Below are 57,671 nucleotides of genomic sequence, written 5' to 3' on the forward strand. Positions count from 1 at the left end.
GCGCTGCGCTATCGAAAATTGTATGATTTTTTCAAACATGATGTGTTTTCCTCATGCTCTTAGTGTTCATGACTGGCGGCAGCTTTGCCCAGCTCAGCCTTGATCAGGAAACTGTTCTTCGCAACATAAGCCGTGCCCGCCTGCAAGCCCTTGCGTATTTCTGTGTATTTGCCGTCACTGCGTCCCAGTTCCACCGGCCTGGCTTCCAGTTGATCGCCATAGCTGGCAAACACCGTGGCTTGTTCATCAATGATTTGTATGGCTTCATTGACGATCGCAACCGGTACTTCTACTTCGGCAGACAGCAGGGCCACATTCACAGTCAGGCCGGGATACCATACACCCTTGGTATTTGGCAGCAGCAAGCGTGCTTTGGCTGTACGGGTTTGTTCCCCCATGACGGCACCCACATAGCTGAGCTTGCCTTCTGCCGTTGCATCGAAGGCGTTGGCGCTGACTTTGGCGCTCTGGCCAGTTCTGACATTGCTGAGATCCTTGGCAGGTATGGCAATTTCTACCCAGACACTGCTGAGATCGGCTACTGTAAAAATAGCTGCATCATCCTTTAGTGACTGGCCCATGCTGATATGTTGCTCGGTCACTGTGCCTGCGATGGGGGAGCGAATTTCATAGCGGTTCAGGCTGCCCTTGCTTGCCATACCTGCACCCAGGGACGCCAGTTTTTGTTGCGCACTTTGCAGGGTGATATCGGCTTCCTGCATGGCATTGCGGGCTTGCAGATAATCCTGTTCGGCTGAGATTTTTTCTTCCCATAGTTTTTTCTCGCGTTCAAAATTACTGCGCGCCAGTGCATGGCGTTTTTGTGTTGCCAGCACTTCAGTACGCAAATCTACGAGGGCCTGGCTGGATATCACGGCCAGTAGCTGACCCTTGCTAACCTTGTCACCCGCATTCACCGCCACGCTTTCCACCACGCCTGCGAGGCGCGGCACGATTTGCAGCATGCGGTCTTCATTCAGTTTTACTTCACCCAGTAAATTCAGATTGCTTTGCAGTTTTACTGCGCCTGCTATTTCTGTCTCTACGCCATTTTGCTTGCGCTTCAGGGCATTCATGCTGACGCGGCCCTCTATCTGTTCATAATTGAACTGATAACTCTTGCCCGCATGCTGGGCTGTGATACTGGCTTTGAAGGAATGCGGTTCTTCGACTATCGCATCGCTTTTCAGATAATTTTTTTCTGCACTGAACTTGAAGTTTTGTACTGTCCCGCCCAGACGCTCCAGATTGATGCTGACATTGTTTGCTGCAGGCGGCAGCGGCTTGCCGTCCTGGTAGGCATACAGACGAAATTCTGGTGCCGTGTTTTGTTCGAAGATAGTCACTTCCAGCGCATAACCATCCTTGCTGAACAGTTTGCCACCATGCGGGCCTTTGGCGGCAGCCTCGGCTTCACTGGCTTCGTCATGATGTTCTTTGTCGGCATGTTCAGCCTGCTCTGCATGGCTGCCATGTTCATCATTCTTTTTTGATTTTCCTGCGCTCAGTATCAGCGCAGCCAATATTGCACCTATGAGGATGACGATGATGACTGGCACGGCAGTTTTTTTATTGATATTTAGTTTCATACAAAATCCTAAAATGAAGAGGTGGCGGTGAACAGGCTGAATTCACTGTCACCTATGTAAGCCTCGATATCCGCCGCAGCACGCTGGGCTTCTGACAGGCTGCGCAAGTATTGCGCCCTGGCTTGCAGCAATGAACGCTGGGCGTCCAGCACATCCATGAAATTGAATTTGCCGTATTCAAAGCCCTTGATGGCGAGCTCATATGCCTGTTGTGCGCCGGGCAGCATGTCTTTCTTCAGCATCTCGGCTTCTTCCCTGGCCAGGCTTAGGCGCTGATGGGCTTGCAGTACTTCGCCATGCAGGCGGTTTTCTGTGGCTGTCAATTCATCCCTGGCCTTGTCTGCGCGGCTCAATGCTTCCTGCACATTGCCCTGGTTGCGGTCAAACAGATTCAGCGGGATGCTGATGCCGACTATCGCCTGGTTGCGGCCGGTTTGCTGTTCACGCTTGTTGCCGATGCTTAAAGTCAGGTCGGGGATTTGCCTGCTTTTTTCCAGTGCGGACATGGCGATTCGCTTGTCCACTTCGAGTTGTGCGCGTTGCATTAATGGTGAGCGTGCCAGGGCTTGCGTCAGTTTTTGCAAGTCGGGCAAGGCGGGCAGGGTATGGAATTCAGCCTGCAGTTGCAGCTCAGCAGCCAGTTTGCTGCCCATGGCGGTTGCCAGACCTTGCCTGGCTATCAGTAATTCGCTATTGGCTTGTGCAAGTTCCACACGCACGCCAGATTCGGCAATGCTTGCCCGGGTGGCTTCCAGTGGCGGGATTTTGCCGAGACTGACCTGGCGGCTGGCAGCATGATTGGCACGCTGTGCCAGTTCCAATGACACTGTGGCCAGACGCTGGCGTTCTTGCGCAATCAAAACGGCAAAAAACTGCGTGGTGACTGCCGCCCTGATCTCGGCTGATTTGATCGCCAGCTCATTCAAGGCAGCGCTGCGACTGCGCTCAACGACGCTGATGCGTGCTTCGCGTTTGCCACCCAGTTCCAGAGGCTGGTTGATTTGTATGGTGGTGCTACGACTGTCTTGCCTGGCATCTTCGACGAGGACAGACAGTTCAGGGTTGGGCATGACGCCAGCCTGGCGCAATGCACCCTCGCTGGCTTGCACTTCACGCCTGGCAGCAGCGATGTCTGGGTTATTGGCAACGGCCAGTGCTATTGCCGTGGGCAGGGTCATTACGCCAGCGTTGGTCAAGGGCGATGAGTTTTTTACTGATGTTTGTGCCTGTGCTGATGCTGGAAACAGCATGGGACGCAGTAGTACAGCCACTATAGCGAGTGGCAAGAATAATTTTTGCATGGCATTCTCCAGAAAAACGAAAAGGAAGAATCCAGCAAGTAGCCGTCAAGTTTCTAGCTTTGGAAACGCTTTACGCGCACGCAAAATTACGTGACGAAAAAAAGCAATGAAATGAATATAGACAGATGCCTCGCCGGACTTAGGCGAAGGCCATCCATTTGGGACGTTCAGGTTGCGCAAGGAAAGGCGCAGGAGTCTGCTGCGATGCCGCAGTGAGTTGATAAGTAGTCAGCGTCGATTCTGTCAGCGGCAGATTGGATGAATGCGCACCCAGTGGACTATGTGCGCACGACGCACAGTCTGGGTGGGAAGTTGCTTTTTTTGCCGCTGATTTGTTTGCAGATTTATCAGCATGATTGTCACCATCCCTGGCTTCATGCTCATGCGGATGATGCCCAAAGTGTTGCGAAGACTTGTCCGTCTCATGCATGCAATACGCACTCGCCACCGACCAGCTTAGCTGGAGAGTGAAGGCGACGATGATCATAAGGATGAACTTTTTAAGCATGGTGCGAATTATAAACCCTAAAGCACATTGTCACTATTTCAGACGGCGAACCAGACGCAAACCGTTAAAAATCACCAGCAGGCTTGCACCCATATCAGCAAATACCGCCATCCACAAAGTCGCTATGCCCATGACTGCCATGACGAGGAAGGCCAGCTTGATACCCAGCGCCAGGGCAATATTCTGTTTCAGTATCGCCGCAGTGCGCTGACTCAAACGGATGAATTGCGGGATCTTGCGCAAGTCATCATCCATCAGGGCAACGTCAGCAGTTTCCAGCGCTGTGTCCGTACCTGCTGCACCCATGGCAAAACCTATGCTGGATTTGGCCAGCGCTGGCGCATCATTGATGCCATCGCCAACCATGCCGACTGTGCCGTGACCGGCCAGTTCATCATTGATGGCGGCCAGTTTGTCTTCCGGCAGCAAATTGCCACGGGCATCATCAATGCCCACATTTTTTGCGATGGCTTTTGCAGTCATTTCATTATCACCAGTCAGCATGACGGTGCGTATGCCCAGCGCATGTAATTCTGCAATTGCCTGGCGGCTGCTTTCACGCACAGTGTCTGCCACGGCTATTGCCGCCAATGCCTTTTCTTCATTCGCAATGATGACGGCTGTCTTGCCTTCCGCTTCCAGCGCGAACAATGCTGCCTCGGTAGCCGGGCTGCAAATCTTGAGTTCTTCTATCAGACGATGATTGCCGAGGTAATACCATTTGCCCGCTATCTGGCCTTTAACGCCACGGCCTGCAATGGCCTCAAAGTTAACAACCTCCAATGCGCTGCTGCCTTGCATTGTCGAATAGGCAGTCACTGCGCCTGATACCGGGTGGTCTGAGCGGCTTGCCAGGCTGGCTGCCAGTTGCAATGCAATGGTCTCTTCACCATTGAGTAGTTTGACATCAGTGACAACAGGTTTGCCCTGGGTGATGGTGCCGGTTTTATCGAGCGCCAGTGACTTCAGCTTGCGGCCTTCCTCCAGGTACACGCCACCTTTGATAAGTATGCCCGCCTTGGCCGCTGCCGCCAGCCCGCTGACTACAGTCACAGGGGTAGAGACAACCAGCGCACATGGGCAGGCAATCACCAGCAAGACCAGCGCCTTGTATATCCACACCATCCAAGGCAGGCCCAGCAGCAGGGGAGGAATGAGCATGACGCCGAGTGCCAGTACAAACACAATGGGGGTATATACCTTGGCAAAGCTATCGACAAAACGTTGTGTTGGTGCGCGGCTGCCTTGCGCTTCTTCCACCGCATGGATGATGCGCGACAGGGTGGAGTCAGTTTGCGCAGCGGTCACGCGGTATTCAAAAGAGCCGGTTTCATTGATGGTGCCAGCAAACAGCTTGTCACCAACTGTCTTGGCAACCGGTATGCTCTCGCCCGTGATAGGTGCCTGGTTGACTGAGGATTGCCCTTTGCTGAGTTCGCCATCAAGCGGGATGCGCTCACCCGGAGCAACCCTTACCGTAGCGCCTATGGCGATAACTTTGGCCGCAACATCCTGCCAGCTACCATCTGCCTGCAAGACGCTGGCAGTTTCTGGTGTCATGGCCATCAGGCCACGTATGGCATTGCGGGCGCGGTCCAGCGACATCGCTTCTATGGCTTCTGACAGACTGAACAAGACCATGACCATGGCAGCCTCTGGCCATTGTCCTATGATCAGCGCACCTGTGACGGCGATCGTCATCAGGGCATTGATGTTGAGGTTCAGATTCTTCAGTGCTATCCAGCCCTTTTTATAAGTGCTGGTGCCACTCAGCAGTATCGCCAGGGCAGACAAGAGCATGACGGGCCAGGCTTTTTCTGCGCCGCTGATGTAGGCATAGGTTTCGGCGAGTATTGCGGCTACGCCAGCAGCACCAAGCAACCACCATTTGTGTGCAGGGTTTGCTGGCGGAGGTGTAACTGCATCCTTATTGTCTTTGCCATCTTCACTTAACAGCACGGCCTGCATGCCTATGGATGTCAGCACGACCTGTATCTTTGCCTGATTGTCCAGAGTATGGCTGACCGTCAGTTTGCGTTGCATGAGATTGAAATCAAGCTGGGCTATGCCGGGCATGGGGCTTAGCTTATTGCGTATCAGGCCTTCTTCTGTCGGGCAATCCATGTTTTCTATGGAATACACCACGGTCGATGTGCCGGCAGGCGTTGCTATAGGCTTGTCATTGAGCTGCACCGCCTTGACTTCTCCATGGTCGCAACAGCTATGGGCATGCTTGTGCACTGGTTCATGCTTGTGTTCATGCCCATGTTCATGAGTGTGCCCTGAATGATCGTGTTGATGCTGATGCGCCATGCTGACTCCGGAAAAGAGGTATAGTGAGCATTAGACACCCTGTAGCAGGTATAGAGTCAAGCACTAGTGGACTGTAACAGTGAAAATCGGAGTGCCTGCCATGTGCGCGACGATCATGGCTGCGTTGCAAATACTCGCGATAGCCCCGCTATCGCTGTGTTTTGCGCCTTGCCCTGATGCGCCGGGCACATGTCCTTCACTCTCGATTCCACTGTTACAGTCCACTAGATTTAAATTGATGGAGTCATACAAATGGAATTGAAAATTGGTGAATTGGCAAAACGCTCCGGTTGCCTGGTAGAAACCATACGCTACTATGAAAAAGAAGGCTTGCTGCCACAGGCCAGCCGTTCGCAGGGTAATTTTCGTCTGTATGGCGAATTGCACGCAGAGCGCCTGCAATTCATACGACATTGCCGTTCCCTGGATATGACGCTGGATGAAATTCGCCAGCTATTGCAGTTCCGCGATGCGCCTGAGGATAATTGTTCAGAAGTAAATGCCTTGCTCGACAAGCATATAGAGCATGTCGCCCATCGCATCAGGGAATTGAAGGGACTGGAGTCGCAATTAAAGTCCCTGCGCAAGTTATGCACCAGTGCGCAGGCAACAAAGGATTGCGGCATCTTGCAGAACCTGGGTACGGCAGAGGAACATCCTGTGCGTAATCTGGGTAGCCACGGTAGTGGTTGTCATTGATAGCGATTTTGATATTTGCCAGATTAAAAAATTGTATGAAAAGCCATTTGATACACAAAGGTGTTGTTTACGCATTGCTGGCAGCTGCCCTGTTTGGCATCAGCACGCCATTTGCCAAAACGATGGTGGCAGATATGGCACCTGTCATGCTGGCAGGTGTCTTGTATTTGGGGAGTGGTTTGGGCTTGTCGCTGATTTTTATTTTACGCGCTGCCATTTTTCGTCACAGACAGGATCAGTTTGTGCCACTCACCCGTCCAGATTTGCCCTGGCTTGCCGCTGCCATTCTTACCGGCGGTATAGCAGGGCCTGTATTGCTGATGGTGGGTTTGACGCTGACGCCAGCTTCTACAACGTCGCTATTGCTGAATCTGGAAGGTGTGCTAACAGCATTGCTGGCCTGGTTCGTCTTCAAGGAAAATTTTGACCGGCGCATCTTTCTGGGGATGCTGTTGATCGTGGTCGCAGGTGTACTTTTATCCTGGGAACAAGTGCCGGTATTGGGCGTGCCCTGGGGGGCTTTGGCCATTGCCGCGGCTTGCCTGTGCTGGGCGATTGATAATAATCTGACACGCAAGGTGGCGGCCAGTGATGCCTTGCAAATTGCAGGTATTAAAGGCCTGGTTGCCGGTGCTGTCAATCTGAGCGTTGCCCTGGCATTTGGCTATCAACTGCCGCATGGCTACAACTTGTTATCGGTGGGTCTGATTGGGTTTTCTGGCTATGGTCTCAGCCTGGTCATGTTTGTACTGGCTCTGCGGCATCTGGGGGCAGCACGCACCGGGGCGTATTTTTCGTCGGCACCTTTTGTCGGGACAGCGATCTCTTTACTGTTTCTCGGCGAGCGGCCCGGGAACCTCTTTTGGCTGGCTGCATTTTTGATGCTGGCGGGTATCTGGCTGCACCTGACAGAAAACCATGAGCATGAACACGAGCATGAAGCTGTGCAGCATACACATGAGCATACCTACGACCTGCACCACCAGCATGAACATGAGACAGGATGGGATGGCACAGAACCACATGTGCATCAACACCAGCATCATCCCTTAAGGCACAAACATCCGCATTATCCGGATATGCATCATCAGCATGCTCATTGAATTGCCAGGCTCCATGCGATGCTGTCGCCTCAAGTCCGATTATTGTTTTTCAAGGGTTTTGCAACGAGCTCCAAAATAAACTGTTCCAGTTCATTCATGGTGGGGGCATCCGGTGTATCCACCCACCAGGCCATCAAATCAACTATGCCACCTGCGAGATAGCGACCCAGCATATGTCCCCTGGTTTCTGTGACATTTTGTTTTGCCAGATCTTTTTCTATTAATTGAAATACCATCTCCCGGAAACGGCGCTCAACGCCATAGCCGCTACGTCGGCCAATGACGTTTCTGAATACGCGACGATTTTCTTCCATATGTGCAAGCAAGCCAGGCAGGAAAGCAAAAGCCCGTACTTCTGTGTGCAAATCAGTATGTGCAATCAAAGCATCCCGCAAATCATTCAGGCTTTCTGAGAGCAGGGCATCTTTGCTGTCAAAGTGCAGATAAAACGTTGAGCGCCCGACGTTGGCCCGTTCACAAATTTCCTGGATGCTGAGTTCATCCCAGGCACATTCGGTCAACAAATTCAACAAGGCTTCACGCAGAGCCAGTCTGGTTTTGAGTATCCGGCGGTCAGTTGCTGTTTGCGTGAGCATGGTGTGATTTCCTGAACATTAAGGGGGGAAATGTCTGCAAATGGGCATGGAATGGGCTTTGGTTCTTCAGATAACTCTATTTGCTTGCGATTATGGACGCCTGTCCAATTTCAGACAAGTACATGATGACAAACACCGCCTGCAAACAAATTGCTGCAACGGCGCGCATGACACCTTCCTGGCTTTGCCGAGTTTGGTGTTTATCAATAGTCGTAGTTCTTGGTTTGTTCATGACCAGCAGTATCGTGAATGCCCATGATATCAATGGCAACCTGACAGTAATTGCGAACGGTTTTAAAACAGATACAGGGCATGCAATTGCCAGGCTCTACATACCGGGCAGCCAAGTCACCAGGAAAGGGCAACTGGAAATAAGCGCTTTAATCAAGAATGGGCAAAGCAGCTTTCTGTTTCCTGCACTGCCTGCTGGTGATTATGCGGTGGTCGTGTTTCACGATGCTAACGATAACGGAACCGTTGATCACAATTTTTGGGGTTTCCCCGCCGAGGCGCTGGGGTTTTCGAATGGTTTCAAAGTGAGTCTGTTTTCAGGCATGCCTGACTTTGAAAAGCTGCGTTTCACTCACGCTAATAGCGCGCAAACAATACAACTCACAGTGGAGTAAAGAGAATATGCATACCTCATCTGCCAAGGGCTATACACCAGAGTCAGGAGCTGGTTTTTTTCGAAATTTTTTCACTCATTTTGTCAAATTCTGGTTTTATCCACTGGGCTTGCTGATGACACTGATTTTCATCTATATGAACACGATGAAAATGCTGGGCGTGCCCAAACAGGCTTATTCCATCTATTTGGGCTTGACTATAGGCATCATGCTTTTTCTGGAATGGATCATGCCGGTACGGGCAGGTTGGGGCATGAGTTGGCGCAGTTTTTTACGCAGGGATATTCCCATGATGCTGATCAATGGCGTCGCCCTGGCTGCTACCAGCTTCTGCCTTACCGCGCTGACACGCTGGAGTGTCTTGCCTAAGTTTCACGATGCTGGTTGGATGCCCTGGTGGGCACAGGCCTGTGTTGCTATTTTAATTTCCGACTTTCTCTGGTACTGGGTGCATCGCTATTGTCATCAGGCACAAGGTCGCTTGGGGCAGTGGATGTGGAAAACGCATGTGGCACATCATCTGCCGCAGCAAGTATATGTCTTCATGCATGTGGTCGGCCATCCGATCAACGGTGCATATGTCAGGGCTATACTGATGCTACCACCTGTGTTCCTTGGTTTTTCAGAAGAAGCTATCTTTGCTGCTGCGGTGCTGACAGGTTTTCAGGGACTGGTTTCGCACTTCAACGTGGATGTGCGGGCTGGATATCTGAATTACCTGTTTATGGGAACTGAACTACACCGCTACCACCATAGTGCAGCGCTCAATGAAGGTAAGAACTATGCCGCAGTCATTACCATCTGGGATCAGTTATTTGGCAGTTTTGATTACCATCCAGGCTCACTTCCTGATGCACTTGGTGTCCATGACCCTGACGCTTATCCAGAAGACAGACAATTGTTGCGTGTGATGGCAATTCCATTTAAATAACCGATAGAAGTCAGCGTCACCAGCAATTCAAGATTTACCAGAACTCACTTCATCAATAGAGGTGAGATGAGTTCTGGTTTGTGACCATTACATCCTGACCAGCGTCGATTTACCAAACAGGCTTTCGATCAGATCAACCGCCAGCACGGCAGTCTGGTTGCGCACATCCAGTGCCGGATTGAGTTCGACCACATCCAGTGATGCCATCAAGCCGGTATCTGCGACCATCTCCATGCACAGCTGCGCTTCGCGGTAGCTGGGGCCACCGAGCACTGCCGTGCCCACACCTGGAGCGATGCCAGGGTCCAGGCAGTCGAGGTCAAAGCTCACGTGCAGATGGGTATTGCTGTCGAGATTGGCCAATACCGAAGACATGACATTGCGCATGCCATATTCGTCGATGTAGCGCATGTCGAAAACCTGCATGCCCATTTCATGAATGAACTTGCGTTCACCATCATCGACACTGCGTATGCCTATCAGACGTATGTCAGTTGGCTGTATGGCAGGCGTCTGGCCGCTGTAGTTGATCAGCTCTTTAGGACCGTGCCCCATGAGGCAGGCAACAGGCATGCCGTGGATATTGCCGGTAGGGCTGATGGTGGATAAATTGCTATCTGCATGGGCATCAAACCACAGCACGCGCAGTTTCTTGCCGACGCGGCGGCAATGTGCTGCCACCGCACTGATGGAACCTATCGCCAGGCAATGATCACCACCGAGCATCATCGGCATGTGGCCATCCTGCAAGGCCTTATCGACGGCATCGTACACGGCCTGGTTCCAGTCTATCGCCTCTTTCAAGTGGCGCAGGCCATTCACTGGTTGCTCCCAGGGATTGGCCGGACCATGCAGATTGCCATGGTCAATGACTTTCAGGCCGCGTGCCGTCAAAGCCTCGTTCAGGCCAGCCACACGTAATGCGTCGGGCCCCATGCCCGCGCCTCTGACGCTTGCGCCTACATCGGTAGGCGCTCCAATTAAGGAAATGGTTTTCATTCGTTTCTAGTGTAATGCCCTGTCAGGATAGACTTCAGGCGTTTATTGCTACTGCACAATCTGTATTGCTACGGGCAGGGCTGGCAACATTGCTGCTTGTTGCTGCCATTCCCATACCAAACAGGTCTTTCGGGTTCATCATTTCAGGTATCAGGTCCAGTACCGGTGAATTGGCCTGCATGACATATTTTTCCAGATAACGCATGGCAGAAAAATCTTCCAGCGCAAATCCTACAGAATCAAATACCGTAACTTGCTCAGCATGGCTGCGGCCTGTGGCATTACCTGCCAAGATAGTCCACAGCTCGGTCACTTTGAAGTCTGCCGGCATTTGCTGCAATTCACCTTCTATGCGCGATTGCGGTTCATATTCCACCACGACATGCGCATTATTCAAAATATCTGCATGCAATTCTGTCTTGCCTGGGCAATCACCACCTACGCCATTGATATGCATGCCGGGTTCTATCATGTCCGGGGTCAGTATGATGGCATTGGTTTTGTCTGCTGTCACCGTGGTTACGATGTCCGCGCCCTTGACTGCCTCGGCAGTTGAACTGGCGCGTATCACGCGCAATTCTGGATACATGCGCAAATTATGAATTAATTTGTCGGTTGCTGCAGGGTCTATGTCATAGACGCGCAACTCTTTGATGCCCAGCATGGCATGAAAAGCTACTGCCTGGAATTCACTTTGTGCACCATTGCCTATCAGCGCCATGATGCGGCTGTCTGGCCTCGCCATGTAAGTCGCTGCCAGCGCCGAGGTGGCGGCAGTGCGTATCGCGGTTGTCAGTGTCAGTTCTGACAGCAGGCGAGGGTAGCCGGTATTTACATCGGCCAGTACGCCAAAGGCAGTTACCGTCAGCAAACCAGCCTGGGTGTTTTTGGGGTGACCATTGACGTATTTGAATGAGTACTGGCTACCGTCAGAGATAGGCATCAGTTCTATGACACCCACGTCGGAGTGATTCGCCACCCGTGCCGATTTGTCGAATGACTGCCAGCGCAAATAATCTTCCTTGATCATGCCAGCCAGACGCGTAATGGCATCTTCGAGCCTGGTCTTCTTCAAGTGGTTTTGCAGTTCTTTTGTGCCGATGAAGGTCACCATGATGTTCTCCGTGTTTACCGTATTTACAGTATTTATATAAGGACTTGCGGGAACACATTTCAGAGGCTATTGCGAAATCACCCTGGTTTTCCTGATGTTGCGAGACTTCCATTCACTTCTTGTTACTTCCAGGCTTATTACTTCCAGGAAAAGTGATCTACTGAAAATCCACCAGACCCATTTCGCATCAGGCTCTTGCGCACCTGTTGTGCTATGTGTTCTGTTTACCATTGTAGCCAGCCGGGAAAAGAAATAGATTGCTAAATAAGATGTAAATTTCATGTAAATAGAAATTAAGTTTCATATATCTGTAACTAGTGTGTTTTAATTTCTCATTTAACGAAAATGACAAAATATCCTGAAAATCAGGGTAAAGTCGGGGGAGATGAATATGGATGTTTATGACCGAAGTATCTTGCGATATTTGCAACAAGATGGACGCATGAGCAATTTAAGCCTGGCCGAACGGATACATCTGTCGGCACCGCAGACCCTGCGCAGGGTCAGGGCGCTGGAAGAAAAAGGCGTGATACGCGCCTATGTCGCGCAGGTTGCGCCTGAGGCTTTGGGCCTGGGTGTCATGGCATTCGTGAACCTGTCGCTGGACAGGGAGCAGTTTCGCAATGTGCGCGAGGTAGAGCGGCAGTTGAAGGCTTTTCCTGAAATCATAGAATGCCATACCATTTCTGGCGACTTTGATTACATCCTGAAAGTGGTGGCCAGCGACCTCAAAAGCCTGTCGCAATTCCTGACTGACACCCTGATGCAGGTGCCGGGCGTTGCTTCCTTGCGCTCCATGATCTGCATGGAAGAAATCAAGCCTGTCAGCGGGCTGCCGATAGACTGAACTATCTTTGCTTGCGCAGATTGCGGTAGCGTTCTGCCCTGCTGGCGATAGTGGAAATCAGTTTTTCCGGGTCTATGGGTTTGCCCAGGAAATCATCTGCCCCGGTTTCTATTGCCGTCATTTGTTTTTGTACTTCAGTGGATAAAAAGACGATGGGGATATCGATATAGCGATTGTTTTGCCTGATGATCTGCGCCATCTCCAGTCCATTGCAGACTGGCATGTTCAAGTCTGTCAGCACCAGTTCGGGCTTGAATTTTTTCAGTGATTCAAGAATTTCGCTGGGGTCGTTGATGGCTTTCACATGCATGCCAGCGCTACTGAGTATGGCATCGTAATAGCCGGCAAGTAATTCATCGTCGTCAACAACAAGTATGCGATAGGCCAGCACTTCATTCCTGGCGATTTTTTCATCTATTTTGGCACTCAATGCTTCGACATCGAGAGGTTTGAGAAAATAGCCTGCCGCACCTTCTCTGACAGCGGCCAGGCGTTGCGTGAAATTATCCAATGCTGAAATATAGATGATGGGGAAATTGCTGATGACCCGGTTTCCCATTTTCTTTCTCGCTGCCATTCCTGCCGGGCTATCCACATCCATGACCAGAGCATGCGGCATCCTGACCATGATGGCGGATTGCAATTCATCCGCCTCGGTAAAGCAAAGCACCTCATGCTGATACAGTTCCAGCGTTGCTGCCAGTTGCTGCCCTGCATCAATGTCAGGGAAGTAGAGATATACCAGGCTGCGGTAGTCTGTATGGTTCAGCTCTTCAAAACTTGCTTCTTCGCTGATTTTTTCAGCCTCGGGGAGGTCATTGTTCATGATGTTCGCTAATCAATTCTGGTGGAGGTGCATTTCACAGGCGGGCAATGTCGCCCCATAAATGACGCATGGTGAATTTGACCGAGACCTGGTCGCGGTGCAAGACTTCACGTATTGCCATCAAGGGTTTTTGTGTGTCGCGCTTTAGTGGTATTGACAGTGGTGTACCGCGCGGCCCCAGCAGTGCATGCACATAAGGTGTGGTGGTGGTCTCGCCTTTACCTGTTACCACGGCAATTTCTCCGCTCTCCAGTCTGACGAAAGTACCTATGGGGTAGGTACCCAGTTCCTTGATAAAGACTGTCACCAGCATGGGATCTATCTTGGACTTGCCCTCTACCAGTATGTCGCGTAATGCCGCATTCGGCAGCATGGACTTGCGGTAGCTGCGTGCGCATACCCGGGCACAGTAACGGTCGGCGAGGGAAATGATCTTGGCATTTTGCGGGATATCTGCACCGGTTTTGCCCTTGGGATAGCCACTGCCATCTTCGCTTTCATGATGATGCAAAACCCAGGATAGCCAGTCTTCATTGTCTATGCCTGCGGCCCGCAGCATTGCAGCACCGGCTTCAGGATGCTGCGAAATCAATTCCTGCTCTGCCGCATTCAATGTTTCGCTTTTCTCTTGCAGTTTCTCTTGTTGCCTCAGCATGGCGACATTCATGGTCAGTGCAGCGGCAGCCAGCAAGAGCATTTCGTCTGCAGGTTTTTTGAGAGTACGGGCGATCAGCAGGGATACTATGGCAGTATCGACAGAATGCCGCGGGCCATAGTTATCGTCCTGATTCAGCAAGATGCAGCCGAGTGCGACGTCCGGTGCCATGAAGACAGCTGCGCCCATTTTTTTGGTCAGCGAGATCAACTGGCCCTGCACGTCGGCTTCTGTACTGAGGTTATATATCAGCCTGCGCAATTCTGTACGCACCATATTGATGGTGCGCACAACTGAAGGGGCTTCAGTAGCTTTCTCGGCCACTTTGCCATCTCGCAAACCACCGTCGGACTTGCCGGTATCTGCGAACAGGCCGCGTTCTGCCAGAGCTGATACCTGACCCGCGTGGGTGACAATAAAGCCCTTGCGCAAGAGCAGGCTACCATCATTCCCATAGACGTCCCAGGGCAAGGCCTGGCCTATGATGATGTCAGACATTCCTATGCGTCTGGTTGACATGCACACCTCGGACGGTGAATGATGCGGGGAATGAAGCTTGCCGGAGTACCTTGAACACGCATTTATCCTAGCAGAATTCTTTGTCCGTGCCTGTTATCAAATGTCAAGAATGGATGAATCCGTTGCTGCTTTGCAGCGCGGTACTTGTGCTTGTGCAGTGCACAGCAAACTTGTGACGCTTGGGAAGAACGCCGCGCTCTTGAGAGGCTTACTTATACCGTGCGTTTCGCACCCGCCAGGGCACAACCAAAAAATACAAAGGTGGCAGCACCTATTTTATTCATGTAGGAACCGCCTTTTTCTGATGTCAGCCAGGTTCTGGCGCGACCGGCAAAAATCGCATAGCTGCTATGGATGATGACGATCAGCCCGCTATAAGTCATGACCAGCACGGCAAACTGCAGGCCATAACTCATGGCCGGGTCTATGAACTGCGGGAAGACAGACAGGAAAAAGAATATCGCCTTGGGGTTGGTCATCTGCAAAGACAGGCCTTCCAGGAAGCGCTTTTTGAAGCTGGCTTCATGGGCATCGCCTTCAGTGAAACGAAAGGCTGGTGCACGCCAGAGCTTGACGCCGAGGAAAATCAGGTATCCAGCTCCCAGCAACTTGAGTACGGTAAATGCGGTAGCCGATGCGGCCAGCACGACACCGACGCTGGTGGCAGAAATTGCCGCAACAATCAGTGCGCCAAAAGCGATACCCAGGATGCCACCAAAAGTGCCGCGCATGCCATAGCGTAAGGCATTTGTCAGTGTCATGACTACACCAGGACCAGGGCTGAACACGGTGGCTGCTGCCATCAGCAGGAATAATGGATACAGTTTCATTGCGGCCCTCCCTCGTTAAGTCATAGCATAAATTGTACTCCTGAATATTTATGCGAAAGGAATACAGATTTGATCAACCATGGAGTAACAGATGGGCACTCTGACCCTTTGTTTAAGGTGAAATTTATCGAAAAGATAATTTCCCATGTGTTGGATGAGGGTGGGTAAGTGACCTGCAATTACATCCAGCGCAAGGTCCTCTGCCCACCCTTGATACGACCAGGCTTAGTTCACGCTAACAAAGACTGGATTGGAATAGAACCACAGACTGGCGTAGTTACGGTCATTGATCTGGTTGTGGCGCGTCGGGTTGTCAGTGGTCGTGATTTTGGCATCGGCCAATGGCTCACCATTTTCTGTCATGTCTGCGACGTTGATGCCCAGGTTGGTGCCACGCAGGCGCAGGTACTGATTTTTCTGCACAAGCATCTGGTACTTGATGACGTTGTAACCTTCAGCGTCTGTTTTCCAGTCGGCGTTGGTGAAGCGTTTCAAGACCTTGGTGCTGGGGTTGGTCGCCACATTGTAAGCGCTGGAATCCGGTGCCGCCTTGCTGCCAACATCACCCACGATCAAATCCACATGATCCACTTTCGGTGCCTTGTTGCCGAATACGCCACTACCTGCCGGAAATTCATAGTTATTCCTGGCCGGGCTCTTGAAACGTATGGTGACTTCAACCGTGCTGCCGTTTGCTACCTTCAGCTCTTGCCCCATGTTTTTGACATCGCTTGCATTGCTGACCGTGAATTCCATGGCATTGATGAGATCACCAAAGACACTGAACATTCTTCCCGACTGCAGGCTCTTGATCAATTCATTGACGCCCGCTTTTTTGTCGTTCATCCACACATAGTTTTTCGCATATTCGCCAGGGAAGTAACCACTGCTATTACCGGCATCATCGATTTTGAAATGTGAATCAGAATCAGCGATATTCCAGATACGGCGGCCTTCGCCAAGCAAGGCGTCCCAGACACCACCAACCTGGGCCACGATGGCGTCAACGCCACCATAAACCCGATTTGGCTTGTTGGCTTCGACATAGCTTGAGGTATATCCGCCGCGATCTGGTTCCATCTGGTTGCCTACCATGCCTTCTATCGAGAACATGATGTTGGGTGCCATGTCATTCATCGTGCGGAAATCTGCAATGGTGTATTTGCCAGGATTGCGCGAAGGATGGTTGATGGTGATAAAACTGGTATCTGGATAATTTTTCTTCAACCACGAAATGGCCTGTAAGGCATCTGCTGCTGTGCTGTTGAAGCGCTGCGGATATTTTGTTTTCCATTTGTTGACATCCGCAGCATCAAATTTGCTGTCTTCCAATGTGGTAAACAAGTATTGGAATTCCTTGGACGCAGATGGGGATGACACAAATTTACCATCTACTACATCAAAAATGCTGACGCCCAGATGATCATGCGTAGGCATATCCCATTCGAAACCTGAGAAAATGGTTTTGTCTGCATAGCGACCAGATGCCTGCAAGGCTTTGATCCTGGGGATTTCATAGGATTCCATGCCATACGCAAATGGTACCGGGTTTGTCAGGGTGGCACCGTTATTATCATATTTTGAGGAACGCAGGTGGTTCGTAATAGCCGTCCAGTCCAACCCATAGCTGGTAAATGCTTTATCTAGCACCAAATCCAATGTTTGTGTTGTGCGGGCGTCGTCGGACTGTATGGTGTGTACATGCAAGTCACCGGTTGTCCATCCAGCAGATGAAGTGGCAGGCAGGTCAGGTTTTTGTGCTTGGGCGGTACTGTCAGACGAGCTACCGCAGCCATGCAGAAAAAAAACTGCGGATGGAATAACAAAAGAAATAACAATCAAACTCAAATAGCGGGGACGCATTGGAAATCCTTTTCTCTGGAGCGTATAAATTTATATACGGCAAATTAAATATATTTGTCGTATATGAGAGAATTGTAGGAATTGACTGTGACGCTGTAATTACAATCGATTTCATCAATGAGAAACCATCGCAATATGTAGAATGAGTTTTGGGATATACGCACATGATCGGCGCGTCATGAGCTAAAAAACGAGTCATGCCCGCAATGGAGCTGAGCATTTAATTCGTGAAGAACACCTGAGCCCGCAGGGCTTTACGCGGTTCTCAATGAAAAACGAGTCGCGTGTTCAGGTGAAAACCGTCAACAACGACTCGTCAAAGGCCGGGTTTAATGTGCCTTGGCGAAGCGCAGGGCAAATTTCTTGAAATTGCGATAGCTGGCTCCCAGGTCTTGTAAGGCATCAATAGACTCAGCCATGGACGCACCTTGCTCGCTGAAATTGCTCTTGAATTCTTCAAATGCGGCTTCCAGCACTGCAGCCAGTTGGTGGTTGTACATACGTCCAAAATTCAGATGACGTCTTTTTATGCGCATTTTCATGGTGTTTCCTTTCAGTTGAAGGGCGGATTATAGAGTAATCCTTGTGAGCCCGGTATTTACTGCATTCCAATAGCCGTCGCCATTGTTTTTCTGGCCAAAAGAAAAATGGTGAATAGGCAAGCTATTTAATTCTTTGCTTTTCGAGCTTACGCGCCAGTGTGCGTCTGTGCATACCTAGCCTGCGCGCAGTTTCTGAGATATTGAAGTCGGTTTCTGCCAGTACTTCGTGGATTCTTTCCCACTCCAGGTTCTTGATGGAAGTCGAGCGATTCGTGATCTCTACATCTGCCGTGCCAGCGATATGCCCGAAGGCCGCTTCAATATCATCAGTATTGGAGGGTTTGGACAAGTATTGACATGCGCCCAGTTTGACTGCTTCCACCGCAGTCGCAATACTGGCAAATCCTGTGAGCACGACGATCAACATGTCGGGATTGTGCTGATGTAAAAGCTGCACGCAGGCCAGGCCGGAGGAATGCCCATTCAATTTCAGATCAACCACAGCATAAGCGGGCGTATGATCTGATAATAATTTTTCAGCATCTTCCTTGCTGCTCGCGTGCAGGACGGTATAGCCGCGCCGCTCAAACGAGCGGCCCAGTGTACGGGCAAAAGCAGTATCGTCCTCAATAATGAGTAGCAGACGATTTTCTGGCATAGTGAAACAATTCCTGAAGTTAAAGCTGTATTTCAATGAGGTGGAGCAGAGCGGCTATGCAAACTATTCCAGCTCTTGTGACATTGTAAAGTCTTTATTAATTTTCTTACCGGGGCAAATCTGCTTGATCAATGCTTCCTAAAGCATGATCGCCGAAAGTGGCAGACTCAATTGTACGATGGCACCGCCATCTCCGCGGTTCGATGCCGTGAATTGACCACCCAGTTTGCGTGCTACATTGACGACAAAGAATAGTCCCAGTCCGCTGCCGGGGCGGCCCTTGGTCGATTGATACGGCTCTCCTATGCGTGACAAAATCGCCGGATCAAAACCAGGCCCGCGGTCAACGACTGTCAATATCAGGTCATCACCCTGACGTCTGGCTTCCATGCTCAGCCAGTCTGGCGAAGCTTCCAGGGCATTATCAAGTACATTGCAGACCATCTGCTTCAAGGCAGTATCAAAGACGATGGGAATATCATCCTGAATCTGGTTATCGAAACCAAAAGAGACGATAGTCCGGGTCGATGTAAATTCCGTGGTCAGATCATTCAGGAAGCTGTTGATGGTGGTTTTAACTGCCGATTCGCCACGGGCTTCTCCGGCGGACAGCAGGATGCCGCTGACTATGCTTTTACAGCGCTGCAACTGGGTTTCCATTTCGCTGATCTCTTCCAGCAACTCGGGGTTTTTCCTGAACTCCGGCATGCGCCGCCAGTCACCGAGGATGACAGACAGCGTAGCCAGTGGTGTGCCCAGTTCATGCGCTGCACCCGAAGCCAGCAGGCCCATGCGCACGATATGATCTTCTTCCACGGCGCGCTGGTGCAGGTCTGCCAGTTGTACATCCCGTGCATGCAGGTTGCGGCCTATGCGGGTGATAAAGAAAACCAGCAGGGCCGCATTGAGCATGAAGCAAATAATATAGCCAGCAACATACAGGCGTGATAGCCCGCCGTTTTCACCAGGCGGCAGAGATAAGGGTTCAGAGAACAGCGATAGTCCGGCCAGGCAGGCACTGGTGATGACGACGATAATCCAGGTGGACCAGGCTTCCAGCAAAACCGCACTTAAAATCACTTGCAACAGATACAGAAAAGCAAAGGGATTCGATGTGCCGCCACCGAAGTACAGCTGTGCCGTCAGGCTGAATACATCAATCAGCAAGGCAAAAACAAGTTCGCCGTTGGTCACATACACACGCTCGTGCCAGCGTAAATGGCTGGCAATATTAAAGCCTATCAGGCAGATCAGCACGGCCAGCATTTTGACCAGAGGCAACTGTATGCCAAAGCCAAACATGACGATCAATATGGTCGATAACTGACCAAACACGGCAAGCCAGCGCAGCTGTATAAGCTGCAACATATTCTTGTGGCCTGCCGAGTTTTCGTAGGCTATCGCAATAGCAGACTGGTTTTCTGGTGTTTTTGTTGCTGTTTTTGCCACTATTCCTTGCCCGATACTATGAGGAAGTATTTTTCTTATCATGCTTGCCATGTCCCGTTATTGTGCTTTTTAGTGCATGCTAACAGATCATGGGCGGTATATTAAATTTGCAATTCCAGCCTGGTTATGCGGTATTCCCTGTCTTGGCGGCGTCGGTATTTTTTCTGTCCCGCATGACATATGACCAGGCTACTGCCGTCATGGCTGCCAGCGAGAACCAGACGACGGCATAAATCAAATGGTTATTGTGGAAATGAATCACGGTCAGGCCCGCGACAGGGGCGTTGGCTGAGGCTTCATTTTGCTGAGCATTGAGCTTGCTGCTGGCCTGGTTTGCGTCGGCATCGATAAAGAAAGGGGCTGGCCTGGTCAAACCTGTTGCTACCGCAATGGCGCTCACATCGCGCGAATACCAGCGCTTGCCAGCGGGATCGTTTTTCCTTAAAAAGCCTCCACCCGGCTCGGTCATGCGCAACAGGCCGGTGATCTGCATGGTGCCGGCAGCAGTTGTGGTGAGGCGATCTTTCTCTGGAGATGTCCGGTAAGATGCAGCCATTTTTTCCGGGATAAAACCACGGTTGATCAGTATCGTAGCGCCATCTGCTGTCGCCAGCGGCGTCATGACCCAAAAACCGCCTCCCAGTTCTGTCGTGGCTTGCGCCAGTATGGTTTTCTCATACAGAAAAACGCCACTGACCTGCACATGGCGGTACTCGTCCGCACTGGCATTAATGTGTGGCCATAGTGAAAAACCGGGAATGGGGACTGGCTCTGCGTGTACGCGTTGTTCAACCCGCTCTATCAAATCGAGTTTCCATTGAAGGCGCAGTACCTGCCATGTACCCAGTGAAATGAAGCCTGCAAAGATGACTGCCATGCAGGCCGTGAAGCTCAGTCTGAATAAGCGGGAGTGACGGGGAGATGAGGGAGGCTGACCTGACTTTGGTGTCAGGTCAGCCGCTTTCCCGGCAATTCCTTGTTCCTGCTTTTTCATTGCATGGATGGCATGGACTTCATATTGTCCGCAGCAGGTTTGGACATGGGGGCGGCATTGATCGATTGCGGTTTTGTTTCTGTTTCATGCATCATGCCTGGCATCATATTGTGATTCAGGTGATACATGACCCACAGTGATCCGCTCATCATGATAAATACCAGCATGCCGGTAAACAGCAGGGCCAGCATGGTCCAGCCACCTTCGGATTTACTGTTCATGTGCAGGAAATACACCATGTGCACGACGATCTGTATCGCGGCAAATACCAGCAGGACCATGCCTGTGGTGCTCGATTTGTTCATGACTTTGCCCATGACCAGCCAGAAGGGAATCGCAGTCAAAATCACTGCCAGGATAAATCCCATTGCATAGTCTTTCAGACTGCCATGACTGGCGTGCGTGTGCTCATGATGATCATCGTGATGATCGTGGCCATGTGCCGTGTGTTCTTGGTGTGCACTCATGGCAAGACTCCCATCAAATAAACAAAGGTAAATACACCGATCCAGATCACGTCCAGGAAATGCCAGAACATCGACAGGCACATCAGTCTCCTGCCGTTCTCAGGCGTGAGGCCATGGCGGCCTATCTGGAACATCAGGGTAATCAGCCAGATAATACCGAAAGTCACGTGCAGACCGTGCGTGCCTACCAGGGCAAAGAAGGAGGTCAGAAAGCCGCTGCGTTGTGGGCCCGCACCTTCGTGTATCAGGTGGGCAAATTCATACAGTTCCAGACTGATAAAACCTGCACCCAGCAAGCCGGTAATCGCCAGCCAGATCAAGGTAGCTTTGACACGCTTGCGCTGCATTTCCAGCATGGCAAAGCCATACGTGATCGACGATAACAGCAGCAGGGAGGTATTCACGGCTACCAGCGGCAGGTCAAACAATTCTGCACCGGTAGGGCCACCTGCATAGTTGCGGCCCAATACCGCATAGGTAGCAAACAGACAGGCGAAGATCAGGCAATCGCTCATCAGGTAAAGCCAGAAGCCGAGCAGGGTGCCGTTTTCCGGATGGTGTTCCTTGACATAGAAATCGCTGCTGGCAAAAGTGCGAGCCTGCGAAGTTGCGCTGGTATTCAAGTTCGTGCCCTCGTTAGGGATAGTTGCAGTATTAGACATGGGCGGCACCTGCCAGACGGCTGCGTTCTTCTTCTGTGCGGATAACATCAGCAACTGGGATGTAGTAATCACGCTTGTAATTAAAGGTGTGAACGATGATGGCAGCCATCATGGCGACAAAGCCCAGCACCGCTGGCAACCACATCTGCCAGATCAGGGCGAAGCCACAGGCTGCGCTCAGCAAGGCGATGATGAAGCCAGCACCGGTATTCTTGGGCATATGGATAGGTACGAAACCATCTGTAGGCCTTTGGTATTGCTTGCTCTTCATATCAGCCCAGGCATCGTTGTCATACACTTTGGGTGTAAACGCAAAGTTGTAGTCTGCCGGTGGAGATGAGGTAGACCATTCCAGCGTACGGCCACCCCATGGGTCACCAGTGAAGTCACGCAGTGATGCACGATTCTTGAAGCTGACATATAACTGGATGATGAAGGAAGCAATGCCCAGTGCAATCAGGACGGCACCAAAAGCGGCGATCTGGAACCAGATTTGCAGGGATGGGTCTTCAAAATGGCTCAGGCGACGGGTCACACCCATCAGGCCCAGTACATACAAGGGCATGAAGGCAAAATAGAAACCGATAGTCCAGAACCAGAAGCAGCATTTGCCCCAGAAATCATCAAGCTTGTAACCAAAAGCCTTGGGGAACCAGTAGTTGATACCCGCAAACATGCCAAACAACACTCCACCGATAATCACGTTATGGAAGTGGGCAATCAGGAATAGACTGTTGTGCAAGACAAAGTCAGCAGGCGGTACCGCCAGCAAGACACCGGTCATGCCACCAATAACGAAAGTGATCATGAAACCCATGGTCCACAGCATCGGCAATTCAAAACGGATACGGCCACGGTACATCGTGAACAACCAGTTGAATATCTTCGCTCCGGTAGGGATAGAGATAATCATGGTGGTGATACCGAAGAAGGAATTGACACTCGCTCCCGACCCCATCGTGAAGAAGTGATGCAGCCACACCAGGTAGGACAGGATGGTGATCACCACGGTCGCATACACCATGGAGGTATAACCGAACAAGCGCTTGCTACAGAAAGTCGAGACGATTTCAGAGAACACACCAAATGCAGGCAAGACCAGGATATAAACCTCAGGGTGACCCCAGATCCAGATCAGGTTCACATACATCATGGAGTTGCCTCCCAGATCATTAGTGAAGAAATTGGTGCCAAACATACGATCAAGTGACAACATGCCGAGTACCGCAGTCAGCACAGGGAAGGCTGCAACGATGAGTACGTTGGTGCACAGCGCAGTCCAGGTAAACACCGGCATCTTCATCATCGTCATGCCAGGCGCGCGCATTTTGATGATGGTGGCGATCAGGTTGATACCCGACAGCAAAGTACCGACACCAGCAATCTGCAATGACCAGATATAGTAGTCCACGCCTACATCCGGGCTGGACATGATGCCGGACAGCGGCGGATATGCGAGCCAGCCAGTGCGGGCAAATTCACCAACGAACAGGGACACCATGACCAGGCCACCGCCAAATGCGGTCATCCAGAAACTGAAATTGTTCAGGAAAGGGAAGGCAACGTCGCGTGCACCGATTTGCAGTGGTACCACATAGTTCATCAAACCTGTCACCAAAGGCATGGCCACGAAGAAAATCATGATCACGCCATGCGCGGTAAAGATCTGGTCGTAGTGATGCGGTGGCAGGAAACCTGCCGTATCACCAAAGGCAATTGCCTGTTGCAAGCGCATCATGAGGGCGTCAGCAAAGCCGCGCAGCAACATGACAATGGCAAAAATCACATACATGATGCCTATCTTTTTATGGTCGATACTGGTGAACCAGTCGCGCCACAACATGCCCCACAGGCGGAAGTAGGTCAGCGCCCCAAGCAGCGCAATGCCACCAAGCGCGACACCTGCGAAGGTTGCCAGCAAAATAGGTTCGTGAAAGGGAATCGCATCCCAGGAGAGACGGCCGAAGATCAGCTTCGTCAAATCGATATGGTCTTGCATCATTTACTTCCAATGATAAGAGGGGGCACTTCGGGGAACGCTTTGGAGGACATTTCAGGAGATGCTTTACAAATGTCAGCGTCCAGATAGGCCAACAAGCGTGCTGTGCGAGCGGCGTTATCCTGTTCCAGGCGCTGCGTGAACAAATTACTGAAATCCATTTTCGCATCAGATGCGGCATAAGCCCTGGCATTTGCCTTTGCATCGCTCATCATCATCTTGTCCATGCAGACTTCACCTGTGGCAACGCAGCGATTCAAAATGGCATGATACAAATCCGCATCAACACTGGCGTAATGACGCACTGGCTCACGCTCACTCGGTTTTTCCAGTTTCAGATAAGTCGCACGGTCCAGTGTCTGCGTCTTGGCTTTGGCCGCTTGCACCCATTGCTCAAAATTCTGCGTGCTCATGCCGTGGAATTTGAAGCGCATGTCAGAGAAACCTGCACCACTGTAATTGGCGGAAAAGCCATCAAATTCACCCGGCTTATTAATCACTGCATTGAGCGTTGTCTGCATGCCTGGCATGGCATAGATCTGACCAGCCAGTGCAGGGATGAAGAAGGAATTCATGACATTCGATGCGGTAATCTTGAAGCGCACAGGCACATCTACTGGTGCAGCCAACTCATTGACCGTGGCAATGCCAAGGTCAGGGTAAATAAACAGCCATTTCCAGTCCAGGGCCACAACTTCAACGTTGAGTACCTTGGCGTCGGCAGGAAGAGGGCGGTTTTCGTCCAGGCGTGACAGCTTGCGGTAAGGGTCCAGCGTATGCGTACTGATCCAGGTGATCAGGCCCAGGGCGATGATGATCAGCAGCGGCGCTCCCCAGATCACGAGCTCAAGCTGGGTGGAATGATCCCAGTCAGGTTCGTACTTTGCTGAGGTGTTATTTTTTCTGTAACGCCAGGCAAATAATATGGTCAAAAAGATCACCGGTACGATGATCAGTAACATCAAGAGGGTGGACACCCATATCAGATGGCTTTGTTGAGCGGCGATATCACCTGAGGGATTCATTACCACCGTGTTGCAACCCGCCAACAAAATTGCAGAAAAAACAGCAAATCCGCGTCGTGCAAATGAGGGAATCATATTGAGATAGGTCAATGATTATAGAAATTTGTGCTAATGTACCTTTACAAAAAGGCCTTGGCGATTGGACGTTTTGTCCTAGTTTTCAAATAAGCATCAGAAATGAAGATCGCACAGGAGCCAGACTATAAATTTTGAGACAATTTGAGGGACCATCATGGCCAGCATCAGCACCAATGAAAATGAACTGCCCTCCAGCTCCATGGCAGATACTGCAATCAGGAATATCAAAAACAGTCATTCCGATCATTCCTCCATTGCACCCGGCGAAATCGCCATCGGCGTCGTCATAGGACGGGCCTCGGAATATTTTGACTTTTTTGTCTATGCACTGGCTTCAGTGCTGGTTTTCCCCCAGGTTTTCTTTCCATTTGAACAAAGACTGGAAGGCACACTGTATGCCTTCGTGATCTTTTCATTTGCTTTTCTGGCACGTCCGTTTGGCACAGTAGCTTTTATGGAAATCCAGAAGCGACTCGGACGTGAAGCCAAGCTCACCATCGCTCTGGTTTTATTGGGTGTATCTACTGCTGGCATTGCTTTCCTGCCAACCTATTCGCATCTGGGTGTAACTTCCATCGTCTTGTTGTCCTTGTTACGTATAGGGCAGGGGCTGGCGCTGGGTGGTTCCTGGGATGGTCTGCCTTCCTTGCTGGCCTTGAACGCACCCGAAAACAAGCGTGGCTGGTATGCGATGCTGGGGCAGCTGGGTGCACCGGTAGGCTTCATGATCGCAGCGGGCCTGTTTGCCTACATGGTTGCCAATCTGTCGACTGAAGACTTCCTTGAATGGGGCTGGCGTTATCCATTCTATGTCGCATTTGCAATCAATGTGGTTGCCCTGTTTGCCCGCTTGCGCCTGGTCTCAACTAATGAATACAAGCATTTGCTCGACGAGCGCGAGCTGGAGCCTACCAATATCATCGAAATGACCCGCTCACAAGGTCGTAACCTGCTGATAGGTGCGCTCGCAGCCCTGGCCAGTTACGCACTGTTCCATCTTGTTACCGTGTTCCCCTTGTCCTGGATCACGATTTATTCCAAGCGTTCGCTGAGCGAGTTTTTGGAAATTCAGATGGTAGGTGCAGTATTGATGATGCTGGGTATCGTTATTTCTGGCCTGATTGCCGACCGTATTGGCCGTCGCAAAATGTTATTTGCGCTGGCATTGATGATAGCCGTGCTGAGTGGCTTCGTTCCTGCCTTGATGGACGGTGGTGAGCTTGGTCAGGATATTTTTATTTTGCTGGGCTTTGGCGTACTGGGACTGTCGTACGGGCAGGCATCTGGTGCTGTGACCTCTAATTTTTCTCCCAAATACCGCTATACCGGCGCTGCCCTGACATCTGACCTGGCATGGCTGGTGGGTGCAGGTTTCGCTCCACTGGTGGCGCTGGGGCTGTCGTCCCATTTCGGGCTGGAATATGTCAGTCTCTACCTGTTGTCAGGCGCAGCATGTTCGGTAGCCGCACTGAGTTTGAATCGCGCTCTGGAAATCAGAAACTAATATTCTTCTCATATCTACGCTTGACCAGAAAGGCAGCTATCCATCAATTTGATGGATAGCTGCTTATTCAAACGCCCAACAACACCGGGCAGATCAATATTTCAAACTCACAGCAGCCAGTCCAACCATGACTTCTGGCACTGTTGATCCCACAGTCCATCCCCTAAGCTAGCCTTGTTTTTGCAATCTGGCCTGGTGAGAAGGATTTTCGCCAGCGCGGCAAAAATCTTTCTTTCATCTTAGAGGATTCAACAATGAAACGTATTTTCTGCTTACCCCTGGTTTTTGCAGCTACCTTGAGCAGTGCCAGTCATGCTCAGGATGTCTATGTCGGCGCCGCCGTCGGCAGAAGCTACTCCAGCAGTCTTAATTTTAATGACGCTGGCACGCAAAATGATTTCAGCAGCAAAGACAAGGCCATGCCCCTGAAGATTTTTGTTGGCTATGAGGCTAACCAGAATCTGGGAGTAGAGCTGGGTTATAAGAATTTTGGCAGAGCCACGATAGATCCTGTGCCTGGATCAGGCTCTACAGTGACTACCCGTGCCAATGCCTGGTATGTCGCAGCCAAGGGCAGCATGTCCCTGGCCGAGGACTGGTCGCTGTTTGGTAAGCTGGGTGCTACCCACATGAATACTCACTTTACTGGCGCGGGCGAGTTGCGTGCACTGAGTGCATCCACTGACAAGGCGGGTTTGTATGCCGCGCTAGGAACTGCTTATCAGCTCACCAAAAATCTTGCCCTGACACTGGAACTGGAAAGTTTTGGCATCGCAAAGGAAAAAAACATGAAGTTCAATATGAATGGATTGTCGGCTGGTATCCGTTACCAGTTTTAATCGCTAACGATAGCATCAGGATTTCGTTGCAGGCAGAGCCGGGTCTTGCAACGAAATAGTCACGAAGAAATAAGCACAAAGAAACAAGCACGAAGAAACAAGCATCCACAGCTCAATAGTGATAAGTCAGTGAGGTCAGCAAGCTGACAGTATTCGTTTTCGTTGTCAGCGGGCTGCTGGCGGCACTGCCCCATAATCGATTGATACCTATACGTGTGGAGAAATCATATTTCGGACTCAATTCCATATTCCAGCCCACTTGCAAAGAGGTGTTCTTGATGCCTGCTGTGGCGTTGTATGCAGGCAAGCCAGTGTACTGTGCTTGTTCGGGATTGATGCCAAAATATGATTGCATATAGTGTTTATTCGACAGAGTCAGGCCCACTTCCGCTGACAGGCTCTGATGCGGTGCCAGAGGCATGTTGAACCAGCTTGCCAGATGCAGGCGTATGCCCTGACGCTGTGTGCCAGCGCCATAGTCCAGGCGCGAGCGTAAACCCAGGCGATGGTCGAGACGATAATTAAAGTAAGCACCCGGTGTAAACACCAGTGATGAAGATGCATTTCGGTCAGCGCGATTTGTCTGCAATTCATAACTCAGCAAGGGACCGTATTGCAGATGTTGTGGTGAGGGCAGGCGCAGGCCAATTTCTCCAGGCGCGAGAAAAACGCCATTACTCCACACCACCGAAGCAAAGGGCAGCAAGTAAAATTTTTGCTTGTCGCTTCCTTCATAGCTGGGTGCGATGAGTGCCGCCATGCCCAGGTTGATGTCGGTAGAGCCTTCAGGCATCATGTCAGGGGTTTGCGCTTGCACCATGTGACATGAAATGCAGCAAAATAGCAGCAAGGCTTTTTTCTTGCTCATATCAAATACAGCCAAGTTCTATACCACGCAAGGCGGCGCGCATGCGGTCACGTACAGCTAATTTGGACAAGATACTGGACACATGGTTTTTGATGGTTCCCTCTCCCAGGCCCATTGCCGTTGCAATTTCATGATTATTCAATCCTGCCGCCATCAGGGCCAGGGTTTCGATTTCACGTTCTGTCAGGCTGTCACGTAGGCGTTTGTCTTCACTGGCTTTGGTGGTGCCTGGGGTTTCGTAGGATGCACGATTACGCTCTGTCAATGCAGGGCGGAACAAGGTGGCACCCGTCGCGACACGACGTATGCCTTCGGCCAGTCTTTCCGGCGAAATATCCTTGAGCAAAAATCCCCTGGCACCTGCGCGCATGCCAGCAAACAGCACATCATCATCATCGAAAGTCGTCAGCAGTATGGTCGGGGGCAAGTCACTCTGGGTTTGCAGTAATTCTATGCCGGTACATACAGGCATGCGTACATCGAGCAAGAGCACATCAGCCTGGGTTTGCCGGATGACGGCAATCGCTTCCTTGCCATTGGTAGCTTCAGCAACGACTCGGATATCGTCGGTCAGATTCAGCAAGCCGCGTATGCCACTACGCACCAGCATCTGGTCATCGACCAGAATCACTTTTATCATGCCGGCGTCCTTTCATTGGGTATATTGATCTTCAGCATGAAGCCAGCTTCGGGATGATTCGTGGCGAGCAAGCTGCCGCCAAGTTCTGCAATTCTTTCGCGCATGCCTTGCAAACCATTGCCTTCTTTTAATTGCTGGCAGCCCTGGCCATTGTCATGTATCAGGACTTGTATTGCTTTCCCACTTTCATTCGACGTCAGGTCTATGCGCATGTCAGTGGCGAGCGAATGACGCATGGTATTGCTGATGGATTCTTGTATGCAGCAAAACAAGGTATGCGCGCCGGCAGGCGTGTGCAGCTTGAGTGCTCCGGTAAAACTCAGTTGTATCTTGGGTTGCGGAATACCTGCGCACAAGCTCTCCAGTGCATGGCGCAAATCTATGTCCTGTTCGCGCCTTTCATTGCTAACGATATCCCTGACCTCGGCCAGCAAACTACCCGCCAGTTCTGAAGACAGGTTCAGTGACTCCAGCCTGGCTTCTTCTGTTTGTCGCAAGGCCAGGTTCAGATGCAGGTTCAGGGCTGTCAGGTGGTGCCCGACAATGTCATGCAAATCACGGGCTATGCGCATGCGTTCAGAGACGCGCACAGTTTCTGTCAGCAAGGATTGTGTTGCCAATAATTCTGCATTGGCTTTGGCCAGTTGCAAACGGCCACGCCGCTCCAGTACGCTGACATGGCATGCTGCAAACACCATGATTTGCAAGACCAGTTCACCACCCTGATACAGCAGGAAGATACGCATATTTGCATCTGTATCGATGACAGCAGCGGCAGACCAGATGGCAATGCCTGCATGCAGCAGCATTTGTATAAGCAGCCACAGCAAGCTTTTCCTGAGTGGATAGAGAAAAGCCAGTTCAGCGGCGACTATATATAAAAAAGCAGAATTGACGCCCAGCCCTATAGCCAGCTGCAATGACAGCGATATCGTATCTGCGGCCCTGGCGGGCTTATCTGCTGCAAGGAGATGGACATGGCGGGTGCGCACCCATAGCAAGACCGCAAACCCGAGACTGAATAGCGTATAGCTGTAGAAAAATAAAGAATGAATCAGCTCATTTCTGTCTGATCCGGCCCTGGTCAGGCTGGGCGCTGGGCTAAATTGTGTGGCTGTCCAGATTGCGGCTTGACCAAGCAGGCTGTGCATGTCGTCGGCCTGTGCACCGCGTAGCCACAATAGCAGGCTTTCCAGACCTGCAATGAAAAGGCTCAACGCTACACCCGCAATGACTGCGCGATGGCGAGCAAACTTGAGTATGACTTTCTTCAATGAGGGCCTTGTGATCAAGAGCGACTGAAACTACGACTGAATTTGCTTGCCAGGGCATGTGGGTGAGCGGCGCAATTTTACGCTAAGCGATACCTCATGGGGAGTGCCAGAAGTCATGGTTTGAAAATTCCCTTTCAAGCCCGGCGTAATTGAATCGGGATGCTCTAGAATGCACGCTTTGGCCCCAGTGCTGCTCTGCCTGCTCTTTGATGAAGTATTACCTGTTATTACTCCTTGCCGCAATCCCTGGCCAGATCATTGCTGAAGAAGTTCAGCAAGTGGAAATTGCCGCACTACGCAATGCAGAGTGGGGTAGTTATCGCCATGCCTACAAAGCCTATAATTTCTTTGCGACTTATACTCGCGACCGGCCCTTGATACAGGCGCATATGCAACTGCGTCCCTCGGCAAATGCCAGGGATATCTCGATGACTGGTTTGCGGCTTCAACTCAGTGGAGAAAAGACCAGACTAGATATTGCGGTGGATGCCATGGGCCGCGTCAGCATGCCCATGTTGAAACAGGCTTATGATGAAGATGCCGTCTTGCGTCTGAATCGTCCGCAAGGGCAGTTTTACTTCAGCGGACGCTATTCCATCAAGGAGCGCGAAGATGGTATTTACGATCTTGCAGAACTGCGTACTGCCTGCGAACAGTTGATCAGCGCCCAGCGCGAATCGGGGTATCGCATACGCTTGATAGGCAAGAAGTGTGCTGGCATCAAGTTCATCTATGCACTCAATGACAACAAAAATGATAGCAAGATTGCCATCAGCTTCAGAGATGCTGTACAGCAACCGCGTGATTTGCCTCTGAGTGAAGGCCAGCCATTTGAAGATGACTCCATGGGCAAGTACAGGGTAGCTCTCTACAAGTTTTCTGACTGGCCAGCGTCAGGAAAAATCATCGCGACCAGCAAGCCGCTGGCCATAGGGACCTTGTACGATTAGTCTGAGGATATCAGCGCCAGCCAAACATCATCTGTTCTGCCAGCATGCGTTTTGCTGGCTTCACCATATCCAGCGCACCCAGCCCCAGGCCCAGCAAGGTCTGGCTGAACGAACCATCAGGGCTGCTGGCAAATACGCGGGCCATGCTGTCGGTGATGCGTATGGTCAGTTTTCTGTCGGCCTGGCGTTCTGCCTGATAGGCTTGCAAGGCCCCTGCAGGATCGCTGCTGGCCGTGTCATGCAAATGCCGTGTCAGTGATCGTGCCAATACCATGCTGTCACGCAAGCCCAGGTTCAAACCTTGTCCCGCTACCGGGTGCAGGGTTTGCGCGGCATTGCCGATAGCAACTGTGCGTGCCGTTGCATGCGCCTGGGCGTTCAGGCCCAGCGGGTAAGACAAGCGTGCCGAGGTTTTGATGAAGTTGCCAAGGCGATGGCCAAAGGCAGTTTGCAGGGCTTGTTTGAAACCCTGCTCATCCAGTGCCAGCAAATGCTCAGCCTGCTCAGGGCGTACACACCAGACCAGGGCATAGCCATCTTCTTGCGGCAACAAGGCCAGCGGGCCTTGCTCGGTAAAGCGTTCAAATGCGCGCCCTGCTATCTGAGCATCGGTATTGACGTGGGCGATGATGGCGGTTTGCTGATAATCATGGCGCTGGCTACGCTGTTCCTGATCACCAAAAGTACCGCCTTCCGCCTGTATCACGATGCTGGCGCTGACATGGCTGGTTTCTCCAGTGTCTGCATGGATTAGTGTCAGGCGCACATGGTCAGCAGCTTCTTCGATATTGCTGACACTTGCCGGCCTCTGTATGCGTATGCCACTTTTGCTGATGGCTGCCTGCAGTGGCCGTATGATGTCGCCATAGCGTGCTACATACCCCAGGTCAGGCACTGCATAGTCAGCAGCCCGCATCATGCTACGGCCAAAATGGCCGCGGCGTGAAACATGGATTTCCTGTATCGCTGTGGCCCTGACCGGCCATGCACCAGCCGCCTGCAGGATTTGCCTGCTGCCATAGGAAATGGCAATGGAGCGTGCATCCTGTTCTGCCTGTTCGCTAGTCTTGGCATCGTAGAGAGCAATGCGCTCAGCCGCATAACCCTGCTGTTGCAATAACAAGGCCAGAGCCTGGCCAGCAGGGCCTGCGCCACAAATCGCTATATCGACATCATTGATGGTGTGAGTCATTTAATTCAGCACTTTCAGCGCGCACGCATTTCTGCTTCAATTTCAGCCACTGTTTTTGGGGTGTCACGGCTCAGATTCAAATGCCCGTCTGCCGTGATCAGGATATCGTCTTCTATGCGTATCCCTGTGTTCCAGTATTCTTCCGGCACGCCTTCTGCAGGGCGCACATAGATGCCCGGCTCTATGGTGATGACCATGCCAGGCTGCAGTTGGCGATACGCCCGGGTATCGCCAGTTTTCAGTGCTTCTCGATAGTCACCAACATCATGCACATCCAGACCCAGCCAGTGGCCGGTACCATGCATGTAGAACTGACGGAAGGCGGCACTGGCAATCGCATCGTCAAGACTGCCGACCTTGTTCTTGTCCAGCAAGCCAGTATCGAGCATGCCCTGAGTCAGCACGCGTACTGCTGCATGGTGACCATTCATATACACAGAACCTGGTCGTGCACATTCCAGCGCGGCCTGCTGTGACGCCAGCACGATTTCGTACAGGCGTTTTTGTGCAGGGCTGAACTTGCCATTGGCAGGGAAGGTGCGGGTGATGTCGGATGCATAGCTGTCAAATTCGCAGCCGGCGTCAATCAATACCAGATCACCATCTTTGATCTGCGCCTGATTGCTCTGGTAATGCAAAATGCAGGCATTGGCACCGGTAGCAACGATGGAACCATAGGCCGGTGCCTGCGCACCATTGCGGCGGAATTCATAGAGTAATTCTGCTTCCAGTTCGTATTCAAATTTGCCTGGCCTGGCGCTGCGCATGGCGCGTGCGTGTGCTTCGGCAGAAATACTGGCAGCGCGTTGCATCAGCGCGATTTCTGTCGCATCCTTGAACAGGCGCATTTCATCGACGAGTGCGCGTACATCAACTGTAATGCCTGGTGCCCTGATGCCACTGCGACCTTTGTCACGCACGGCTTGCAGGCTCTGTTGTACCTGGCTGTCTATGTGCGGTTCCTGCGCGGTGCTGTAAAACAATGTGCGTGCATCACTGAGTAATTCTGGCAGTTTGTCTGCCAGAATGTCTATGGGGTAAGCTGCATCGAAGGCAAATTCTTTGGCGGCTGCCTCTGGCCCAAAACGAAAGCCATCCCAGATTTCACGTTCAGGATTTTTTTCGCGGCAAAACAAAATCGATTCTTGTTTGTCCGCAGTGGCGACAAGCACGAGCACCGCTTCCGGTTCAGTGAAACCGGATAGATAATAAAAATAACTGTCGTGGCGGAAGGGAAAGTGATTGTCGTTATTACGTATCCATTCACGGGCAGTTGGTATGACTGCCACACCACCACCTTGCGCCTGCATCTGCGCCATCAGTTGCTGGCGACGTGCAGAATAGTCAGTGGCGGTGTTGTTCATGCTTATCCTTTGAAATTCAATGGTGCGTTCAGTGCTTCGAGCTGATCTGGTGTGCCCAGATTATGCCATTCGCCACGGTACAGCTCGCCGCCTATGCGGCCTGCATCTATGTATTCGCGCAGCAAAGGGCCAAGCTTGGCATGGTCACCCGGGCGTATCGATGCAAACATTTCAGGGCGATACACGCCTATATTGCCAAAGGTGAGTCTTGGCGTGCCTTCATTCGACAAACCCATCAGTGTCATGGCAAAGTCACCAGTCGGATGGAAGCTGGGGTTTTTCACCATATACAACCAGGCAATATCGCGTTTGTCTGCAGGATGTGGATTACCCCAGGGGTCATTTTCTTCCAGGGTATTGAGGCATTCCGCAAAATTGAAGTGGGGGATATAGATATCGCCGGATACCACGATAAAGGGATCTTCACCCAGCAAGTGCAGGGCCTTGGTAATACCGCCTGCGGTTTCCAGCGCCTGTTCTTCGGCTGAGTATTGTATCTTTGCCCCAAAGCGTGAACCGTCACCGAGAGCATCTTCTATCATGTGGCCGAGGTGGGCATGATTGATGACCATCTCGGTGATACCTGCTTTGACCAGGTTCAGGATATGCCAGACTATCAGCGGCCTGCCGCGCACCTTCAACAAAGGCTTGGGGCAGGCATCGGTTAATGGACGCATACGTTCGCCGCGCCCGGCGGCAAGTAACATGGCTTTCATGATTTTTATTGCTCCGCCTTAGAAGGTGTAGCCAACTTGCGGCGCATTGTCTTCCAGTTCATCCAGCAGGCGCAACAGCGGGATCAGTTCCTTGTAGCGATGCGAAGTCTTGCGCACATATTCCATGACAGTCGGAATATCAGCGATGTAATGGTGCTTGCCATCACGGTGTGACAGGCGGGCGAAAATGCCAAGGATTTTGAGGTGGCGCTGCAAGCCCATCCATTCAAAATCGCGGTAGAAACTGTCGATGTCCGGTGCTACCGGCAAGCCTGCACGGCGGGCTTTTTCCCAGTAACGTATGGCCCAGTCGAGCACGATTTCTTCATCCCACTGTACATAGGCGTCGCGCAACAGCGACACCAGATCATAGGTGATCGGGCCATATACGGCATCCTGGAAATCGATGATGCCGGGATTGCCCTTGTCCATCCACATCAGGTTGCGTGAGTGATAGTCGCGGTGCACATATACTTGTGGCTGTGCCAGTGCGCTGGCCAGCAAATGATCAAATACCTTGTCCAGTGTGGCAGTTTGCGCATCGGTGAGCGTGACACCCAGGTGCTTGCCTACATACCACTCCTTGAAAATATTCAATTCACGCAGCAGGAAAGGTCTGTCATATTCAGGCAGGACATCGGCCTGGCTCTGCGCCTGAAACAGGATCAGGCTGTCTATCGCATCCAGATACAGTTTGTGGGCATTGTCGCTGTTCAAGATCTGGCCATAGGTGTGCATGCCCATATCGGTGACCAGCATGAAACCCTGCTCCAGATCGTGTGCCAGTACTTCAGGCACAGTCAGGTTGATACTTTTCAAAAGATTCGCCATCTTGATAAAGGCTGCGGTATTCTCGGTCGCGGGCGGTGCATCGACAGCGATCAGGCTGCTACCATCTTCAGTGTCAATTCTATAATATTGGCGAAAGCTGGCATCGGCAGATGCTGCACGCATGCTGTCCAGCTTCATGGCATGCCCATTCAGGCGGGCAAGCCAGGTTTGCAGCGTTTGCTTGCGTTGCTCTTTTTCGGGGGAGATCGCTGCAGATGCTGCAGAATTCCCTGGGATTGCTGTAGAAGACATGTATAAATAGTAATGGAAGTTAGTTTGTCTGCATACTTCAAGTGGTTTTGCCAGCATTTAACCTATAATAGGCGACTGATTTCTGGCATATTGTCTGTATGACATCGTCCAGCATTGTTGGCAAAACGCTTATTGACCACTGAATTCATGCGCAGGAAACCCGTATTATCTCACTCACCGCTGTTGTTTCCTACTATCCCGGCAATTCTGGTGTCGGTTTTGGTGCCCGCCTACTTTTCTCAGGCGATGGCTCAGAACGTCGTCACAGCCAAGCCGGATGAAGTTCAGGCTCCAACACAGCTGGCAACCCCTATACCGTCACCACTGCAAACTCAGACCGACGACAAGTCGTCCAAAGAGTCTCTGCCCAGCCAGAAGCAACTGGAGAAGCTGAGCGAAAAGCAAAAGCAGGATGACAAAAATGCACCTGTGACTGTCCGGGCCGGTAATTTCTCTGGGATGCCAGAGCGCTATATCAAGTTTGAGCATGATGTAGAAGTCGTCAAAGGCGGCACCCGCATCAATGCAGATGAGGCGATGTACCGCAATCTCGAAGACGAAGTTGAAGCCAGCGGTAAAGTCCGCATGACACGTTACGGCGACTGCTATAAGGGTGATGCCTTGCGCATGCAGCTTGATGCCAGTTCCGGCTATGTCGCCAATCCCATCTATAAACTCTTGCGCAATAATGCCCAGGGACACGCCGCACGCATCGATTTTCAGGATGAAGAGCGTTCCCTGATCACGCGCGGTACCTACAGCACATGCGAAGGCCTGGACCCTGACTGGTATCTGCAATCAGATACCCTGAGCCTTGATACAGGCCTCGACAAGGGCGTGGCTGGCAAGTCAGTGTTGTATTTCAAAGGCATGCCTATCCTGGCGACGCCCTCGTTGACCTTCCCTTTGTCGGGCGCACGTCATTCCGGTTTGCTGCCGCCGATACTGGGGGCGTCATCCAAGGGCGGCCCTGAAATCACACTTCCTTATTATTTTAATATTGCACCTAACCGTGATTTGACGCTCTACCCCAAAATGATCGCCAGGCGCGGCCTGCAACTCGGGATAGAGGGGCGTTATCTGGGTGAGACCTATGCCGGTGAAACCAGTGTCGAAGGTTTGCTCAGTGACCGTGTCACAGGCACTAACCGTTATGCGGTCGCCTCCATACACCAGCAAAAATTACTGCCGCAACTGGAACTTTCCTGGAATATCAACTCAGCATCTGACGATGATTACCCGGCAGATTTCTCACGCACGATAACCAAGACTGCGCAACGCCTGCTGTTGCGCGAAGCCAATCTGACTTATTACGGTTCTTTCTGGAGCCTGGCACTCAGGACCTCAAATTACCAGGTCTTGCAGGATCTGGCTGCGCCGATAGCGCGCCCCTATGACAGGCTGCCGCAATTGCAATTGCATGCCGAGCAACACGATATTGCCGGGCTGGACTGGTCCATGGACAGCATATTGACGCGCTTCTGGCATCCGACCTTGGTGCGTGGTGACAGGGCAGTGTTCAATCCCCAGATTTCTGTGCCTCTGGTGCAGGCTGGTGGTTTTGTCATCCCGAAAATCTCTTTCCATGCGACAAACTATCATCTGGTGAATCCTGAACCAGGCAAGGAAGCTGATTTCCATCGCGTAGTACCAACTTTCTCGGTGGATAGCGGGCTGGTGTTTGAACGCAAGACCGAGATGCTTGGCAAGGCACTGACCCAGACGCTGGAGCCCAGGCTGTTTTATGTGAATACCCCTTACCGCGACCAGTCGCGCATGCCCAACTTTGACAGCGCGGTCGCCGACTTTAATTTCGCCCAGATTTTCAGTGAAAACCGCTTTACCGGCCAGGACAGGATAGGCGACTCCAACCAGATTACTGCCGCCCTGATTTCCCGCTTTATCGAAGGCAATGGGGACGAAAGCCTGAAACTGGCAATAGGCCAGCGCTTCTATTTCAATACGCAAAAAGTCACGCTCGACAATACCGTCAGCCCCAGCCGCTCAGATTTGCTGCTGGCGGCAACTGGCAAACTGTCATCGACACTGAGTGGCGAGATGGCTTTGCAACTGAGTCAGACCGACAGGCAGTCAGTACGTGCCAACTACGGCGTGCACTGGCAGCCTTCACCGAAAAAAGTACTGAACCTCGAATACCGTTATCAGCGTAACAGCCTGGAACAGGTCGATGTCTCAGCTCAATGGCCAGTGGCGGACCGCTGGTACATGGTAGGCAGAAGCAATTACTCCATGATGGACAAGAAGATGGTAGATGGCTTGCTGGGCTTTGAATACAAGGCTGACTGCTGGTCATTGCGCTTCCTGGCACAAAGGTTTGCCACCAATAGCGTTAACAATACATCGGGCTTTTCCATACAGCTGGAGTTGAATGGTCTGGCCAGGCTGGGCTTTGGTGCCAACCCGATTGATGCTTTGAGAAAGAATATTTCAGGCTACCAGTCTGGCAGTGAGCGCTAGCTTGTTGCTGTATATAAATAATTTGCTGTACTAACAATACACATGCTGTACATGCTCTGCTTGGCAGTTTATGAAACCGGAGCGAACGTGTATATTGCAACTTTTGCCCGCTTTGATGCTCTCACGGGAATGGCTTAACAGGATTTTGGACCAATATGCGACCTTTATTGCAAATGAAACAAAGTAATTTATTCACAGTACTGGCAGTGTCTGCTGGCCTGCTCATCAGCTCGACAGCCTGGTCGCAAGTCAAACTCAGCCCTATTGCTGTTCCCAAGACGCAAAACAGCAAGGCGCAAAAGGTCAACAGCATCGTTGTTGTGGTCAATGATGAAGTAATTACCCGGCAGGAACTGGATGCACGCATGCTGGAAATAGAAATGCAGCTCAAAAAGCAGGGCACACCCTTGCCTGACCGCGCCGTGTTGCAAAAGCAATTGCTGGAACGCATGATCACTGACCGCGCCCAAATGCAGCTGGCCAAAGAAAATGGCATGCGGGTAGATGATGTCATGCTCGACCGCACCATGTTGCGCCTGGCAGAGCAAAACAAGATGAGCTTGCAAGAGTTCCGTAACCAGATCGAGCGTGAAGGCACTTCGTATGCGAAGTTCCGTGAACAGATTCGTGACGATATCATCATGCAACGCATACGTGAGCGTGAAGTCGATAGCAAGATACAGGTATCTGAAACCGAGATCGATAACTACCTGGCAGCCGAAGCCAACAACAAGGCAGCCGCCAAGCAGGAATTGAATCTGGCACATATCCTGATCAGCATTCCTGAAAAAGCCTCTGCTGAACAAATCGCCGCACGTCGCGCCCGCGCTGACGAAGTCTTGAAAAAATTGCGTGAAGGCGCAGATTTTGGCAAGACCGCCGTCACTTACTCAGACAGCTCAGAAGCCTTGAAAGGCGGCGACATAGGCTGGCGCGAGCAAGACCGTTTGCCGCAATTGTTTGTCGATGCCATCAGCAAGGTCAAGGTGGGTGAATTCTCTGATATCGTGCGCAGCCCGAATGGTTTTCATATCGTCAAAGTCAATGGCAAGCGTGCCATGAACGACACCAAGGCTGCCGCTGCTGAACAGCAAAGCCATGTGCGCCACATTCTCATCAAGGTCAGCCAGATTGTGACTGCAGATGAGGCACGCAAGAAATTGCTGGAATTCAAGCGCAAGATAGAAGCCAAGGAAGCCACTTTTGAAGACCTGGCCAAGACCCACTCTGCAGATGGTTCTGCCTCCAAAGGTGGTGACCTGGGCTGGTTGTACCCTGGTTCCACTTTGCCTGAGTTTGAGCAAGCCATGGACAAGCTTGCCATCAATCAGATCAGTGAACCGGTGACCACACAATTTGGTGTGCACCTGATCCAGGTGACAGAGCGCAAGGCCGATGAATTGTCGAAAGACAGGCAACGTATCGCTGCCCGCCAGGCTGTGCGCGAGCGCAAATCAGATGAAGCGCTGCAAGACTGGCTGCGCGAAATCCGCGACCGTGCCTATGTTGATTTCCGCCTGGAAGAAAAATAATGCCACAGCCCAGTTTGCCGGTCATCGCGGTAACCGTAGGCGAACCGGCTGGCATAGGGCCTGAAATTGCGATACGGGCTGCCTGGCAGTTAAGGCATGAAGTCAGGTCGGTATTGATAGGTGATGCTGCCTATCTGTCCATGCTGGCAGCCGAGCTTGATCCTGCCATCAGCATGATGGGTGTGTCCCTGCAAGCCTTGCGGCACCAGGGCCTGCCTGCCTCTGGCAATGAACGCCTGACCATTATCGATTGTCCTCTGAGTGCGTTTGTGATTGCCGGTCAGCTGGACCCGCGCAATGGCCGTGCCGTTTTGCATACCCTGGATGTGTCTATTGAAAGCGTGCAGCGCAAATGGTGTGAAGCCGTAGTTACTGCCCCTTTGCAAAAAAGCACCATCAATGACGCTGGTGTAGCTTTTAGCGGTCATACCGAATATTTCGCCGAGAAAACCTATACTGGCCGCGTTGTCATGATGCTGGCCAGTGAAGCCAATGAGCATTTGCCGCAAGCCCTGCGGGTGGCGCTGGCAACCACGCATTTGCCACTTCGTAAAGTTGCTGATGCCATACAGTTTGATGACCTGTGGAAGACTCTGGAAATCATCCATGCCGACTTGCGCAGCAAATTTGGCATAGAAAATCCACGCATCCTGGTGGCTGGCCTGAATCCGCACGCGGGTGAAAACGGTTACCTGGGCATGGAAGAAATTGAAGTCATCACGCCCGTCATCAAAAAAGCGCAAGAAGCTGGCATGCAGGTCAGCGGCCCTTATCCAGCAGATACCCTGTTCCAGCAAAAATATCTGGAGCAGGCAGACTGCATACTGGCGATGTACCATGACCAGGGCTTACCGGTGCTCAAGCATGCGAGTTTTGGGCTGGGAGTGAATATCACACTTGGTCTGCCGCTGATACGCACCTCGGTCGATCATGGTACAGCCCTTGACCTGGCGGCCAAAGGCACGGGGCATGCTGATGTCAGCAGCATGTTGGTGGCGATACGTGTTGCGGCCAGTATGGTCAACAAGCAAGAAAAATAAGTAAGCAGAAAATAAGCAAGAAAATACGCAAGAAAAATATGAAACATATCCCTCGTAAACGTTTTGGCCAGAATTTCCTGACCGATGAACTGGTCTTGAGCAATATCACGCGTGTCATCAACCCGCGCCCTGGTCAAACCATGGTCGAGATAGGCCCGGGCCTGGCTGCCATGACGCGCCAGTTGCTCGATGGACTTACACAATTGCACGTGGTGGAGCTGGACCGCGATCTGGTCGCCCGCCTGAAGAAAAATTTTTCGCCAGAAAAACTCATCATCCACGAAGGTGATGCCCTGCAATTTGATTTTGCCTCCATCCCTGTGCCTGAAGGCCAGAAGTTGCGCGTGGTGGGCAACCTGCCTTACAACATCTCCAGCCCCTTGCTGTTTCACCTGGCCGAGATAGCACCGCTGGTCGAAGACCAGCATTTCATGCTGCAGAAAGAAGTGGTCGAGCGCATGGTTGCGGAGCCAGGCAGCAAGACTTATGGCCGTCTGTCGGTCATGCTGCAGGTGCGCTATCACATGGAATTGATGTTCATCGTGCCGCCAGAGGCATTTGACCCGCCACCACGGGTAGAATCGGCCATCGTACGCATGATACCCAAGCCGGGCGCTTTGCCTTGTGATATCAAAAAACTGGAAGAAGTCGTCACCAAGGCATTTTCGCAAAGACGCAAGGTAGTGCGCAATTGCGTTGCCGGTTTATTGTCAGAAGCAGATTTGATTGCTTGTGGTGTTGATCCGCAACTGCGCCCGGAAACCATTTCGCTGGAAGCCTATGTCGCCATGGCTAATCTGTTGAGCTCTCGTCAGGCCTGATACTGTTTTACTGTTCCACCATTTTGTACAATTACAAAAGGCCTGTGTTACGCCAGGCTTTCCTGCGGTCTATCAGGGTCTTCAATTGCTTGTGGGATTTTGTCACGGAATAATTGATGGATTGCAGCAGGGTAGCGGGATTGAAGGGCTTGACGATAAAGCCATTTGCCCCTGCCTTGATGGCTTTGACCACAGTCTCTTTATTATTGCTACCCGTGACCATCAGCACCACGGTATCAGGCGAAACTTTCTTGATATGCTCGAGTATCTCCAGCCCGCTGATGTCCGGCATCATCACGTCCAGACACACTACTTCAGGTATGGTTTTTTCCAGCCAGTCCAGCGCCGCCACGCCGCTGGAAGCTTCGCCTATGACATTAAACGCTTCGCTATGCAGGATATGCTTCAGCATGGAGCGGCTGATATCATTATCATCCACGATAAAGATGCCTATGTCTCGCCTGTCCAACATGTTCATCTGTTTCCCCTGATAGTCAGATAAATACCAGTCCCTGAATTTGGCTTAATTCGTTTACGATAATTGCAGATCAGGTTTTTGTCTGCAAAAATCTAAATAAGTTAATTAATGTTTATTTTAGCAATAAACAAGCTGGCAACATGCATAATTGTGTAGCCTATAATCTGAGGCAAGAGACAGACAAACCAGGAATAACATGAACATTACCCACACTCCCGAATGGCAGGCCCTGCTGGCACATCAACAAAGGCTGGAGCAACAGCATTTGCGCGAGTTGTTTGCCGCCGACAGTGACAGGTTCAGGCATTTTTCGGTAGAACTGGATGGCTTGCTGGTGGATTATTCCAAGCAGCGCATAGACCAGCCCGCCCTGGATAGCCTGATTGCCCTGGCACGCCTGTCCAAAGTGGAAGGCTGGCGCGACCGCATGTTTGCCGGCGAAAAAATCAATATCAGTGAAGACCGCGCGGTCTTGCACACTGCCTTGCGGCATACGGATTTCACGCCCTTCCCGAACGAGGCAGAAGATGTCATGCCCAAGGTCAGGGCAGTGCGCAAGCAGATGCGCGATATTGTCGAGCGGGTGCGCAGCGGTTTGTGGCGCGGCTTCAAGGGCGATGCGATACAGACTATCGTCAATATAGGCATAGGCGGTTCTGACCTTGGCCCCAAGCTGGCGACGCGTGCCTTGTCGGCCTACCAGCATCCCGGCCTGGACTTCTATTATGTTTCTAACCTCGACAGCGCCCACCTCGCACCCTTGCTGGAAAAGCTGGACCCGCGCACGACTTTGTTCATCGTCGCTTCCAAGACTTTCACGACGCAAGAAACCAGCATCAATGCCCAGACCGCACGCACCTGGTTGATGGCGGCTGCGATGGAAGAATGGGCTGTCAGCAAGCACTTCATTGCCGTCACTTCCAGCCCCGGCAAGGCACATGAATTCGGCATCCCTGACGCAAATATCTTGGAAATCTGGGATTGGGTGGGCGGACGTTACTCGCTGTGGTCGGCGGTCGGCTTGTCGGTGGCGCTGGCAATAGGCATGAATGGTTTTGAGCGCCTGCTGGTCGGGGCCGAAACCATGGACAAGCATTTCTGTAACGCGCCGCTGGAAAAGAATCTGCCTGTCTTGCTGGCCCTGATCTCAATCTGGAATACCAACTTCCTCGGTGCCGAGACTACGGCTATCCTGCCATATAACGAATCAATACGCCATTTGCCAGCCTTCTTGCAGCAACTGGAGATGGAGTCGAATGGCAAGGCGGTAGGCCGTGATGGTGAAGCGCTGAGCTGCCGGGCCAACCCCATCGTCTGGGGTGAGATAGGGGTGAATGGCCAGCATGCTTTCTTCCAGCTGTTGCATCAGGGTGGCTGGTTGATACCCTGTGATTTTGTGGTGGCTGCCTCCAGTGATTATCCTCTGCCAGGTCACCAGGCACCCTTGCTGGCAAATTGTCTGGCGCAGAGTGCGGCCCTGGCCTTTGGCAAGACCGAGGCACAGGCGCGTGAAGAGTTGTCACAGGCTGGCCTCAGCGATGCCAATATCGCGAGGTTGCTGCCACATAAGGTATTTGCCGGTAACCAGCCATCGACCACCATACTCATGCCCAGCCTTGATCCTTTTCAGCTCGGCATGTTGCTGGCCCTGTATGAACACAAGGTTTTTGTCCAGGGCGTGATCTGGGGCATCAATTCCTTTGACCAATGGGGTGTGGAGCTGGGCAAGCAACTGGCGAACCGCCTGTTGCCAGCGATTCTGGGCAACCAGGAATATGATTCGCATCTGGACACGTCGACCAATGGCCTGATTGCGTACTTCCGCAGGCATGGTCACGTTTGAAGAGAAATAGTGATTGAAAGAAATGGTTAAAACTTCTCGAAAGCATATTGGCAAAGTTGACGCAAAGAATCTTGCTTGATATAAAGTAAGCTCTTAAATCAATCTAGGATGCGTCTATGTGGACAGGAATTTTTGGCGTTGTCTCGGTCGTCATCGTCGTCAGCATGGTGGTGTTGATACGTGCCATGAATAAAGAAGCGCGCCGCGCTGATCATCAGAATTGAAATAAAAAACGCAGACCATGGTCTGCGTTTTTTTATGGCTAGCTCCTGATTACCAGTTGCCTGTATTTGGCATCGAAGCCCAGGGTTCAGTCGGTGCCAGCGGCTCACCCTGTTGCAGCAACTCTATCGAAATATTGTCTGGTGAACGCACAAAAGCCATGTGACCATCGCGTGGCGGGCGATTGATGGTGACACCGTGATCAGCGAGGCGCTGGCAAAGTTCATAGATGTTCTCTACACGGTAAGCCAGATGGCCAAAATTGCGGCCACCAGTATATTCTTCCGGGTCCCAGTTATAGGTCAGTTCTACCTGGGCATCATGGTCGCCAGGCGCTGCCAGATACACCAGAGTGAAGCGGCCGTTGGGATATTCTTTCTGATGTACCAGTTCCAGCCCCAGTGCATCACGGTAAAAACGCAGGGAGGCCTCAAGGTCGGTGACGCGCACCATGGTGTGCAGATATTTCATGTTTGCTTTCGAAAAAATCCTGCCTGAGCGTGCTTACCATGCGTACTCAGAGCAGTACAGAAGATAGGCAGGATTTTAGCTGATTTTGCAAAAAACTATTTTATGCAAACGATTCTGACCTGCTTCATATCCGTTAATCCGGAAAGAACTTTTTCTATACCGTCCATTTTCAGGGTCAGCATCCCATCTGCCAGTGCGGCAGTCAGCAATTCAGAGACGCGGGCATGGTCTTGTATGAGCTTTTTGATCATGTCGTTTGCTACCATCAGTTCATGCAAACCTAGCCTGCCTTTATAACCTTTTGAGCAATGCTCGCATCCCACAGCCTTGTATAAAGTGAATTTGCCGGCCTTGTCGGCATATTGAGTCTGCCAAGTGGTGAACACCTTTTTCCTGGCTTCTATGGGATTTTTGACGAAATTCTCGGTGTTCAGCAATTCCTGGCAATATTCATCCAGCAACTCCATCATCTCTTCTTTGCCTGGATGATAGGCTTCCTTGCACTTGCCGCACAGGCGCTTGGTCAGGCGTTGCGCCAGTATGCCCAGCAAGGCATCGGCGAAATTGAAGGGGTCCATGCCCATGTCCAGCAAACGGACGATGGATTCCGGGGCGCTATTGGTATGCAGGGTGGCAAATACCAGATGGCCGGTCAGCGAAGCTTCCAGGCCTATCGAGACGGTTTCCTTGTCGCGCATCTCGCCAACCATGATGATGTCAGGATCAGCCCGCAAAAAAGCTCGCATGACGGTGGCAAAGTCCATGCCGGACTTGCGGTTGACCTGAACCTGGCGCAAGCCTTTCTGGGTGATTTCCACCGGGTCTTCGGCTGTCCAGATCTTGGTCTCAGGCGTGTTCAGATGACTCAGCACTGAATGCAGTGTCGTGGTCTTGCCTGAACCGGTAGGGCCGCAAACAAAGAACAGGCCATAGGGTTTGCTGACCACATTTTTCAGGCGTTCAAGGTTGTAGGGCAATACGCCCAGCTTATCGATAGGGATAGGCTCACCGGCAGCCAGTATGCGCATGACTACGTCTTCCATACCGCCAGAAGACGGGATGGTGGCGACGCGTAATTCTATGTCATAGGGGCCATATTTTTTGAACTTGATCTTGCCATCCTGCGGTTTGCGGCGTTCAGAAATATCCAGGTCACACATGATCTTGATACGCGCCAGCAGGGCGCTGCGGTAACTGGCCGGTATTTCAATATACGGTGACAGTGAACCATCCTTGCGAAAGCGTATCAGGGTTTTTTCCTTGCCTGGCCGTGGTTCTATATGGATGTCTGAGGCGCCTTGCTGATAAGCATCGATGATGATCTTGTTGATCAGTTTGACGAGCTCATTCTCCACTGCAGCAGATACTTCAACAGTGGCCTGCCCACTGTTTTCTTCGTCCTCATCATCGAGGCCTGACAGCAGTTCATCGACTGAGCCGCCATCCGAGACGGTACCAAAGAACTGGTCTATGGTTTGCAGGAATTCTTTCCTGGTGGTGACCCGGTAATTGATCTTGGAAGTTGCAAACACATGGTTGACGACATGCGTGGTATTGGTATGTTCAGGATCTATGGCCAGCACGGTCAGGCCATTCTGGTCTTCCATGATGGGCAGCCAGGAATTCTGTTCCACGTACTGGCGCTTGAGTTTTTTGACCAGATCAACGGGGATGATACGCTCGGCCTTATAGGGCTCATAGGCAACGCGGAAGTATCTGGATAAGGCCTGCCCCAGACTGGCGATGGGAATTTTAAAATCTTCCGCCAGGACCTCTTCCAGGTCCAGCAGATTGCGTCTTGCCGCCCTGACAGCGAGCTCCATTTCCTGTGCAGACAGGATCGCTTCCGACACCAGAAAATCAAACTTGGTACGTGGCGTATTGGTTGGCAGTACCTTGCTTTTTTGGGTAAAGGCGACTGCCAGGGTTTCACACAAGGCCTGCACGCCTTCGGCGGCAATGGCATTGAAAGCATCGCCCAGTTTGTGATTAATGAATTGCACCACGCCCAGCAGCTCATTACTTTGTGCTTCGACGATGGGTGCCACCAGCATTTGCTTGGTGCGGTAACCGGTACGCTGATCAACCGCACTCTGGAACTTCAGGGTAGGTGAGTGTGAGCGCAATTCCTCTTCATCATACACATCACGCAGGCTGATCATGGTCTTGGTCAGGGCAACGTGACCGGCGATACTTTGGTCGGAAATGGACAGGCGCAAGTCCTTGAAAGAATTCAGGCCAGTCTTGATCTTGGAAATCAGGGTGACCTTGTCCTGGGCCACGACATAAATCGTCAGGCGGTCACATTCAAACAGATTGCAGATGTCAGGCGAGACATCGAGCATGATCTGGTCCAGGGCCTCTGCACCATGTATCTTGTTGGTCAGGGTTTGCAGGCGTTTAAAGAATTGCAGCCTGTGATCCAGACCTTCCTTGGAAGCATTTGCGGCTTGAGCAGTTACAACCATTCGTTTTCCTTTGTTACACGTTCTGCAGCATGAAGCAAGACGTAAAGTCAGAAGCTAATTATCAGCTTTAATATGATGCGCATTGCAAGATACTGTAAATTATTATTCTCTTAAGTCAATTTTTACAAAAATGTATCACGGAAGTCGAATGTCTGACCACAAAGTCAACTCTTTATAGCGTAAAGCGACAAATTAGCCTATCTTCAGGGAAGGAATGATGCAGAAGGTATTCTTGTCTTCAAAGAAAGTGTTAAGCTTGCCCGGAGACCGGTAGGCGGGTAATGCCGGTCTCGGGATAACAAAGCCCCTGGTTGGACAGAGGCACACTATTTTTTGTCTTTATGAACTTACAAATTCTTGGCTGTGCAGGTGGGATAGGCGGCAATGAACCCTACACCACCAGCTTACTGATAGACGATGATGTCTTGCTCGACGCAGGCACTGGTTTGTCGCGGCTCAGCATAGAACAACTGGTGGCGATAGATCATGTGTTTATCAGCCACAGTCATCTCGATCATGTGGCTGGTCTGGCCCTGCTGATGGATGCCGTCTTTGGCAAAAGGAGCAAGCCAGTCACCGTACATGCCACGCCTGAAGTCTTGCATGCACTGAAAAACCATATCTTCAACTGGAGTATCTGGCCAGATTTCAGCACTTTGCCGAATATCGATCATCCATCCATGCAATATGAAGAGATGCAACCCGGCACGACTTTGATGCTGGGTGAGCGCACGATTACTTCACATTTGGTCGATCATGTACCCGGCTCAGTTGCGTACTGGGTACGCTCTGCTGGAAAAGGATTTTTGTTTACCGGTGACATGGCGAGTACGCCCGCACTGTGGAAAAACCTGGGCGGGCAGGCCGCTTTGGATATGGTGATAGTGGATTGTTCTTTTCCTGATGCAGAAGCTGAGCTGGCCCAGCTTTCCAAACATTTTTGTCCCGCAGCCCTGGTCAAAGACATCGCTGCGGTACCTGCCAGTGTAGTGTTTTATATCTATCACCTGAAACCCGGGCAAGAAGCACATATCATGGCAGAACTGGAGCAAAATAAGGACAGGAAATTTAAAGCGCTCAAAATTACTGATAATTTCAGTTTTTGAAATGCAGGGGCTCCTTGCATACCCTGTTCACAGGGCTGAAATAATGAAGCATCAGTATGGACATCTGCGCTTAAGCAAGAATTTGGATACGATCTGGAGAAAGTGATTATGACTGCACTAAGCAGTAGCGAAATTGCACAACGCCTGGAAAAGCTGACGGAATTAAGCCTGGAGCTGAGCAATAATCACGACACACCATTATTGCTCGAAAATATACTGCGCTCGGCAAAAAGTATCACTTATGCCGACGGTGGCACCCTCTACCGTACCAGCAAAGACAAACAAAGCCTGTGCTTCAATATTTCCCTCAATGACACCCTGAACATGTATCAGGGCGGAGTGAGAGGTCATACGGTAGACATACCCAACATCCCCCTGATTGATGCCAATGGCAACCGGAATTTGAATGCCGTGGCAGCCTATGCCGCCAACTATAAAATCTCGGTGAATATTCAGGACGTGTACACCGTTGGGGTTTTCAATTTTTCTGGTACCCGCAATTTTGACCAGCAGTTCAATTACAAAACCAAATCCCTGCTGACCGTGCCCATGCACGATCATGAAGGTGAACTCATCGGTGTCTTGCAACTCATCAATGCCAAGGACCCGGAGACTGGCGAGCTCTGCTCCTTTACCGAAACCGATCAGCGCTTTATCGAAGCCCTGGCTTCGCAGGCTGCCATCGCGCTGACCAACCAGCAATTGATATCACAACTGGAAAACCTGTTTGTCTCGCTGGTACACCTTATCAATATTGGCATTGATGAAAAATCTCCGCATACAGGCAGACACTGCCAGCATGTGCCCGAGCTGACCATGTTGCTGGCGAATGCCGTGCATGAAACGCGCGAAGGGCCGCTGGCACATTTTTCCATGACCGACAAAGACCGCAAGGAATTGTGGATGGCTGGCATCCTGCATGACTGCGGCAAGATTTCCACACCTGTGCATGTAGTAGAAAAATCCACCAAGCTGGAAACCATTTTTGACCGCATACACTTGCTCGATACCCGTTTTGAAGTCTTGAAACGCGATGCAGAAATCAAGGTGTTGAAAAGTAAATGTGCCCTGTACCAGGCCAGCGTCAATAATGAAAACCTGATCGCCGAGCTGGAGCAGGGTTTGCAGGATGAGCTGGCGAAAATCGAAGAGGCAAGAAACTTCTTGCGTAAATTGAATATAGGCTCGGAAAGAACCAGTCCTGAAGACTTGCAGCGGGTGAACGATATCGCGGCATGGCAATGGACTGATGCCAGTGGCGCAGCCCAGCCCTTCCTGAATGCCGACGAAGTAGAAAACCTGTCCGTGCGTGCCGGAACTCTGAATGCGCAAGAGCGCGCCATCATCAATAATCATATTTCCACCACCATCAAGATGCTGGAAGCCCTGCCCTGGCCCAAGCATTTGCAAAACGTGCCTGAATATGCCGGTGGCCACCATGAACGCATGGATGGCAAAGGTTATCCACGCGGCTTGCGTGGTGAACAAATGTCAGTGCAGGCCAAGATCATGGCAATAGCCGATATCTTTGAAGCACTGACCGCCAAAGACCGGCCCTACAAAGATGGCAAGACCCTGACAGAGTCACTGCACATCCTCGGCAGCTTTGCCCTGAATGGCCATATTGATCCAGACTTGTTCAATATCTTCGTCAAGAAAAAAGTTTATCTGACTTATGCTGAACGCTTCATGGACAAGAGCCAGATCGATGATGTTGATCTGAGCAAGGTACCAGGTTACCGTAGTTGAGTGTCATATCCAGACTTCCTGCTGCCGATGTTGAAAGACACGGAGTGGCAGGAAAATTTTCCGGCTTAAGCACTACCTGAAACCGAGTTTGTGGAGGAAAGCTTGCAGAAGCACATCAACAAACTGACACGCTGGGGCATCTGCGTGCTGCTGATCCTCATGGCTGCCTTGCAGGCAAATGGTAATTTGCCGACCACCCTCATAGAAAAAGTCGATTACTTTATCTATGACCTGCGCATGAGATGGGAACCAACGACCTTCAACCCCGACATTGTCATCGTCAATATCGATGAAAAAAGTTTGCAGGAGGTAGGGCAGTGGCCCTGGAACAGGGGAGTCGTCGCTGATCTGATAGAAAGACTGACCGACGATTACCATGTCAGGGCAGTGGGGCTGGATATCGTCTTTTCAGAACCGGACAACAGCACCGGCATACAGGTGCTGGAAGGCTTGGCGCAAAAAGAGTTAAAGGAAAATCCTGGCTTTGTAGCGCAAATGCCTGCACTCAGAAAAGAACTCGATTTTGACGACAGGCTGGCAAAGACTTTAGCAGGGCGCCCTGTGGTTTTGGGTTATGTGTTTTCAAATACTCCGGACGACAGTTCAAAAGGCCTGCTGCCCCCCCCGCCTTTGTTGATGCTGACCTAGGCGAACGCAGTTTTGAATCTGCCATCTACACCAAATACACCGCCAATTTGCCAGAGCTGCAAAAAGCGGCGATTGCCGGTGGATTTTTCAATCCCTCGCCAGATGCCGATGGGGTGATACGGGGCATTCCCTTGCTGGCAAAATATGGTACTGGCTACTATGAAGCACTATCACTGGCAACAGCACGTATTGCCCTGAATGCCAGCAAAGTAAAACCAGTGTTTCTGCAGGCTGATGGCATCAATTCTCAAAGTTTTTTGAATAATTATGGCTCGATAGAAGCGATCAAGCTTAACTCCACACCCAACAAACGCATACCCGTAGAACCATTGCTAACTGCGCTGATCCACTATAAAAGCAAGGGTGGGCCAAATGGTGGCGGGTTTGCCTATGTGTCAGCCTCGGATGTGATCAAGAAGCACCTTGCTGTCGATAAGCTCAAAGAGAAAATCATCTTGATAGGGACGACGGCAGCGGGGCTCAAGGACTTGCGTACGGCGCCGCTTGGACTGGATTACCCAGGCGTGGAAATGCACGCGAATGTGATCGCTTCGATACTGGATGGCGATGTCAAGCAACGCTCTGACAGCACGCGCGGCTTTGAAGTCATACAGGTATGCCTGATCGGTTTATTGCTCAGTTTTGCACTGTCGCGTTTCAAGGCGCTGGCAGCCGTGCTGTGCACTACGGCAATGCTGGCACTGGTGATCGCCTTCAACTACTGGATGTATCAGTCCTTCAACCTCGTCCAGCCGCTGGCAACAGTGCTGCTATTGATTGTTGCCCTGTTTGTGTTCAATATCACCTGGGGTTATCTGGTTGAGTCGAGAAAGCTGCGCGGCGTGGTCAGACGCTTTGGTGAATATGTAGCACCGGAACTGGTTGCCGTCATGGCAGAAGAACCTGACAGCTACACCATGGAAGGTGAGATCCGCGAGCTGACAGTGATGTTCTCTGATGTGCGCGGTTTCACGACTATTTCCGAAAGCATGAGTGCAGCAGACTTGCGAGAATACATCAATATCTACCTGACCGCGATGTCAGAAGAAATTCGCGGCAATCGCGGCACACTCGATAAATACATAGGTGACTGCGTCATGGCTTTCTGGGGGGCACCGGTGCGCCTGGAAGATCATGCCAGGCTGGCCGTTGCCAGTGCGCTGAAAATGCAATCCATCGCGCAAGGCCTGAGTGTCGATTTTGTCAAGCGTGGCTGGCCTGCCTTGAAGATAGGAGTAGGCTTGAACACAGGTGAAGTGCGCGTAGGTGACATGGGTTCCAAGATCAGGCTCGCCTATACTGTCATGGGTGATGCGGTGAATCTGTCTTCACGCCTGGAAGGTATTACCAAGGTATATGGTGTCGGCGTCGTGGTTGGTGAAGCGACAAAAAATGCGGCGGCAGAATTTGCCTATCGTGAGCTGGACAGGGTCAGGGTCAAAGGCAAGACCAGGCCCATCTCGATTTTTGAACCGGTTGCCATCGCAACGGATATAGACGATGTTCAGTCTGCCTTGCTGGAACTATGGCATCAGGCACTCGATGATTTTCGCGCGCAGCAGTGGGATGTTGCCGAAAAATCTTTCCGCTCATATCTGGAAGTCCGTGCAGAAGACCTGGCAGCCCAGGTCTTTCTGGAGCGTATCGCCCACTACCGGCAAAACCCATTGCCTGCCGACTGGGACGGGGTAGCGACCTTTGTCAGCAAGTTCAGTGAATAAAACTGACAAGTGTCATTTGACTTTTACGCGTAGCAAGTAATAGCTGATCACGCCAAGCACTATGCCCCAGCAGGCTGAACCCAATCCCAGCAAGCTGATATTCGATGCTGTAACGATAAAAGTGATCAGCGCAGCTTCACGTTCTGTCGTTTCTTGCATGGCATTCACGAGACCATTCTGAATTGCGCCCAGCAGTGCCAGACCAGCTACCGTGGTGACAAGCGCATGTGGCAGGTGCAGGAACAAGGCAGTCAGGGAACCAGCAAAACTACCTATCAACAAATAGAAACCACCGCAGGCTACACCGGCAACCCAGCGTTTTTCTGCTTGCTGGTGTGCTTCTGGCCCGGTGCAAATCGCCGCAGTAATCGCCGCCAGGTTAACGCCATGTGAACCAAAAGGTGCCAGCAAGATACTGACAAAGCCAGTAGCACTGACCAGCTTGCTGGTGGGGGCATGTTCATAACCAGCGGCGCGCATGACAGCCACACCCGGTACTTGCTGGCCAGTCAGGCATAGCAGCGCCAATGGCAAGCCCAGACTGATGATGGCACTCAAAGAAAATTCAGGCGCGGTCCAGACTGGCATCGTCAAACCCAGTCGTACAGCAATAGACTGCCCCTGATTGGAATCACCCCAGCCCAGGACACTCCAGAGCACGACACCGCTGAGCAAGGTCAGGACGATGGCATAGCGTGCGCTACGGCGCTTGAATATCAGGTAAGCCGCGAACATGGCTGTCACCAGCCAGGGAGCGCCTGCAACATCGCTACGGGTATTGGCAAATACATCAACCCCAAAGCGAAACAGGATACCTGCCAGCATGGCCGCACACAAACTCTTGGGTATTTTTGCCATGAGTTTTTCAAAGATACCGGTAATGCCTATCAGCCATATTGCTGCTGCCGCAACCAGGTAGGCACCTATGGCCTGGTGATAAGGCACCGTCGCCAGGCCCGTTACCAGCAAGGCAGCACCCGGCGTGTTCCAGGCACAAATCACCGGTATCTTGTGCCGCCAGCTCATCCATACGCCTACCAGGCCCGAACCTATCGAGATCGCCCATATCCATGAGCTGGTTTGCGCTGTTGTCAGTTTTGCGCTTTGTGCTGCCTGTAATATCAACAGCATGGGGCCAGCATAAGAGATCAGGACGGCAATCAGGCCAGCCAGCACCGCAGGAAAAAAATCTGCCGCCTTAGCGGCAAAACCCGGCTTGATGGCATTTGCCGGGGCAAGGAGAGAGGGAGAGTGTGGTGTATTCATGCATCCAGTCTAGTTCAGTGCAGGCCAGCGTTTACTTACAGTAGTGATCTGTCTTATGCTATACAGATTCACATTTAAGGTATCTGTTATGCAGCACAGTTACAGGCAACTGGCAGACGCCATCGGTGCAGATATCCGGGCCAGCCGCTATCAGGTAGGTGAGCGCCTGCCATCGGTGCGTTTGATTGCAGAAACGCAGCACGTCAGTGTTTCTACTGCGATACGCTGTTACCGTTACCTTGAAAGCCAGGGCCTGGTAGAAGCGCGCAACAAGTCGGGCATCTATGTCGCTGACTGGAAAACCAGGCAAACGACAAGTGCAATTGCGCAGAAAAAAGCCAGTCAGGCTGCGCCAGCAGTTGAATACGACAAGCTGATGTCCCTGCAGCACAGGATGACGGAACTGTATTCGCTGACGGCGCAACCCCTGCATCTGGGGCTGCATCTCGCCAGCGCTGCGCCAGAATGGTATCCCTGTGAAGTCCTGGCCAAGATCGCCCAGCGCCTGCTGCGGCAAGACCCCATGCTGATCGGTGTGTATCCCGGCGGTACGGGTTTGCCAGCCCTGAAAACCAGCCTCATACACTGGCTGAAAAACGCAGGCATGGATTTGCAGGCAAACGATTTGCTTATCACCAATGGCAGCACAGAAGCCTTGAGTGTCGCCCTGCGTGCGGTTGCCCAGCCAGGTGATGCTGTCATCGTTGAATCGCCAGTCTATTTTGGCTTGTTGCAAATGCTGGAAAATCTGGGTATCAAAGCCATAGAAATCCCTTGCGTGCCAGGCCAGGGCATCAGCCTGGAAGCGCTGGAATATGCGCTTGAACATCAGAGCACGGTACGTGCCATTGTCGCTATGCCGAATTTCCAGAATCCCCTCGGTTGCGCCATGCCGGATAAAAACAAGAAGCGCCTGCTACGCCTGGTTGAGCAATATGACCTTGCCTTGATAGAAGACGATGTCTTCGGTGATCTTTCGCACCAGCAGGAAAGGCCGCAAGCCATCAAGGCCTGGGACAAGCAGGGCAGGGTCATCTATTGCGGCTCTTGCAGCAAAAGCCTGGCCCCGGCATTTCGTATAGGCTGGATAGCGGGTGGGCGATATCAGGCCAGGATCAATTCATTGAAGCTGAGTGCATCCCTGATCACGCCCTTGTTTGAGCAGGCGGTATTGGCTGAATTTATACAATCGGGTGCCTTGCCATCCCACTTGCGTAAGTTGCGGGAGCGCCTGGCGGCGAATATCCCGCTGGCGACTGCTGCCATAGCGCGCTATTTTCCCTTGGGCACCCAAGTCATCAGCCCTGCAGGTGGCTGGTGGTTATGGCTGGAATTGTCTGAACATATTGATAGCCTGGCTTTGCTGCGTCAGGCAGTAGCAAAAGGCATTGCATTTACACCAGGCAGTCTGTTTTCTGGCTCAGGCAAATACGCAAATTATCTGCGCATGAATATAGGGCGGCCTTGGGGGCGCGAGATGGAGCAAGGTATCAAAACCTTGGGCAGGCTGGTCTCTGAAATGTAATGCAGACGAGGCTTACTTTTTAAGCCGGTCAAATAAATTTTTGACTATCTTGTCTGCATTTTGCTCTTCAGTTTGTTCTTCTGTTTTGCTCACAGGTGGTTGCTGGCGTTTGGCAAACCTGGACAAGATGCCCGCTTTTCTTGTACGGATTTTCAGTAAAACGAAAGGGATGATGCGCCAGGCTACCACACCATCCAAAGGTTTCACTGGGATTAAATTGAAGGCGATGATGATCAGATTGGTTTTGGTCAAAACGTCGAACACCGGGGACAATTGAAACATCCATATGGGTGAGAAATGGAACAACAGATATTGCACGATCACCGTCAACACTAGCAGCAACAACTGCGCAAGCACGCCTCCCCAGGCAATTAAAATATCCTCTGATTCATAATACGGTGTCTCATGCGTGCATTCACCATGCATCAAAAATAGCTTGATGGCATAAACCTTGGTATCTGTATATCTTGCAGCAATCGCGTGACCAAATTCATGGAAGAGCAGGATGGTGATGAATGCCAGAAAGGTCGGGAACAGCCAGACCAGCTTCATTCCCTGTATCAAAGCCCAGGGAAACCAAAGCAGGATAGTCCAATGCGCATAAACTGGTATCCTCTTCCAGTGCGCGAGCTTCCAGTAACCTGAATCCATAAGGCATGTCTGTATTGATTAATACTCTATTTTACAAGAGCCCGGCAGCGAGCAATGCCTTATCCCATTCCGGCACAGGCTGATACTCTTCCAACAGAAAATCAATCAGCGCCCGCACCTTGGGGCTGACCTTGCGGGTGGCTGGGTAAAGCGCGGTGAAGTCATTCAAAGGCAAGGTCCAGTCTGGTAAAACTGTTACCAGCCGACCATCAATTAAATCACGCCATGCCAGAAAAGTCGTGTCATAGACTATCCCCAGCCCCCGCAGGGCAGCCTGGTGCAAGACCTTGCCATTGTTGGAGGCAAAACCGGGCGTGATATCGACCGCAAGGGTTTCGCCATCGCGCTCAAAATGCCAGGTATTGCCCTGGGTAAGATGGCTGAAGTGCAGGCAGCGATGCCGGTTCAATTCTGTAGGGTGTGCTGGCATGCCATGCTCTGCCAGGTAAGCCGGACTGGCACACAACAGGCCACGGCAAGGTGCCAACCTGCGTGCATGCAAGCCGGGGCTGTCAGGTATGCCACCAACCCGTATGCTGAGGTCAAAGCCATGCTTGAACGGGTCGAGCAGATTGTCATCCACATGCAGGGTGGGTTGCAGCATGGGGTGTAGCAGGGTAAAGCGGGCCAGTGCATCTGCCAGCCATTCGCTGCCAAAGCTATTTGGAGCCTGTATGCGTATGCCACCGGCCAGATCATTGCCCGCCTGGCTGACCACCAGCCGCGCCTGCCGTGCATGCTCTACACTGGCGCTGCAAGGTTCCAGGTAAGTCTGGCCTAGCTCAGTCAGGCTGACTTCACGGGTCGATCTGTGCAGCAGCCGAGCGCCCAGTTCAGCTTCCAGTTGCATGATGTGCTTGCTGACCATGGCACGGCTGATACCCAGATTGCGTCCGGCCGCGCTAAAACTGCGTTGCCTTGCCACTTCGACGAAGATTTCCATTGCTTTTAGTTGATCCATGAAAGCCATTGTCTATAGATTGGATACAATCTGTCAATCATTGTGGGTATTGTGCGCAACAAATGAAATTCGCTACACTTGATGCAGATCAAGCAAAGGCGTCAAGATAGGTGATTGTCTTTTGCTTCCACTGCATTCACAGCCAGGAGTCAGCATGCTCAACGCACAACAAATCCAGCAATTTCAGCAAGACGGCTACGTCGTCATCCCCAATTTCAAAAATGCAGATGAAATAGCTGCCCTGCGTGAGCGTGCAGCCAAAATCGTTGATGAATTTGATCCAGCTTCCTCCAAATCCATCTTCACGACCAAGGAGCAGGAAAAAAAGGTAGATCATTACTTCCTGAATTCGGCCAATAACATCAGTTGTTTTTTTGAAGAAGAAGCCTTTGATGAACAAGGCAATCTGCGCCAGGCCAAGTCCCTGTCCATCAATAAGATAGGTCATGCGATACATGATCTTGATCCCGTCTTCAGCGCGTTTTCGCGTGGTACTGCACTGGCGAAAGTGGCAGAGCAACTGGGCTTGCTGCAGCCACAGATTTACCAGTCCATGTATATATTCAAGCAGCCTGGCATTGGTGGTGAAGTGCGCTGGCATCAGGACGCAACTTATTTTGAAACCGATCCTGTCAGTGTCACTACCTTCTGGTTCGCCCTCGAAGATGCGACACTGGAAAATGGCTGTATGTGGGCAGAACCGGGTGGTCATCGCACGCCCATGCGTGAGCGCTTCGTACGTGAAGGTGATCAGGTACGGGTAGAAAAGCTCGACAGCATGCCCTGGCCAGATGACAGCACAGCTATTCCACTGGAAGTCAAGGCGGGTAGTCTGGTGTGCTTCCATGGCCTGTTGCCACATTACAGCGCACCGAATCGCTCGGCAGTTTCACGTCATGCCTACACCCTGCATGTGACCGATGGAACGACCAATTATTCACCACAAAACTGGATACAGCGCGACGCCAGTTTCCCTGTACGTGGTTTTGTCTGAGTAGCTCATGATGAATTCTGAAGTATTGATTTTCGCCCCGCACTGGGGCAATGCACACCTGAGTCGTGAAGCTT

General features: G+C 51.5%; 53 protein-coding genes (2 of these 53 only partly in view). 20 read left to right on the forward strand and 33 right to left on the reverse strand.

Annotation, left to right across the window (positions count from 1 at the left end; genetic code table 11):
• From UNDYM_RS04775 to UNDYM_RS04795, 5 genes are all read right to left on the reverse strand, one after another.
• Nucleotides 1–39, reverse strand: the 5' portion of a protein-coding gene (locus UNDYM_RS04775) for an efflux RND transporter permease subunit (protein ID WP_162040010.1). It extends 3,090 nt beyond the left edge of the window; the window shows 39 of its 3,129 coding nt (coding positions 1–39); the start codon lies at nt 37–39; its stop codon lies beyond the left edge, outside the window.
• A 20-nt stretch (nt 40–59) separates the two neighbouring features.
• Nucleotides 60–1,589, reverse strand: a complete 1,530-nt coding sequence (locus UNDYM_RS04780; protein WP_162040011.1) for an efflux RND transporter periplasmic adaptor subunit — start codon at nt 1,587–1,589, stop codon at nt 60–62.
• A gap of 8 nt (nt 1,590–1,597) precedes the next feature.
• Nucleotides 1,598–2,890, reverse strand: coding sequence for a TolC family protein (locus tag UNDYM_RS04785; protein WP_162040012.1), 1,293 nt, complete (start codon nt 2,888–2,890; stop codon nt 1,598–1,600).
• A gap of 139 nt (nt 2,891–3,029) precedes the next feature.
• The gene (locus UNDYM_RS04790) at nt 3,030–3,398 is read right to left on the reverse strand and encodes a hypothetical protein (protein WP_162040013.1); all 369 of its coding nucleotides are present in this window, start codon (nt 3,396–3,398) and stop codon (nt 3,030–3,032) included.
• Nucleotides 3,399–3,431: 33 nt separating this feature from the next.
• The gene (locus UNDYM_RS04795; RefSeq protein WP_162040014.1) at nt 3,432–5,711 is read right to left on the reverse strand and encodes a heavy metal translocating P-type ATPase; all 2,280 of its coding nucleotides are present in this window, start codon (nt 5,709–5,711) and stop codon (nt 3,432–3,434) included.
• Between the two features lie 252 nt (nt 5,712–5,963).
• On the opposite strand from UNDYM_RS04795, the gene cadR reads away from it, so the two are divergent.
• Together cadR and UNDYM_RS04805 are read left to right on the forward strand one after the other, a co-directional pair.
• On the forward strand, nt 5,964–6,410 hold the full coding sequence (cadR, locus tag UNDYM_RS04800) for a Cd(II)/Pb(II)-responsive transcriptional regulator (RefSeq protein WP_162040015.1): 447 nt from the start codon (nt 5,964–5,966) through the stop codon (nt 6,408–6,410).
• Between the two features lie 35 nt (nt 6,411–6,445).
• Entirely contained in the window at nt 6,446–7,513 is a 1,068-nt protein-coding gene (locus tag UNDYM_RS04805) for a DMT family transporter (RefSeq protein WP_162040016.1), read from the forward strand.
• 29 nt (nt 7,514–7,542) lie between these two features.
• On the opposite strand, the gene UNDYM_RS04810 is transcribed toward UNDYM_RS04805, so the two are convergent.
• Nucleotides 7,543–8,109 (reverse strand): TetR/AcrR family transcriptional regulator, encoded by a 567-nt coding sequence (locus UNDYM_RS04810; protein ID WP_162040017.1) that lies wholly within the window; start codon nt 8,107–8,109, stop codon nt 7,543–7,545.
• An 80-nt stretch (nt 8,110–8,189) separates the two neighbouring features.
• On the opposite strand from UNDYM_RS04810, the gene UNDYM_RS04815 reads away from it, so the two are divergent.
• Nucleotides 8,190–8,735: a DUF2141 domain-containing protein gene (locus tag UNDYM_RS04815; RefSeq protein WP_162040018.1), complete on the forward strand. Its 546-nt coding sequence runs from the start codon at nt 8,190–8,192 to the stop codon at nt 8,733–8,735.
• A gap of 7 nt (nt 8,736–8,742) precedes the next feature.
• Entirely contained in the window at nt 8,743–9,666 is a 924-nt protein-coding gene (locus UNDYM_RS04820) for a sterol desaturase family protein (protein WP_162040019.1), read from the forward strand.
• 87 nt (nt 9,667–9,753) lie between these two features.
• Here UNDYM_RS04820 and rocF read toward each other — a convergent pair whose 3' ends face one another.
• Nucleotides 9,754–10,665 carry an arginase gene (gene rocF / locus UNDYM_RS04825; protein WP_110255109.1) on the reverse strand — a complete coding sequence of 304 codons (912 nt, stop codon included), beginning with the start codon at nt 10,663–10,665 and terminating at the stop codon, nt 9,754–9,756.
• 34 nt (nt 10,666–10,699) lie between these two features.
• Complete coding sequence (locus UNDYM_RS04830; protein ID WP_162040020.1) at nt 10,700–11,779, reverse strand: ornithine cyclodeaminase; 1,080 nt, start codon at nt 11,777–11,779, stop codon at nt 10,700–10,702.
• A 391-nt stretch (nt 11,780–12,170) separates the two neighbouring features.
• Between UNDYM_RS04830 and UNDYM_RS04835 the strand changes: the two genes are divergently transcribed.
• Entirely contained in the window at nt 12,171–12,626 is a 456-nt protein-coding gene (locus UNDYM_RS04835; RefSeq protein WP_162040021.1) for an Lrp/AsnC family transcriptional regulator, read from the forward strand.
• A gap of 1 nt (nt 12,627) precedes the next feature.
• Here the strand turns inward: UNDYM_RS04835 and UNDYM_RS04840 are convergent, their stop codons facing one another.
• From UNDYM_RS04840 to cyoA, 12 genes are all read right to left on the reverse strand, one after another.
• Complete coding sequence (locus UNDYM_RS04840) at nt 12,628–13,452, reverse strand: response regulator (protein ID WP_162040022.1); 825 nt, start codon at nt 13,450–13,452, stop codon at nt 12,628–12,630.
• Between the two features lie 34 nt (nt 13,453–13,486).
• A complete protein-coding gene (locus tag UNDYM_RS04845) occupies nt 13,487–14,626 on the reverse strand; it encodes an HD-GYP domain-containing protein (RefSeq protein ID WP_232063694.1) in 1,140 nt (379 codons plus the stop codon).
• A gap of 212 nt (nt 14,627–14,838) precedes the next feature.
• The gene (locus UNDYM_RS04850) at nt 14,839–15,456 is read right to left on the reverse strand and encodes a LysE family translocator (RefSeq protein ID WP_162040023.1); all 618 of its coding nucleotides are present in this window, start codon (nt 15,454–15,456) and stop codon (nt 14,839–14,841) included.
• Between the two features lie 225 nt (nt 15,457–15,681).
• On the reverse strand, nt 15,682–17,319 hold the full coding sequence (locus tag UNDYM_RS04855) for an S-layer protein (RefSeq protein ID WP_197740979.1): 1,638 nt from the start codon (nt 17,317–17,319) through the stop codon (nt 15,682–15,684).
• A gap of 329 nt (nt 17,320–17,648) precedes the next feature.
• Nucleotides 17,649–17,861 (reverse strand): hypothetical protein, encoded by a 213-nt coding sequence (locus tag UNDYM_RS04860; RefSeq protein WP_162040024.1) that lies wholly within the window; start codon nt 17,859–17,861, stop codon nt 17,649–17,651.
• 121 nt (nt 17,862–17,982) lie between these two features.
• Entirely contained in the window at nt 17,983–18,519 is a 537-nt protein-coding gene (locus UNDYM_RS04865) for a response regulator transcription factor (RefSeq protein WP_162040025.1), read from the reverse strand.
• A 138-nt stretch (nt 18,520–18,657) separates the two neighbouring features.
• Nucleotides 18,658–19,968, reverse strand: coding sequence for an ATP-binding protein (locus UNDYM_RS04870; RefSeq protein WP_370529439.1), 1,311 nt, complete (start codon nt 19,966–19,968; stop codon nt 18,658–18,660).
• Between the two features lie 124 nt (nt 19,969–20,092).
• Nucleotides 20,093–20,962 carry an SURF1 family protein gene (locus UNDYM_RS04875; RefSeq protein WP_232063695.1) on the reverse strand — a complete coding sequence of 290 codons (870 nt, stop codon included), beginning with the start codon at nt 20,960–20,962 and terminating at the stop codon, nt 20,093–20,095.
• Nucleotides 20,959–21,429: a cytochrome o ubiquinol oxidase subunit IV gene (gene cyoD, locus UNDYM_RS04880; protein WP_162040027.1), complete on the reverse strand. Its 471-nt coding sequence runs from the start codon at nt 21,427–21,429 to the stop codon at nt 20,959–20,961. The genes UNDYM_RS04875 and cyoD overlap by 4 nt, the downstream gene beginning before the upstream one ends.
• A complete protein-coding gene (gene cyoC, locus UNDYM_RS04885; RefSeq protein ID WP_232063239.1) occupies nt 21,426–22,091 on the reverse strand; it encodes a cytochrome o ubiquinol oxidase subunit III in 666 nt (221 codons plus the stop codon). The genes cyoD and cyoC overlap by 4 nt, the downstream gene beginning before the upstream one ends.
• Nucleotides 22,084–24,090, reverse strand: a complete 2,007-nt coding sequence (gene cyoB, locus UNDYM_RS04890; protein WP_162040028.1) for a cytochrome o ubiquinol oxidase subunit I — start codon at nt 24,088–24,090, stop codon at nt 22,084–22,086. The genes cyoC and cyoB overlap by 8 nt, the downstream gene beginning before the upstream one ends.
• Entirely contained in the window at nt 24,090–25,190 is a 1,101-nt protein-coding gene (gene cyoA / locus UNDYM_RS04895; protein ID WP_174244924.1) for a ubiquinol oxidase subunit II, read from the reverse strand. The genes cyoB and cyoA overlap by 1 nt, the downstream gene beginning before the upstream one ends.
• A 202-nt stretch (nt 25,191–25,392) precedes the next feature.
• On the opposite strand from cyoA, the gene UNDYM_RS04900 reads away from it, so the two are divergent.
• Together UNDYM_RS04900 and UNDYM_RS04905 are read left to right on the forward strand one after the other, a co-directional pair.
• Nucleotides 25,393–26,697 (forward strand): MFS transporter, encoded by a 1,305-nt coding sequence (locus UNDYM_RS04900; RefSeq protein WP_232063397.1) that lies wholly within the window; start codon nt 25,393–25,395, stop codon nt 26,695–26,697.
• A 254-nt stretch (nt 26,698–26,951) separates the two neighbouring features.
• Complete coding sequence (locus UNDYM_RS04905; protein WP_162040031.1) at nt 26,952–27,536, forward strand: outer membrane beta-barrel protein; 585 nt, start codon at nt 26,952–26,954, stop codon at nt 27,534–27,536.
• A 112-nt stretch (nt 27,537–27,648) separates the two neighbouring features.
• On the opposite strand, the gene UNDYM_RS04910 is transcribed toward UNDYM_RS04905, so the two are convergent.
• Genes UNDYM_RS04910 through UNDYM_RS04920 form a run of 3 tightly spaced genes read right to left on the reverse strand, consistent with a single transcriptional unit; the run spans nt 27,649 to nt 30,318 of the window.
• On the reverse strand, nt 27,649–28,404 hold the full coding sequence (locus UNDYM_RS04910; RefSeq protein ID WP_162040033.1) for a MipA/OmpV family protein: 756 nt from the start codon (nt 28,402–28,404) through the stop codon (nt 27,649–27,651).
• A gap of 1 nt (nt 28,405) precedes the next feature.
• Complete coding sequence (locus UNDYM_RS04915; RefSeq protein WP_162040035.1) at nt 28,406–29,044, reverse strand: response regulator transcription factor; 639 nt, start codon at nt 29,042–29,044, stop codon at nt 28,406–28,408.
• Nucleotides 29,041–30,318, reverse strand: a complete 1,278-nt coding sequence (locus UNDYM_RS04920) for a sensor histidine kinase (protein ID WP_162040037.1) — start codon at nt 30,316–30,318, stop codon at nt 29,041–29,043. The genes UNDYM_RS04915 and UNDYM_RS04920 overlap by 4 nt, the downstream gene beginning before the upstream one ends.
• Nucleotides 30,319–30,527: 209 nt before the next feature.
• Here UNDYM_RS04920 and UNDYM_RS04925 point away from each other — a divergent pair, with 209 nt between their 5' ends.
• Nucleotides 30,528–31,268 (forward strand): hypothetical protein, encoded by a 741-nt coding sequence (locus UNDYM_RS04925; protein WP_162040039.1) that lies wholly within the window; start codon nt 30,528–30,530, stop codon nt 31,266–31,268.
• A gap of 10 nt (nt 31,269–31,278) precedes the next feature.
• On the opposite strand, the gene UNDYM_RS04930 is transcribed toward UNDYM_RS04925, so the two are convergent.
• The 4 genes from UNDYM_RS04930 to UNDYM_RS04945 are packed head-to-tail and all read right to left on the reverse strand — an operon-like array spanning nt 31,279 to nt 35,509.
• Nucleotides 31,279–32,460 (reverse strand): FAD-dependent monooxygenase, encoded by a 1,182-nt coding sequence (locus UNDYM_RS04930; protein WP_162040041.1) that lies wholly within the window; start codon nt 32,458–32,460, stop codon nt 31,279–31,281.
• Between the two features lie 14 nt (nt 32,461–32,474).
• Nucleotides 32,475–33,824 carry a Xaa-Pro aminopeptidase gene (gene pepP / locus UNDYM_RS04935; RefSeq protein WP_162040042.1) on the reverse strand — a complete coding sequence of 450 codons (1,350 nt, stop codon included), beginning with the start codon at nt 33,822–33,824 and terminating at the stop codon, nt 32,475–32,477.
• 2 nt (nt 33,825–33,826) lie between these two features.
• Nucleotides 33,827–34,540 (reverse strand): N-acetylmuramate alpha-1-phosphate uridylyltransferase MurU, encoded by a 714-nt coding sequence (murU, locus tag UNDYM_RS04940; RefSeq protein ID WP_162040043.1) that lies wholly within the window; start codon nt 34,538–34,540, stop codon nt 33,827–33,829.
• Nucleotides 34,541–34,558: 18 nt separating this feature from the next.
• Nucleotides 34,559–35,509: an aminoglycoside phosphotransferase family protein gene (locus UNDYM_RS04945; protein ID WP_232064081.1), complete on the reverse strand. Its 951-nt coding sequence runs from the start codon at nt 35,507–35,509 to the stop codon at nt 34,559–34,561.
• Between the two features lie 261 nt (nt 35,510–35,770).
• Here UNDYM_RS04945 and UNDYM_RS04950 point away from each other — a divergent pair, with 261 nt between their 5' ends.
• The 4 genes from UNDYM_RS04950 to rsmA all read left to right on the forward strand — a co-directional run bounded on the left by UNDYM_RS04950 (nt 35,771) and on the right by rsmA (nt 41,494).
• The gene (locus tag UNDYM_RS04950) at nt 35,771–38,101 is read left to right on the forward strand and encodes an LPS-assembly protein LptD (protein ID WP_232063697.1); all 2,331 of its coding nucleotides are present in this window, start codon (nt 35,771–35,773) and stop codon (nt 38,099–38,101) included.
• A 155-nt stretch (nt 38,102–38,256) separates the two neighbouring features.
• The gene (locus UNDYM_RS04955; RefSeq protein WP_162040047.1) at nt 38,257–39,633 is read left to right on the forward strand and encodes a peptidylprolyl isomerase; all 1,377 of its coding nucleotides are present in this window, start codon (nt 38,257–38,259) and stop codon (nt 39,631–39,633) included.
• A complete protein-coding gene (pdxA, locus tag UNDYM_RS04960; protein WP_162040048.1) occupies nt 39,633–40,673 on the forward strand; it encodes a 4-hydroxythreonine-4-phosphate dehydrogenase PdxA in 1,041 nt (346 codons plus the stop codon). Before UNDYM_RS04955 ends, pdxA begins: the two co-directional genes overlap by 1 nt.
• A 38-nt stretch (nt 40,674–40,711) precedes the next feature.
• Entirely contained in the window at nt 40,712–41,494 is a 783-nt protein-coding gene (gene rsmA, locus UNDYM_RS04965) for a 16S rRNA (adenine(1518)-N(6)/adenine(1519)-N(6))-dimethyltransferase RsmA (protein ID WP_162040050.1), read from the forward strand.
• A gap of 31 nt (nt 41,495–41,525) precedes the next feature.
• On the opposite strand, the gene UNDYM_RS04970 is transcribed toward rsmA, so the two are convergent.
• The gene (locus tag UNDYM_RS04970; RefSeq protein ID WP_162040052.1) at nt 41,526–41,972 is read right to left on the reverse strand and encodes a response regulator; all 447 of its coding nucleotides are present in this window, start codon (nt 41,970–41,972) and stop codon (nt 41,526–41,528) included.
• A 196-nt stretch (nt 41,973–42,168) separates the two neighbouring features.
• Between UNDYM_RS04970 and pgi the strand changes: the two genes are divergently transcribed.
• Nucleotides 42,169–43,815 (forward strand): glucose-6-phosphate isomerase, encoded by a 1,647-nt coding sequence (pgi, locus tag UNDYM_RS04975; protein WP_162040054.1) that lies wholly within the window; start codon nt 42,169–42,171, stop codon nt 43,813–43,815.
• A gap of 273 nt (nt 43,816–44,088) precedes the next feature.
• Here pgi and UNDYM_RS04980 read toward each other — a convergent pair whose 3' ends face one another.
• Complete coding sequence (locus UNDYM_RS04980) at nt 44,089–44,508, reverse strand: VOC family protein (protein WP_162040056.1); 420 nt, start codon at nt 44,506–44,508, stop codon at nt 44,089–44,091.
• A gap of 95 nt (nt 44,509–44,603) precedes the next feature.
• Nucleotides 44,604–46,976, reverse strand: a complete 2,373-nt coding sequence (locus UNDYM_RS04985; RefSeq protein WP_162040057.1) for a GspE/PulE family protein — start codon at nt 46,974–46,976, stop codon at nt 44,604–44,606.
• A 341-nt stretch (nt 46,977–47,317) separates the two neighbouring features.
• Here UNDYM_RS04985 and UNDYM_RS04990 point away from each other — a divergent pair, with 341 nt between their 5' ends.
• The 4 genes from UNDYM_RS04990 (at nt 47,318) to UNDYM_RS31025 (ending at nt 52,200) form a co-directional block, all read left to right on the forward strand.
• The gene (locus UNDYM_RS04990) at nt 47,318–48,082 is read left to right on the forward strand and encodes a 3',5'-cyclic-nucleotide phosphodiesterase (protein WP_162040058.1); all 765 of its coding nucleotides are present in this window, start codon (nt 47,318–47,320) and stop codon (nt 48,080–48,082) included.
• Nucleotides 48,083–48,190: 108 nt separating this feature from the next.
• The gene (locus UNDYM_RS04995; protein ID WP_162040060.1) at nt 48,191–49,831 is read left to right on the forward strand and encodes an HD family phosphohydrolase; all 1,641 of its coding nucleotides are present in this window, start codon (nt 48,191–48,193) and stop codon (nt 49,829–49,831) included.
• Nucleotides 49,832–49,933: 102 nt separating this feature from the next.
• Nucleotides 49,934–50,479 carry a CHASE2 domain-containing protein gene (locus UNDYM_RS31020; RefSeq protein WP_255456530.1) on the forward strand — a complete coding sequence of 182 codons (546 nt, stop codon included), beginning with the start codon at nt 49,934–49,936 and terminating at the stop codon, nt 50,477–50,479.
• A 47-nt stretch (nt 50,480–50,526) separates the two neighbouring features.
• On the forward strand, nt 50,527–52,200 hold the full coding sequence (locus tag UNDYM_RS31025) for a CHASE2 domain-containing protein (RefSeq protein ID WP_255456531.1): 1,674 nt from the start codon (nt 50,527–50,529) through the stop codon (nt 52,198–52,200).
• Between the two features lie 12 nt (nt 52,201–52,212).
• Here the strand turns inward: UNDYM_RS31025 and UNDYM_RS05005 are convergent, their stop codons facing one another.
• Nucleotides 52,213–53,466 carry a benzoate/H(+) symporter BenE family transporter gene (locus tag UNDYM_RS05005; protein WP_162040062.1) on the reverse strand — a complete coding sequence of 418 codons (1,254 nt, stop codon included), beginning with the start codon at nt 53,464–53,466 and terminating at the stop codon, nt 52,213–52,215.
• 88 nt (nt 53,467–53,554) lie between these two features.
• On the opposite strand from UNDYM_RS05005, the gene UNDYM_RS05010 reads away from it, so the two are divergent.
• A complete protein-coding gene (locus tag UNDYM_RS05010) occupies nt 53,555–54,991 on the forward strand; it encodes a PLP-dependent aminotransferase family protein (protein ID WP_162040064.1) in 1,437 nt (478 codons plus the stop codon).
• A gap of 12 nt (nt 54,992–55,003) precedes the next feature.
• On the opposite strand, the gene UNDYM_RS05015 is transcribed toward UNDYM_RS05010, so the two are convergent.
• On the reverse strand, nt 55,004–55,642 hold the full coding sequence (locus UNDYM_RS05015) for a hypothetical protein (RefSeq protein ID WP_162040065.1): 639 nt from the start codon (nt 55,640–55,642) through the stop codon (nt 55,004–55,006).
• Nucleotides 55,643–55,673: 31 nt separating this feature from the next.
• On the reverse strand, nt 55,674–56,603 hold the full coding sequence (locus UNDYM_RS05020; RefSeq protein WP_232063698.1) for a LysR family transcriptional regulator: 930 nt from the start codon (nt 56,601–56,603) through the stop codon (nt 55,674–55,676).
• A gap of 154 nt (nt 56,604–56,757) precedes the next feature.
• Here UNDYM_RS05020 and UNDYM_RS05025 point away from each other — a divergent pair, with 154 nt between their 5' ends.
• Together UNDYM_RS05025 and UNDYM_RS05030 are read left to right on the forward strand one after the other, a co-directional pair.
• Entirely contained in the window at nt 56,758–57,597 is an 840-nt protein-coding gene (locus UNDYM_RS05025; RefSeq protein WP_162040067.1) for a phytanoyl-CoA dioxygenase family protein, read from the forward strand.
• 7 nt (nt 57,598–57,604) lie between these two features.
• On the forward strand, nt 57,605–57,671 hold the 5' portion of the coding sequence (locus tag UNDYM_RS05030) for a sugar phosphate isomerase/epimerase (RefSeq protein ID WP_232063701.1). The gene runs 761 nt beyond the window's last position; only the first 67 of its 828 coding nucleotides appear in the window; it begins with the start codon at nt 57,605–57,607; its stop codon lies beyond the right edge, outside the window.

Origin of the sequence: Undibacterium sp. YM2 (assembly GCF_009937975.1) — a bacterium.
Lineage (GTDB): Bacteria > Pseudomonadota > Gammaproteobacteria > Burkholderiales > Burkholderiaceae_D > Undibacterium.

What these genes read in the sequence shown, in the direction of transcription:
- UNDYM_RS04780 (WP_162040011.1), bottom strand. Translation starts at nt 1,589, where the DNA reads ATGAAACTAAATATCAATAAAAAAACTGCCGTGCCAGTCATCATCGTC.
- UNDYM_RS04785 (WP_162040012.1), bottom strand. Translation starts at nt 2,890, where the DNA reads ATGCAAAAATTATTCTTGCCACTCGCTATAGTGGCTGTACTACTGCGT.
- UNDYM_RS04790 (WP_162040013.1), bottom strand. Translation starts at nt 3,398, where the DNA reads ATGCTTAAAAAGTTCATCCTTATGATCATCGTCGCCTTCACTCTCCAG.
- UNDYM_RS04795 (WP_162040014.1), bottom strand. Translation starts at nt 5,711, where the DNA reads ATGGCGCATCAGCATCAACACGATCATTCAGGGCACACTCATGAACAT.
- cadR (WP_162040015.1), top strand. Translation starts at nt 5,964, where the DNA reads ATGGAATTGAAAATTGGTGAATTGGCAAAACGCTCCGGTTGCCTGGTA.
- UNDYM_RS04805 (WP_162040016.1), top strand. Translation starts at nt 6,446, where the DNA reads ATGAAAAGCCATTTGATACACAAAGGTGTTGTTTACGCATTGCTGGCA.
- UNDYM_RS04810 (WP_162040017.1), bottom strand. Translation starts at nt 8,109, where the DNA reads ATGCTCACGCAAACAGCAACTGACCGCCGGATACTCAAAACCAGACTG.
- UNDYM_RS04820 (WP_162040019.1), top strand. Translation starts at nt 8,743, where the DNA reads ATGCATACCTCATCTGCCAAGGGCTATACACCAGAGTCAGGAGCTGGT.
- rocF (WP_110255109.1), bottom strand. Translation starts at nt 10,665, where the DNA reads ATGAAAACCATTTCCTTAATTGGAGCGCCTACCGATGTAGGCGCAAGC.
- UNDYM_RS04830 (WP_162040020.1), bottom strand. Translation starts at nt 11,779, where the DNA reads ATGGTGACCTTCATCGGCACAAAAGAACTGCAAAACCACTTGAAGAAG.
- UNDYM_RS04835 (WP_162040021.1), top strand. Translation starts at nt 12,171, where the DNA reads ATGGATGTTTATGACCGAAGTATCTTGCGATATTTGCAACAAGATGGA.
- UNDYM_RS04840 (WP_162040022.1), bottom strand. Translation starts at nt 13,452, where the DNA reads ATGAACAATGACCTCCCCGAGGCTGAAAAAATCAGCGAAGAAGCAAGT.
- UNDYM_RS04845 (WP_232063694.1), bottom strand. Translation starts at nt 14,626, where the DNA reads ATGTCAACCAGACGCATAGGAATGTCTGACATCATCATAGGCCAGGCC.
- UNDYM_RS04850 (WP_162040023.1), bottom strand. Translation starts at nt 15,456, where the DNA reads ATGAAACTGTATCCATTATTCCTGCTGATGGCAGCAGCCACCGTGTTC.
- UNDYM_RS04855 (WP_197740979.1), bottom strand. Translation starts at nt 17,319, where the DNA reads ATGCGTCCCCGCTATTTGAGTTTGATTGTTATTTCTTTTGTTATTCCA.
- UNDYM_RS04860 (WP_162040024.1), bottom strand. Translation starts at nt 17,861, where the DNA reads ATGAAAATGCGCATAAAAAGACGTCATCTGAATTTTGGACGTATGTAC.
- UNDYM_RS04865 (WP_162040025.1), bottom strand. Translation starts at nt 18,519, where the DNA reads ATGCCAGAAAATCGTCTGCTACTCATTATTGAGGACGATACTGCTTTT.
- UNDYM_RS04875 (WP_232063695.1), bottom strand. Translation starts at nt 20,962, where the DNA reads ATGAAAAAGCAGGAACAAGGAATTGCCGGGAAAGCGGCTGACCTGACA.
- cyoD (WP_162040027.1), bottom strand. Translation starts at nt 21,429, where the DNA reads ATGAGTGCACACCAAGAACACACGGCACATGGCCACGATCATCACGAT.
- cyoC (WP_232063239.1), bottom strand. Translation starts at nt 22,091, where the DNA reads ATGTCTAATACTGCAACTATCCCTAACGAGGGCACGAACTTGAATACC.
- cyoB (WP_162040028.1), bottom strand. Translation starts at nt 24,090, where the DNA reads ATGCAAGACCATATCGATTTGACGAAGCTGATCTTCGGCCGTCTCTCC.
- cyoA (WP_174244924.1), bottom strand. Translation starts at nt 25,190, where the DNA reads ATGATTCCCTCATTTGCACGACGCGGATTTGCTGTTTTTTCTGCAATT.
- UNDYM_RS04900 (WP_232063397.1), top strand. Translation starts at nt 25,393, where the DNA reads ATGGCAGATACTGCAATCAGGAATATCAAAAACAGTCATTCCGATCAT.
- UNDYM_RS04905 (WP_162040031.1), top strand. Translation starts at nt 26,952, where the DNA reads ATGAAACGTATTTTCTGCTTACCCCTGGTTTTTGCAGCTACCTTGAGC.
- UNDYM_RS04910 (WP_162040033.1), bottom strand. Translation starts at nt 28,404, where the DNA reads ATGAGCAAGAAAAAAGCCTTGCTGCTATTTTGCTGCATTTCATGTCAC.
- UNDYM_RS04915 (WP_162040035.1), bottom strand. Translation starts at nt 29,044, where the DNA reads ATGATAAAAGTGATTCTGGTCGATGACCAGATGCTGGTGCGTAGTGGC.
- UNDYM_RS04925 (WP_162040039.1), top strand. Translation starts at nt 30,528, where the DNA reads ATGAAGTATTACCTGTTATTACTCCTTGCCGCAATCCCTGGCCAGATC.
- UNDYM_RS04930 (WP_162040041.1), bottom strand. Translation starts at nt 32,460, where the DNA reads ATGACTCACACCATCAATGATGTCGATATAGCGATTTGTGGCGCAGGC.
- pepP (WP_162040042.1), bottom strand. Translation starts at nt 33,824, where the DNA reads ATGAACAACACCGCCACTGACTATTCTGCACGTCGCCAGCAACTGATG.
- murU (WP_162040043.1), bottom strand. Translation starts at nt 34,540, where the DNA reads ATGAAAGCCATGTTACTTGCCGCCGGGCGCGGCGAACGTATGCGTCCA.
- UNDYM_RS04945 (WP_232064081.1), bottom strand. Translation starts at nt 35,509, where the DNA reads ATGAAGCTGGACAGCATGCGTGCAGCATCTGCCGATGCCAGCTTTCGC.
- UNDYM_RS04950 (WP_232063697.1), top strand. Translation starts at nt 35,771, where the DNA reads ATGCGCAGGAAACCCGTATTATCTCACTCACCGCTGTTGTTTCCTACT.
- UNDYM_RS04955 (WP_162040047.1), top strand. Translation starts at nt 38,257, where the DNA reads ATGCGACCTTTATTGCAAATGAAACAAAGTAATTTATTCACAGTACTG.
- pdxA (WP_162040048.1), top strand. Translation starts at nt 39,633, where the DNA reads ATGCCACAGCCCAGTTTGCCGGTCATCGCGGTAACCGTAGGCGAACCG.
- rsmA (WP_162040050.1), top strand. Translation starts at nt 40,712, where the DNA reads ATGAAACATATCCCTCGTAAACGTTTTGGCCAGAATTTCCTGACCGAT.
- UNDYM_RS04970 (WP_162040052.1), bottom strand. Translation starts at nt 41,972, where the DNA reads ATGAACATGTTGGACAGGCGAGACATAGGCATCTTTATCGTGGATGAT.
- pgi (WP_162040054.1), top strand. Translation starts at nt 42,169, where the DNA reads ATGAACATTACCCACACTCCCGAATGGCAGGCCCTGCTGGCACATCAA.
- UNDYM_RS04980 (WP_162040056.1), bottom strand. Translation starts at nt 44,508, where the DNA reads ATGAAATATCTGCACACCATGGTGCGCGTCACCGACCTTGAGGCCTCC.
- UNDYM_RS04985 (WP_162040057.1), bottom strand. Translation starts at nt 46,976, where the DNA reads ATGGTTGTAACTGCTCAAGCCGCAAATGCTTCCAAGGAAGGTCTGGAT.
- UNDYM_RS04990 (WP_162040058.1), top strand. Translation starts at nt 47,318, where the DNA reads ATGAACTTACAAATTCTTGGCTGTGCAGGTGGGATAGGCGGCAATGAA.
- UNDYM_RS04995 (WP_162040060.1), top strand. Translation starts at nt 48,191, where the DNA reads ATGACTGCACTAAGCAGTAGCGAAATTGCACAACGCCTGGAAAAGCTG.
- UNDYM_RS05005 (WP_162040062.1), bottom strand. Translation starts at nt 53,466, where the DNA reads ATGAATACACCACACTCTCCCTCTCTCCTTGCCCCGGCAAATGCCATC.
- UNDYM_RS05010 (WP_162040064.1), top strand. Translation starts at nt 53,555, where the DNA reads ATGCAGCACAGTTACAGGCAACTGGCAGACGCCATCGGTGCAGATATC.
- UNDYM_RS05015 (WP_162040065.1), bottom strand. Translation starts at nt 55,642, where the DNA reads ATGGATTCAGGTTACTGGAAGCTCGCGCACTGGAAGAGGATACCAGTT.
- UNDYM_RS05020 (WP_232063698.1), bottom strand. Translation starts at nt 56,603, where the DNA reads ATGGATCAACTAAAAGCAATGGAAATCTTCGTCGAAGTGGCAAGGCAA.
- UNDYM_RS05025 (WP_162040067.1), top strand. Translation starts at nt 56,758, where the DNA reads ATGCTCAACGCACAACAAATCCAGCAATTTCAGCAAGACGGCTACGTC.